The organism is Microcoleus sp. B3-D7 (assembly GCF_036705305.1).
In the GTDB taxonomy this organism is placed as follows: domain Bacteria; phylum Cyanobacteriota; class Cyanobacteriia; order Cyanobacteriales; family Microcoleaceae; genus Microcoleus.
In genome coordinates this window covers 163,664-221,334 of record NZ_JAUBUE010000001.1, presented here as the reverse complement: position 1 = coordinate 221,334, position 57,671 = coordinate 163,664, and the positions used below count along the sequence as shown (strand labels likewise).

The 57,671-nt window shown below is 46.1% G+C and carries 42 protein-coding genes and 1 tRNA gene (1 of these 43 cut by a window edge); 25 read left to right on the top strand and 18 right to left on the bottom strand.

Annotated features, from left to right (window positions below; genetic code table 11):
* From gatB to QUB25_RS00795, 5 genes are all read left to right on the top strand, one after another.
* A protein-coding gene (gatB, locus tag QUB25_RS00815) for an Asp-tRNA(Asn)/Glu-tRNA(Gln) amidotransferase subunit GatB (protein ID WP_333181576.1) crosses the window boundary here: on the top strand, positions 1-457 show its final stretch. Its footprint begins 1,046 nt before the window's first position; 457 of the gene's 1,503 nt are visible here — the last part of the coding sequence; the start codon falls outside the window, past its left edge; its stop codon occupies positions 455-457.
* 373 nt (positions 458-830) lie between these two features.
* Entirely contained in the window at positions 831-1,997 is a 1,167-nt protein-coding gene (locus tag QUB25_RS00810) for a pentapeptide repeat-containing protein (RefSeq protein WP_333181574.1), read from the top strand.
* 43 nt (positions 1,998-2,040) lie between these two features.
* The gene (locus QUB25_RS00805) at positions 2,041-2,616 is read left to right on the top strand and encodes a Uma2 family endonuclease (protein ID WP_333181572.1); all 576 of its coding nucleotides are present in this window, start codon (positions 2,041-2,043) and stop codon (positions 2,614-2,616) included.
* Positions 2,617-2,696: 80 nt separating this feature from the next.
* Positions 2,697-3,335 carry a Uma2 family endonuclease gene (locus tag QUB25_RS00800; protein ID WP_333181570.1) on the top strand — a complete coding sequence of 213 codons (639 nt, stop codon included), beginning with the start codon at positions 2,697-2,699 and terminating at the stop codon, positions 3,333-3,335.
* Between the two features lie 106 nt (positions 3,336-3,441).
* Positions 3,442-4,674: a pentapeptide repeat-containing protein gene (locus tag QUB25_RS00795; RefSeq protein ID WP_333181569.1), complete on the top strand. Its 1,233-nt coding sequence runs from the start codon at positions 3,442-3,444 to the stop codon at positions 4,672-4,674.
* A gap of 488 nt (positions 4,675-5,162) precedes the next feature.
* Here the strand turns inward: QUB25_RS00795 and QUB25_RS00790 are convergent, their stop codons facing one another.
* The 11 genes from QUB25_RS00790 to QUB25_RS00740 form a co-directional block, all read right to left on the bottom strand.
* Positions 5,163-5,285, bottom strand: coding sequence for a hypothetical protein (locus QUB25_RS00790; RefSeq protein WP_333181567.1), 123 nt, complete (start codon positions 5,283-5,285; stop codon positions 5,163-5,165).
* On the bottom strand, positions 5,282-5,551 hold the full coding sequence (locus QUB25_RS00785; protein WP_333181565.1) for a response regulator: 270 nt from the start codon (positions 5,549-5,551) through the stop codon (positions 5,282-5,284). The genes QUB25_RS00790 and QUB25_RS00785 overlap by 4 nt, the downstream gene beginning before the upstream one ends.
* Positions 5,552-5,724: 173 nt before the next feature.
* Entirely contained in the window at positions 5,725-6,105 is a 381-nt protein-coding gene (locus QUB25_RS00780; protein WP_333181805.1) for a response regulator, read from the bottom strand.
* Between the two features lie 121 nt (positions 6,106-6,226).
* Positions 6,227-6,661, bottom strand: coding sequence for a hypothetical protein (locus tag QUB25_RS00775; RefSeq protein ID WP_333181563.1), 435 nt, complete (start codon positions 6,659-6,661; stop codon positions 6,227-6,229).
* A 116-nt stretch (positions 6,662-6,777) separates the two neighbouring features.
* Positions 6,778-7,158, bottom strand: a complete 381-nt coding sequence (locus QUB25_RS00770; RefSeq protein ID WP_333080230.1) for a response regulator — start codon at positions 7,156-7,158, stop codon at positions 6,778-6,780.
* A gap of 57 nt (positions 7,159-7,215) precedes the next feature.
* Positions 7,216-10,650 carry a PAS domain S-box protein gene (locus QUB25_RS00765; protein WP_333181561.1) on the bottom strand — a complete coding sequence of 1,145 codons (3,435 nt, stop codon included), beginning with the start codon at positions 10,648-10,650 and terminating at the stop codon, positions 7,216-7,218.
* Positions 10,651-10,724: 74 nt separating this feature from the next.
* Entirely contained in the window at positions 10,725-12,629 is a 1,905-nt protein-coding gene (locus tag QUB25_RS00760) for a response regulator (protein ID WP_333181559.1), read from the bottom strand.
* A gap of 307 nt (positions 12,630-12,936) precedes the next feature.
* The gene (gene dpdE / locus QUB25_RS00755) at positions 12,937-16,272 is read right to left on the bottom strand and encodes a protein DpdE (RefSeq protein WP_333181557.1); all 3,336 of its coding nucleotides are present in this window, start codon (positions 16,270-16,272) and stop codon (positions 12,937-12,939) included.
* 345 nt (positions 16,273-16,617) lie between these two features.
* Positions 16,618-17,274, bottom strand: coding sequence for a glutathione S-transferase (locus QUB25_RS00750; RefSeq protein WP_333181555.1), 657 nt, complete (start codon positions 17,272-17,274; stop codon positions 16,618-16,620).
* A 128-nt stretch (positions 17,275-17,402) separates the two neighbouring features.
* Positions 17,403-18,350, bottom strand: coding sequence for an oxygen-dependent tRNA uridine(34) hydroxylase TrhO (gene trhO / locus QUB25_RS00745; protein ID WP_333181553.1), 948 nt, complete (start codon positions 18,348-18,350; stop codon positions 17,403-17,405).
* Positions 18,351-18,404: 54 nt separating this feature from the next.
* Positions 18,405-18,476, bottom strand: a tRNA-Gly gene (locus QUB25_RS00740).
* 58 nt (positions 18,477-18,534) lie between these two features.
* Here QUB25_RS00740 and QUB25_RS00735 point away from each other — a divergent pair.
* Positions 18,535-18,840, top strand: a complete 306-nt coding sequence (locus tag QUB25_RS00735) for a hypothetical protein (protein WP_333181551.1) — start codon at positions 18,535-18,537, stop codon at positions 18,838-18,840.
* 940 nt (positions 18,841-19,780) lie between these two features.
* Positions 19,781-23,518: a chemotaxis protein CheB gene (locus QUB25_RS00730; RefSeq protein WP_333181549.1), complete on the top strand. Its 3,738-nt coding sequence runs from the start codon at positions 19,781-19,783 to the stop codon at positions 23,516-23,518.
* A 420-nt stretch (positions 23,519-23,938) separates the two neighbouring features.
* On the opposite strand, the gene QUB25_RS00725 is transcribed toward QUB25_RS00730, so the two are convergent.
* Positions 23,939-25,726 (bottom strand): efflux RND transporter periplasmic adaptor subunit, encoded by a 1,788-nt coding sequence (locus QUB25_RS00725; protein WP_333181547.1) that lies wholly within the window; start codon positions 25,724-25,726, stop codon positions 23,939-23,941.
* A 143-nt stretch (positions 25,727-25,869) separates the two neighbouring features.
* Between QUB25_RS00725 and QUB25_RS00720 the strand changes: the two genes are divergently transcribed.
* The 3 genes from QUB25_RS00720 (at position 25,870) to QUB25_RS00710 (ending at position 28,497) form a co-directional block, all read left to right on the top strand.
* Positions 25,870-26,082, top strand: coding sequence for a hypothetical protein (locus tag QUB25_RS00720; protein ID WP_333181545.1), 213 nt, complete (start codon positions 25,870-25,872; stop codon positions 26,080-26,082).
* Positions 26,083-26,133: 51 nt separating this feature from the next.
* Positions 26,134-27,267: an AI-2E family transporter gene (locus QUB25_RS00715; protein WP_333181543.1), complete on the top strand. Its 1,134-nt coding sequence runs from the start codon at positions 26,134-26,136 to the stop codon at positions 27,265-27,267.
* 162 nt (positions 27,268-27,429) lie between these two features.
* The gene (locus tag QUB25_RS00710; protein ID WP_333036558.1) at positions 27,430-28,497 is read left to right on the top strand and encodes an ABC transporter permease; all 1,068 of its coding nucleotides are present in this window, start codon (positions 27,430-27,432) and stop codon (positions 28,495-28,497) included.
* 55 nt (positions 28,498-28,552) lie between these two features.
* On the opposite strand, the gene QUB25_RS00705 is transcribed toward QUB25_RS00710, so the two are convergent.
* Entirely contained in the window at positions 28,553-31,966 is a 3,414-nt protein-coding gene (locus QUB25_RS00705; protein WP_333181804.1) for a PAS domain S-box protein, read from the bottom strand.
* A gap of 627 nt (positions 31,967-32,593) precedes the next feature.
* Here QUB25_RS00705 and QUB25_RS00700 point away from each other — a divergent pair.
* The 7 genes from QUB25_RS00700 to QUB25_RS00670 all read left to right on the top strand — a co-directional run bounded on the left by QUB25_RS00700 (position 32,594) and on the right by QUB25_RS00670 (position 38,769).
* Positions 32,594-32,938 (top strand): hypothetical protein, encoded by a 345-nt coding sequence (locus tag QUB25_RS00700; protein ID WP_333181541.1) that lies wholly within the window; start codon positions 32,594-32,596, stop codon positions 32,936-32,938.
* A gap of 208 nt (positions 32,939-33,146) precedes the next feature.
* A complete protein-coding gene (locus QUB25_RS00695) occupies positions 33,147-34,172 on the top strand; it encodes an ABC transporter permease (RefSeq protein ID WP_333181540.1) in 1,026 nt (341 codons plus the stop codon).
* Complete coding sequence (locus QUB25_RS00690; protein ID WP_333181537.1) at positions 34,150-34,317, top strand: hypothetical protein; 168 nt, start codon at positions 34,150-34,152, stop codon at positions 34,315-34,317. The genes QUB25_RS00695 and QUB25_RS00690 overlap by 23 nt, the downstream gene beginning before the upstream one ends.
* A 63-nt stretch (positions 34,318-34,380) precedes the next feature.
* Positions 34,381-35,172, top strand: a complete 792-nt coding sequence (locus QUB25_RS00685; protein WP_333181536.1) for a hypothetical protein — start codon at positions 34,381-34,383, stop codon at positions 35,170-35,172.
* A 503-nt stretch (positions 35,173-35,675) separates the two neighbouring features.
* A complete protein-coding gene (locus QUB25_RS00680; protein ID WP_333181534.1) occupies positions 35,676-36,719 on the top strand; it encodes a hypothetical protein in 1,044 nt (347 codons plus the stop codon).
* Between the two features lie 250 nt (positions 36,720-36,969).
* Positions 36,970-37,743 carry an ABC transporter permease gene (locus QUB25_RS00675; protein WP_333181532.1) on the top strand — a complete coding sequence of 258 codons (774 nt, stop codon included), beginning with the start codon at positions 36,970-36,972 and terminating at the stop codon, positions 37,741-37,743.
* Between the two features lie 126 nt (positions 37,744-37,869).
* Positions 37,870-38,769 (top strand): ABC transporter ATP-binding protein, encoded by a 900-nt coding sequence (locus QUB25_RS00670; RefSeq protein WP_333181530.1) that lies wholly within the window; start codon positions 37,870-37,872, stop codon positions 38,767-38,769.
* A 37-nt stretch (positions 38,770-38,806) separates the two neighbouring features.
* On the opposite strand, the gene QUB25_RS00665 is transcribed toward QUB25_RS00670, so the two are convergent.
* Positions 38,807-39,871 (bottom strand): TIGR03032 family protein, encoded by a 1,065-nt coding sequence (locus QUB25_RS00665; protein WP_333181528.1) that lies wholly within the window; start codon positions 39,869-39,871, stop codon positions 38,807-38,809.
* 419 nt (positions 39,872-40,290) lie between these two features.
* On the opposite strand from QUB25_RS00665, the gene QUB25_RS00660 reads away from it, so the two are divergent.
* Positions 40,291-44,577, top strand: coding sequence for a DUF4347 domain-containing protein (locus QUB25_RS00660; RefSeq protein WP_333181527.1), 4,287 nt, complete (start codon positions 40,291-40,293; stop codon positions 44,575-44,577).
* A gap of 150 nt (positions 44,578-44,727) precedes the next feature.
* Here QUB25_RS00660 and QUB25_RS00655 read toward each other — a convergent pair whose 3' ends face one another.
* Positions 44,728-45,687, bottom strand: a complete 960-nt coding sequence (locus QUB25_RS00655; protein WP_333181525.1) for a GNAT family N-acetyltransferase — start codon at positions 45,685-45,687, stop codon at positions 44,728-44,730.
* A 704-nt stretch (positions 45,688-46,391) separates the two neighbouring features.
* Between QUB25_RS00655 and pap the strand changes: the two genes are divergently transcribed.
* Entirely contained in the window at positions 46,392-47,879 is a 1,488-nt protein-coding gene (gene pap, locus QUB25_RS00650) for a polyphosphate:AMP phosphotransferase (RefSeq protein WP_333181523.1), read from the top strand.
* A gap of 247 nt (positions 47,880-48,126) precedes the next feature.
* On the top strand, positions 48,127-49,230 hold the full coding sequence (locus QUB25_RS00645) for a YdcF family protein (RefSeq protein WP_333181521.1): 1,104 nt from the start codon (positions 48,127-48,129) through the stop codon (positions 49,228-49,230).
* Here QUB25_RS00645 and QUB25_RS00640 read toward each other — a convergent pair.
* Entirely contained in the window at positions 49,227-49,568 is a 342-nt protein-coding gene (locus QUB25_RS00640) for a hypothetical protein (protein ID WP_333042600.1), read from the bottom strand. The two genes, QUB25_RS00645 and QUB25_RS00640, sit on opposite strands and share 4 nt — an antisense overlap.
* Before the next feature lie 529 nt (positions 49,569-50,097).
* Between QUB25_RS00640 and glsA the strand changes: the two genes are divergently transcribed.
* The gene (glsA, locus tag QUB25_RS00635; protein ID WP_333181519.1) at positions 50,098-51,024 is read left to right on the top strand and encodes a glutaminase A; all 927 of its coding nucleotides are present in this window, start codon (positions 50,098-50,100) and stop codon (positions 51,022-51,024) included.
* 169 nt (positions 51,025-51,193) lie between these two features.
* Here glsA and QUB25_RS00630 read toward each other — a convergent pair whose 3' ends face one another.
* Positions 51,194-53,008: an adenylate/guanylate cyclase domain-containing protein gene (locus QUB25_RS00630; protein ID WP_333181517.1), complete on the bottom strand. Its 1,815-nt coding sequence runs from the start codon at positions 53,006-53,008 to the stop codon at positions 51,194-51,196.
* A gap of 238 nt (positions 53,009-53,246) precedes the next feature.
* A complete protein-coding gene (locus QUB25_RS00625; protein ID WP_333181515.1) occupies positions 53,247-54,353 on the bottom strand; it encodes a FecR domain-containing protein in 1,107 nt (368 codons plus the stop codon).
* Positions 54,354-55,023: 670 nt separating this feature from the next.
* On the opposite strand from QUB25_RS00625, the gene petP reads away from it, so the two are divergent.
* From petP to QUB25_RS00605, 4 genes are all read left to right on the top strand, one after another.
* Entirely contained in the window at positions 55,024-55,224 is a 201-nt protein-coding gene (petP, locus tag QUB25_RS00620) for a cytochrome b6f subunit PetP (RefSeq protein WP_172186826.1), read from the top strand.
* Between the two features lie 231 nt (positions 55,225-55,455).
* Entirely contained in the window at positions 55,456-56,550 is a 1,095-nt protein-coding gene (locus QUB25_RS00615; protein ID WP_333181513.1) for a Get3/ArsA fold putative tail anchor-mediating ATPase NosAFP, read from the top strand.
* Between the two features lie 323 nt (positions 56,551-56,873).
* Positions 56,874-57,119 carry a hypothetical protein gene (locus QUB25_RS00610; protein ID WP_333181512.1) on the top strand — a complete coding sequence of 82 codons (246 nt, stop codon included), beginning with the start codon at positions 56,874-56,876 and terminating at the stop codon, positions 57,117-57,119.
* 197 nt (positions 57,120-57,316) lie between these two features.
* Positions 57,317-57,671 (top strand): tetratricopeptide repeat protein (locus QUB25_RS00605; RefSeq protein ID WP_333181510.1); only part of this gene is annotated, 355 nt, incomplete at its 3' end.

The window sequence follows — 57,671 nt, the reverse complement described above, 5'->3', positions numbered from 1 at the left end:
GTATTTTGAACAATCGATCGCCGCCGGTGCTGTGGCTAAACAAGCTGCGAATTGGGTGATGGGCGATATTACTGCTTATCTGAAAAATGAAAAACTGGCGATCGCAGAAATTCCTTTCCAACCGCAGGATTTAGCCGAACTGCTGGGGCTAATTGATGCCGGTACGATCAGCGGCAAAATCGCTAAGGATATTTTGCCGGAGTTGCTGGCAAACGGTGGTTCGCCTCAGAAGTTCGTTGAGAGTAAGGGTTTGATTCAAATTTCTGATACTGGGGCGATCGATCGAGCGATCGATGCCGTGTTGGCAGCCAATCCCAAGGAGCTCGAACAGTACCGAGCAGGTAAAACTAAACTGCTGGGCTTTTTTGTCGGCAAGGTGATGAAGGAAACGGGCGGCCGGGCCGATCCCAAACTGACCAATGAGCTGCTGGCGGCGAAGCTTAACGGCCCAGCCTAAGCAGTTGTTAAGGGGGTCGTGTAGCGGATACAGCGGCGGGCGATCGGTTTTTCCCGAGCTCGCCGCGCGATCGCCCTTCTCGCGGGATCGTAACTTTATAATTAATCTACATTTCTTTACAACATCTTCACGTTTGGGGGTGACACCCCTCATCCCGACCGTGTTATATTGTGTTATGTAGATGCACCCTGATGGCAGAGAGAGTTACTTAGGTAGCTCTCTCTTTTTTTGTCTTTTTTTTTGCACGGACGTGAAAATACGGATGGGGGAGAGGGGGATTAACGATACCGATCCCCGATTACCGATTACCGATTAGCAATTACCGCTTTGAGTCGATTAATATCAATTTTAGTTATTAACTAATTTTGACATTATGAGCGAACAAGCTAGCGAGCTAATCAAGCAGGGGATTTCGCAATATCAGGCGCGTCAATTTGAGGCGGCGCTGAATTCTTGGCAGGAAGCGCTGGCGCTGTATCGCTCAATGGACGATAAGCGGCGATCGGGTGCGGCGCTGGGTAATATGGGCGTAGCTTACGAAGCGCTGGGAAATTATGCTCAGGCGATCGAGTGCTACCTGCAGCATTTGGTGTTAGCGCGAGAAATTGGCGATCGTCGGGGCGAGGCTAATGCTTTGGGAAATCTGGGCAATGCTTGCTGTGCTCTGGAGGATTTTCCTGGTGCTATTGCTTACCAGCAACAGCGTTTGGCGATCGCGCGGGACACTGGCGACGGGCGCTCTGAGTTGGAAACTTTGGGCAATTTGGCACTAGCTTACGATGCTAAGGGAGATTTGTTTAGTGCGATCGAATGCTATCACGAGCAGTTGTCGATCGCGCGCGCCAGCAAGGACGATCGCATTGAGCGCCATGCTCTCAAGAATTTGAAGCTTGCTTACAAGTATTTAGCAGATTACGAGAAGGCTAACCAGTACCGACAGCAGCAATTGGCGATCGTCCGGCAACTGTTTTTAACTGATAAAAATAAGAGTTTTGTACAACTTGTAGAAACAGTTGGCTTGAATCCGGTTGAGGATTTTGCTGGGGCTAATTTAAGCGGTTTTGACTTGCACTACGCTGATTTTAACGGTGCGGATTTGCGCGAAACCAACCTCCGAGGCGCAGATTTGACTTTGGCCGATCTCAGCGGTGCTTTGCTGAGCGCTGCTATTTTAATTGATGCTAATTTGTGCAATGCTAATTTGCGGGATGCTGAACTCAGCAGCGCCAATTTGAGTGGTGCTGATTTGCGGACAAAGCTGCCTCGGGCAAATTTGAGCGGTGCAAATTTAATCGGCGCCAATTTGAGCAGTGCTTATTTACCGAATGCGATTTTAGTAAATGCAAATTTGACAAATACTGATTTCAAGAATGCTGATTTAAGCGGTGTTAATTTGAGCGGTGCAAATTTAAACGGTGCTGATTTGAGCCGCGCTGATTTGACAAATACAGTAGTGAAAAATGCCAAGTTTTTTTGTTGTTTGGGAATTTCGGATGCCCTGAAGGTTGAATTGACCGCACGGGGCGGGATTTTTGAGTAGAATTAATTGGAAAGGTTGGTAATTGTAGAGGGTAAGAAAAGCTATGACTGCCGTAACTGCAAAACGATTCTCGATCGCCGAATATCACCGTTTGGGAGAACTGGGATTTTTCGCCCCCGATGAGCGAGTTGAATTGATTCGCGGAGAAATTATCATTATGGCTGCTAAAGGTAGGCTGCACTCTTTTTGTAACAGTCTTTTAGTTCAGGAGTTAATCATTTTACTGGCAAGACGCGCTCTTGTGCGCGCGCAAGAGCCAATTATTTTGTCTGATGATAGCGAACCAGAGCCTGATGTTGTGATTGCCCGCAATCGAGCCGATCGTTATTTCTCTTCTCACCCGCAGCCTGCTGATATCTTGTTGGTAATTGAGGTTTCCGATTCTACGTTGAAGTACGATCGCACAACCAAGCTGTCTCTCTATGCTGAGACTGGGATTTCTAATTATTGGATATTTAATTTGGTTGATAATCAACTGGAAATGCACAGCGAACCTTATCAGAAGCAAAACGGAAGTTATAGTTATCAATTGCAACGAGTGGTTTTGCCAAATCAGACGGTGGTAATTCCGGGTTTTACCGAGTTATCTCTGGATTTGTATTCGGTATTTCCCGCCTAGGCTTCCTTCGATGATATAATGTAAAAGTGCGATGGCTACGCCCCGGCTTGCGCCTACGAACTCTTCACGAAAATAGCCCTATGACAGCTAAAACTCTCGCTCCACCCGAACAAATTGTCGAGCTATCGGGTATCAGTTGGCAAACCTACGAAACTTTGCTTGCCGAAATCGGCGATCGGCAAATTCGACTGACATATAATCGCGACAATCTTGAAATTAGGCTACCTTCTCCCGAACACGAACGCTTCAAAATAATAATGGGTCGATTTGTTCAAACCTTAGCGGAAGAATTAGAGGTGAAAATTGAGCCTCTTGGTTCTACGACATTCAAACGTCCTGAACTTAGCGGTGCAGAACCAGATAAATGTTTTTACATTCAGAATATTAGTGCAGTTAAAGGCAAAAAAAGAATCGATCTGACTCAAGATCCGCCGCCGGATTTAGTGGTGGAAATTGATATTACCAGGCGTTCGGAAAATAGCTTGCAGGTTTATGCGGATCTGGGAGTGCCGGAAGTTTGGATTTATAATGGACGGCGGCTCAGAATCAACAGATTTGAAAATGGAGAATACGTTGAGGGCGAGATCAGTTTAGCATTTCCGAGATTACCGATATTAGAGATTGTTAGATTTTTGGAACAAGCAGAAACAATGGAGTATTTGGAATTAGTGAAAGCATTTCGGAATTGGGTAAAAAGCCAAATTCAGCAAAACCAATGAGTTGCGGATCGAATTAAACAAAATTTACAATTTTGTCCACAAAAAAAGCTGTATTGTGATAAAATAGAAATAATAAACTAATTTAAATATCAATTACAGGCTGGTAGTGCCAGCAATTCTACCCGATATGCGATCGCTAGAGTCTCACAACAAATACCCAGATTGCTTGTGGATGCAATTAGAAGCAATTCCAGTTCCATCGGTTGCAGACCAAACCCAGCAGCTCGACATTCACTTGAGTCTGAATTTTAACGAGCATTGGGAACCGCTGCTCGGCGGTCGCGTCAAATTTGGTCTGCAAGGCGGGACGCTCAAACTCTATCTAGAAAACTGCGAAATACCCGTAGCATCGCGTCAGTTAGTCGGTTCTTTCCAGCTTTTGCCAATAGAAGAAACCCTGCCCATTCAAAACAGTGCAGAAATTTTAGTGACGGAAAGTCAGCGGGGAGTTCAGGGCGGCGAGAAGGCGGAAAAGATCAAGGAAACAGAGAGTATAGGGTGTCACGTTTCCACAATAAGGAATGATACAACGCCAGCTTGGGTTTTTGCAGTTGAACAGCGCAAATCCGTATTAAAAGGTTTGCTAAAAAGTGCTAAGCTGGGCGAATTAGCTGGCAAAGAATTTCGGATGGCAGCGGCTTTTGAAGTTGCTAAAGAAGATATTAATCTCACAGATGCGGAGGGTTTGTGGCCGCACGATATCACTCCAAATCAACATTCGGTTTTAGAAAGAATCCTGACTATATACCTGCACGCAAATAAACTCCAACCTGCCCTCAGTTGGGCGCTATTGTCCTACAATTTACCTCCGGTTGAACCGCGCGAAGTGAAAATTGTCCCGGAAGCTGAAGCGGAATTGCAGGAAATGGTCGATCGCATTATCTCCGCTGAAACCGACAACTTTGTGGAGTTGGCAAAAATCGCCAATCTCAATCCAGCACTAGATTTCGCGGGTGGTAGCTTGCGCGGAACGACTTTAAGTGCAGTGGATTTTAGCAGCGCAAATCTCGATCGGGTAAATTTCCGGGGTGCAACCTTAAACGATGCCGATTTCAGCGACGCCAGCCTGCAAAATGCCAAATTCGGCGGGGCAGATTTGAGCGGCGCTTTCTTAGGAAATGCTGATTTAAGCGGCGCAGATTTGCACAAAGCAAGTCTAGCTTTAGCTAACCTCAGCGGTGCCAATTTGAGCGGCGCAAACCTGCTGGAAGTGAACTTAACAAATACTAATTTCAGCGGTGCGAATGTCGAGTCAGCCAGATTCGGGAACAATTCAGGAATGGATGAGGAGATGCAGGTGAATCTACAGCAGCGAGGCGCAATTTTTGAAGAGGTTTAGTCGGTAAGTGCGAGATCCCTTTAATTCATCCGCCTCCATTGTGGCACGGGCGTCACGCCTGTGCGATGAAATTTCACCTTAAAACTAGCGCCTCTGAAGAAAGTGGCTTCTTAATCCTTAACTCTCTAACTACATTTATAGAGAGTGATGTACCGTAACTGTTAAGAGGGTAAACAGGCATTTCTTGCCAACACTGACGGCAAAACCAGTATATTTGACTTTGGCGAACGTGACGCAGCAGTTGATTGGTGCAGCAAGGACAGCTTGTCATAAAAACCTCTTCTTTACCGAAAGTGTATTTGTTTCTTGTTCCCAAAGGCTGTAAGCTGGCTTGAAGCAGCAACTCTCTGAATGTAGAGGTAAGAAATAAAGATTTGGTAAAGAATACAAGGTTGTTAAGGAATTGATACAAATCGAAATATTTCGTAATAATAGCAATAACTGAGAGAAATTGTATTCAACAATCCCCAGGTTCCCAGAGAGGGTACTCAGTCTAAATCCCAACCCAACACCTTCGCAATCTCAACGGCAAGCATAGTTGGCTGGAGAGGATTGACGATCGCTGCTGCAAGTTGAGATTTGTGAACCAACTCTGTTGTAAATCGGATCATTTGGCTTTGAGAGTTACCAGCAGAACCGGAATCCCTTGGGTTTCTGGTTGGGTTTTTAGTTGTTTGAGAAATAGCAATCCATCAATTTCGCCGATAGCAACATCCAAAATAATCGCATCTGGCTGAGAGAAACTTGCTTGTCGCAAGCCTTCTCCAGTCGAAGTAGCAACTTCCACCTTCCAACCTACCAAATCAGTCAAGCAAGCCTGGATTACCTCCCCTATATTCTGATTTTTGTGAATTAATAAAAGTATTTTTGTAGTCATACCAATAACTTGCAAACGCTTCATGTTTTATTCAACAAAAGCCTGTCAAATCGTAGCCATGTCTGGGTTTTGGGCGGGGTGGTCACGCCCTAGGGTGAGTTTGGCAAGCCTATCAATAGGGATATTAAGATTGTAAAGTCTTAAGAATCCTGCGTCTGCCATACCGGGAAGTGTCAATCATCCCATCCCAAAATCTCTGCCACTTTTCCCGGCAGGGTAGTGACTTCAAATGGTTTGCGAATTACCCCAGCAACACCCATTTCGGCAAATTGAGCCATATTGCTTGACAAAGCTCTTGCTGTCACCAGAATCACTGGAATCGATCGAGTAATGGGATTGGATTGGAGACGATCGCACACAGCAAACCCATCCATTCCCGGCATTGATACATCCAGCAAAATAGCGTTAGGTCGTTCTGTTTGTAGGATTTGTAAACATTCTTGTCCTGATTCGGCCACCAGGGTGTTCCATCCCGCGAGGTCTTCCAGGCACAACTGTACCAGTTCGCGGAGGTGTTCTTGGTCATCAACTATGAGAATTTGCTTCCCTATCATCTTGTTTTCGGGCAGGAGAGTGCTATCATAATTAACTACTTGCAAAACGTTCATTTTTTTGATTACAAATTATTTTTTTGGTTGCCAATTGGGTCTGAAATACACATCTTTAAGCAACCGCTCAAAGATGTGTATTTGAGAGTTGAATCCGAACTTGGGATGGCGGAACTCTCAATTCTTTAGCAAGCTGAATTGTTAAAGCATCAGGGTGTATTTCAGTTCCATAGATTTCAGGGTGTACGCGGTGGGGCAACGGGATGAGACTTTGAAATCCACTAGGAAGGAAATAACCTTCTACTCCCACAGCTTCGGTAGGTTGACCTTGAATTAAAACAGTTTCTGGAGTGATTTGAAGATTCAAATTGACAAGATGAATGTCAGAAACGTGAACTTTAAGGATCAGTGTCGCATCCTTTTCTTGAATGTTAATACCTGCGATCGGTGTTTCCTCTGTATGAGCAATCCAAAGTGTGGATTGCTGACAACCAGTGGGCAAACCGGAAAATGAACCTGCGAGATCCTGATTTATATCATTCAAAGCCTGAAAAGCATTCATTGAGTCTCCTCCTAATGCAAAGAACTTTTAGCTGCATAACAGGAGACTAAATAACAACGGTAAGGAATTGGTAAAGATTCCGTTTTTGTTACAAAACTTCAAAAAAATGGTCAAAGTCAATCAACCCATCCCAAAATCTCTGCTACTTCTTCCGTCAGGGTGATGGGTTCGATTGGTTTGGCAATTACCCCAGCTACCGCCATCTGGGCAAATTTAGCCCGATCGCTGGGCAAAACTTTCGCTGTCAGCAGAATCACTGGAATCGATCGGGTAATCGGATCGGACTGCAGGATCTCGTACACGGCAAACCCATCCATCCCCGGCATAGATACATCCAGCAAAATAGCGTTGGGTTGTTCTATTTGCAGTATTTGTAAACATTCCTCTCCCGATCCTGCCCCCACTGTTTCCCATCCGCCTAAATCTTCTAAGCAAGCCTGCACAAGTTCCCGAAGGTGTTCTTCATCGTCAACAACTAGAATTTGTCTGTCTGTCATGGCGTTTTGGATTGGAGATTGTGGATTTGGGATTGATGCTACAAATTAATCTAAGCGTTATTCAACGGTGGCTAAGGGTAGGGTGAAGCAAAATGTGCTGCCTTCACCTAAGATACTTTCCGCCCAGATTTTGCCGCCATGCTGCTCAACAATACTGCGACAAATTGCTAAACCTAAACCGGTGCCTCCTTTTTCGCGGGAGTCGGAGGCATCAACTTGTTGAAATCGCCCAAAAATGAGTTCTAGTTTATCTGCTGGAATGCCTCGCCCGCGATCGCTAACTTGGAAGAGCACAAAGTCTGTCTGGTTTTCGGCACTCAGATGAATTGTGGAATCGGCAGGTGAGAATTTAATCGCATTACTGAGCAAATTTGTTAAGGTTTGGACGATCGCATCTCTTGTTGCCCAGACTTCTGAATCGGTGGGATTAACGATTAATGAGATCTGCTGTTGAGTAGCGATCGCCTGAATGCTATCTATTGCTTGCTGCATCAAATCGGCAGCTTTGCAAACGGTTTTCTCGACAATTGCCCGCCCTGAGTCGAGGCGCTCCAAATCTAAAATATCATTAACCAGGTGCACTAATCGAGTGGTATCTAGAAGGGCAATTTCAATCATGCGTCTAGATTTTTCGGGCTTTTTATCATAAACCCCACTTTTTATTAGTCCCAATGACATTTGAATTCCTGCCAAAGGAGTGCGAAGTTCATGGCTAACAATACCAATGAACTCATTTTTAATGTGTTCTAGCTTTTGTCGTTCGGTAATATCTTCCCCTATGCTGATAGTTCCAATGATGTTTCCCTCTGAATCTTGCAGCATGGTATTGTTCCAGGCAATGAACCGTTCTTCACCGACTTTTGTCAAGATGGGATTTTGATAATAGGGACGATAGTTATGGGCTAAAACTTCCGAAAAAACAACTTGAGTCGATTGTTGATTAGAACGGGGTAAGAAGTTTTCAAACCAATTTTCTCCTAAAACTTCGGGATGAGTATATCCTGTGAGTTTTAAGAAGAAAGGATTAACGTAATTAACATTTCCCTCTATATCAAGTCCGACAACAATCAACTGCACGTTATCCAAGAGCGATCGCCAGCGTCGTTCGGCTTCTCGGATCGTGGCGTCGGCTTGCTTACGTTCTTGCAGTTCGACCTGAAGCTGTCGGTAGAGTTGGGATTGCTGAATGGCGATCGACAATTGGCTGGCAATCTGTGCAAGTAATTCTATTTCCCACGATTGCCATTGACGAGGTGCAGTATTTTGGTAGATAGCTAACAAACCCCAAAGAGATTCTCTCAAAAATATCGGGAAAACTGCATAACTTTTTGCTTGGAATTGTTCCAATAGGTTGACATGACAGGGTTGAAGTTCAGCGGCGTAAATATTATTAACCACAAAACTTTCATTATGTCGGAATCGACCGCCGTGAGTTTCTTGCAGATAGGTATCTCCACAAATTTTTTGAATATCGCTCCCTATCAGTTTTACCCAACCCTCACCAACTGACTCGAAAATAAAATCACCACTCCAATCATGATTAAATCGGTAAATGGCAGTGCGATCGGTTTGTAATGTCTGCCTAATTTCAGTAACAGCAGTATTTAGAACGGCATTCAGATCCAAAGATTGGCGAATCCCTTGAGTAATCCTCCAGAGCAAATTTTCCTTTCGGGATTTCTGTAGTAAGGCTGCTTCCGCCTCTTGTCTAACTTCTTCGAGGTGCTTCGCTATTGTGATATCTTGATGAACGGCCACCAGAACATCGCCATAGTCGGAATCATTGAATACAGAGCAAGTTGCACTGCACCAAAATGGAGTCCCATCTTTCTTGACATTGTGGACTTCATAGCTGAATTCACTGTTTTGGAAAACGGCAGACCGAATGGCTTGATTTACATCTTCAGGACTGACCGATTCGGTGGCATAGTTGAGAATCGAAACGTGCTGACCGTTGAGTTCGCCAAAGTCATAGCCAAACATCTGCTCAAACTTAGGATTGGCATAGACAATAACTCCATTATCTGCTCTTACTAAACAAATGCCTTCCGCCATGTTGCGGGTAATGACAGCCTGAAGATCCAACATTTGTTCTGTTTGTTTTAGTTGAGTCAGATCGCGTAGACTGACGATAACGCCTGAAATATTTTCACCTGCATCGCGGAAAGGCGTATAGGTAACGCTCAAAAATTGTGGTACTAAATTGGGATAGTCAAACCACTTTTCATACTGAATTGTTTCTCCAGCCAAACATCTATCTAAGCGAGGTTGGATGAAGTTATCAAACAACTCTGCACCCAGGATATTCTTAACAGAATTTCCGATAACTTCGCTTTCCGATTTGTTGCACCAAGTCAAATAAGCTTGATTGGCTATTTGATAAACATAGTTAATATTTATTAGCGCAATCCCATCTCTTGTATTGAATACGAGGCGCTCATATTGGCGGAAGGCTGCTTCAGTACGTTTGCGATCGGTGATATCAAATAGGCTAGAACGACTCATCATGAAGTTACCTGCTTCATCATAAATTGCTGTAGCATTTAAGTTTATCCAAATGAGCTTTCCGTTTTTCTTCAAAAGCTGAAACTCTAGATTGTTGATCGAGCCTTGTTTTTTAAATAAGGGAAAATTTTGATAAAAAATAATCTTACTTTCAAGAGGAATTAAATCAACAAATTTCTTTTTATGTACAATTTCATCGCGGGTATAGCCTAACCACTTGAGTTCCGTATCATTAATCATAATTATTGTTCCTGCTGCATCTAGGGAATGATAGCCACAGGGAGCCTTATTATAGAGGTCTTCAACTTGATTGATATATTCTTGCAAGCTATGGTTGACTTCAGTGAGTTCTGCAGTCCGTTCTATGACTCGTTGTTCGAGTTCAGTATTGAGTTGTTGTAGGGCAATTTCTGCTTGTTGCCGCTCCCTCAGTTCCGTTTGTACTCGATCAAATAAATCAGCTTGCTGAATGGCAATTCCAGCTTGAGTTGCTAGCTGTCGCATGAGTTCAATTTCTGAGGGTTGCCATTCGCGAGGTTCTGCACACTGATGGGCAATCAATAATCCCCAAAGTTCTTCTCCCTCAAGGATAGGAACAACCAGGCTAGCTCTAACTTTAAAATTTGCCAGGAATTCCCGGTGACAAGTATCAATTTCGGCAGTATAAATATCAGATTTAGAGGTGAATAAGCCTTGTTTGAAGGGTTCGATATAGCTTTCACCCAAGCAAGGATCGTGTATCTGAGTGGATAAGATTGCTGTCCATTCTGAACCAACTGACTCTACCACCACATTTCCGCTCCAGTCTGGAGCAAATTGCAAGATAATTACGCGATCGCATTGAAGAATGTTTCTGAGGTCAGTGACCGTAGTGTTGAGAATATCTTCTAGTTTGAGGGATGCGGAGAGAGAAAGTGCTGTTTTAGCCAGGACTTGCTGTGGCTGTTGTTGCCATTTCCCATAATTTTCATCAGTATGTTCTATCATTAATGTACTTACTTAATTACATTTTTTAGATTGAGGCAGAAACCGGGTTTTTAGCTTTCATGCGTAAGTTCTATTTAAGTATTCCCAGGCTTAAGTAAAGGACGAGAGCGCTTGATTCGGCTGAGTACCCGCGTGATTAATTCAGGTCCTAGTATCGGCTTGGTAATAAAATCATCGGCTCCGGCTGCAAAGGCTTGTTGGAGAGATTCTGGATCGGTATGGGCTGTCACCACCAAAATCGGTAAATTTTCCCATTGGATATCCTGTCGGACAACCTGACACAATTCTAAGCCGTTGACGATCGGCATTTCTAGATCCAGCACTACTAAATGGGGCTCAGTGCTAATTAACACCTCCCAAAATTTCTGTGGTTCTTTGAGAGTTGTCACCTCAAGTCCCCAAGGGGTCAGTAACCCTGATAATTTAATCAGCATCACAGGGTCATCATCTACGATTAAGACTTTGGCTTCTGAAGTTTTGGGACTGGGTAAAACACGGGCGATCGCTCGAAAAATTTGCTCGGTGGTTGCAGGTTTGTGGAGAAATTGCTTAGCACCTAAGCGCGATACAGCCAAGCGATCGGCAAGACTATTTCGTCCGGTAAAAACGATTATAGGAAGAGTAGGCGATCGCTCGGTCAATTCTCGCAGTAGCGTCAATCCATCTTCCTCTGTCTCTGCAAAGCTTAAATCTAGTAACATCACATCGGGCATTGACAAAGCAAGACGCGATCGGGCAGCAGTAATATTCGGCGCAATTTTCATCCGAAATCCCCAAGCTTCCGATTCTACTTTCAATCGCTCCGTTAATGCAGCATCATCATCAACTACCAAAACCCGATAGTTAAAATTTGAAATAGTAGAAACTGGTGCAGCCGTTGATGTAATCGGTGTTTTGTCTAATTCCTGATGTAATCCTGTCACCAATTCCGAAAAGCGGGTAATTTCCTCAGCAGTCAAAGAGCGATCGTTTATTAGTAAATGCTCTGCTGAGCGTGCCAATTTAGAGCCTTCCGGATAACCAAAAGATCCCAGAGATCCGGCTAATTTATGAGCTTCATGTTTGGCAGCTCGCTGTAATTCTGTTTCTAAATTTCCGGCTAATAAATCAGTTTTTGCCTGTTCCAATACAGTAATTTGTTGATTGAATACTCCCCGAAACCGCTCTAACACTTTGCCGCTCTCAGACTTATCTATCCCGCGAGATTGAGGTTTTTGGGTGCGCTCAATCCCAGGATTATTTGAACTAGATGACGCAGATTGGGGGTACGGTTTCAGTCGGTAGCCCATGCCATAAACTGTTTCGATGATTTCTTCAGTTAAGCCGCCGGCCTTCAGTTTCTTTCTGACATCCTTAATATGAGTGATAATAGCGCGATCGGTTGGTGCGTCGTCAAATCCCCACAGACGATCCAAAATAGCACTGCGGCTAAAGATGCGATCGGGATTTCGCAGTAATAATTCCAGCAGATTATATTCTGTCGCTGTCAGTGAAATTATTTCTTCGGCAAATGTCACTCTACCAGAATCTAAATCTAAACAAAGAGCTCCCCAAGTCAATGTATTAGCCGCTGAATTCTGAGTAGAACCTGCTGGGGAAAGTGCTTTACTGCGTCGCAATAAAGTTCGGATTCTTGCCAGTAATACTTCCGTAGCAAAAGGCTTGCTGATGTAATCATCGGCTCCCGCATCGAAAAGAGCCACCACCTCCGCATCTGAATCCTTTGCCGTCATTAACAGGATCGGTTTGCAGTAGCCTTGCGATCGCAGTTGCCGACATAGACTAATTCCATCTAGTTTGGCAACCTGCACGTCTAACAAAATCAGGTCATACTCAATTGCTGCTGCCAAGTCTAGGCCCGCTTGTCCATCATTTGCCCGATCGAACCCGTAATGATTTGCTTCCAACACCTTTGCCAGTGTTGCACTCAGCCCTCCATCGTCCTCTACGAGCAGAATTTTTATCGGAGACTTCTTCATTTTGGCTGTGCGGTTCAATTTCCATGCGCTCGACGCACTTTGATGTCAGGCCGAACCGTGGCTTTTAACTAAATTAATGCTACTCATTACTACTGCTTTTATCTTACCATTTTTGCAGTCCCATAATCTAAAAATTGCTGTCACTTCCGCAGTTTAGATAAGACTGATCCCCCATCCATCCATCCATCTGCGTCCATCGTGGCACGGGCGTCTCGCCTGTGCTTCCGAATCGGGTCAAAAAGAGCGTGAAGCGAAGCTATCTGGAAGGGGATCGACCCCAAAAAGAGCGATCGCCCTCCCAAACAAATTATCCTTCATCCTCCGACTTTACAGGAGGACGCCCAGAAATCACAATAAATCCCACAGATTCGAGAGTCAGGTTTGGGCGGCGAATACCAGCTAAAACCGCTTGACTCAACAAACTTTCGGTATTGATTTCATCAGCTAAAACCGATTCTAAAAGTTGTTCGGATTTAGAAAGTCGATTCAATCGCAACTGCAATTGATTCACCCGGTTTTCGAGTTGGATAGCAGCAGTGACAGCAGATCGATCGCACATTTCCACAAAAGCCGATCGCCCGCGCAGCAATTCCTCCGATACCACCCGTCCCTTTTGACAAAAATCATCCCATTCTAGCGGATCGACAAAACTGTCAATCAGCGACGTGCGATTTTTCGACAAATTGTAATCCCGATTCGGCCCGCCTTTCCCCTTATAAGCCCGCTGCAGAATCGCCAGAATTTCCGCATCTTCCACCAGTGACATTTCTTCGCTGCGAGCATCTACAAACACAGTTTCAAAAGTTGGCAGGAACAGAGCATCAGCGCGGCGCTGCAAAGCTTTCAAGTTGTAATTTTCGATGTTTTGTGCTTGCAAAACTTGCTCGGCAGGCTGCACATCAGTCTGGATTGAATAATTAAACTGAAAGCCGAACCACTCCTTCCCAGGCGCAGCATCCCAACTTTCATCATGCCGCCACATGGCAAAAGCTTGACCGCGATCGTCCCAGCGAATATAAGAGCCAAGTGCATCGATCAATCCCTCACCAATTCGGTAAAGAGCGACATCCGCATTCTGATAAGCAATGCGGCGATTGTAACTGCCATATTGCTGGCAATAAGGAATCAATCTGGTTCTCAAATCGTTGGACGGAATCAACGTTTTTTGAGTAGGTTGATAGCGCAGCAACCCCGATATACTCGGATGTTCGATTTGTTTGAAGTGAAGAGCTTGACACAACCAACCTTCTGTTGCCCGCTGCATTTCTTTATGCTTAGCATCGCAGTTGTCGAGAGCTTCAAAATACTGAGATGCGCTGTCATCAAGAGTATCAATTTCATCGAGAACGTACTGTTCGTCTATTTTGATCTTCTCTTGTTCGATTTCAGTTTTAATCGCTGCAATTTCGCTGGATAAGCCCTTGCCTCCCTCAGCAAACAACTTTTCTTCAAGTTTGAGAAGTTTTTCCTCAGCATAAAACTGAAGGCTGGCAATAGATTTGTTGAAGATATCAAACCCATCTTTTAAAACTTGAAACCAAGCTTCGTGGGGACTCTCCGGCAAATCCGGGCCTGCAAACAAACAAAATTGGACTCCCATTTTGCTGCCAATGCGATCGACTCTGCCCAGTCTTTGTTCTAACTGATGGGGAAACCACGGTAAATCGAAGTGAACTAACCAATCTGTCACTTGTAGATTTACCCCTACTTCCGCCGATCGATCGCACACTAAGATAAAACAATGCGGTTCAGTCTTAAACCGCTTGAGACTAGCTTCAACATCATCAGCCGATTTGCTCGTCTCATGGCTGGCGATCGCATTTTTACCAAAGATTTTCGCTAAATTTTCCGCAATCTCTTTACAAGTTGCCGTAAAACTGGTAAAAATCACAATTTTCGGGAAACGCTCGCCCGGAATCGGCCGTTTAATTTGCTGTTGAATTCTCGACAGCAAATCGCGAGGTTTGCTGTGATACTCGCGCGGAACCTTCAAAGCAACTGCGAGAAATCGGAGAATCGCGATTCGTAACAAACTCAGTCGATCGAGTCCTTCCTGGGGCTTTTCCAGGGTGTTGAGCAAGGTTTCCAGTATTTCCCTTTCTTCTGGAAACAGCGCAGTTTTGGTCAAAACTGCCGTGTCATTTTGTCGAAATTCGCGATCGAGTTCTGGAGTCGATTTTTTCTGCAAACGAGCTTTGACAACCCGTTCTAAAACATTCAGCCAAGTACCGGAAGCGCGGAAAAACAGCAGAAAAATTCTCTGGTATTCGCTCGACTTGGGAGCTACTGTGCGCCATTTATCGAGTACAGTTTGAATTTCAGACCACTGTTCATCATTCAGATCGTACTCAGTTTTGGGGACCGCATCTCGATCGAAAATCACATCTTCAACTGCATCGCGGCGATTGCGAAGGATGCGGCGGTGCAGGCGGTAAGTATCGCTAACGTGAGTGCGAATAGTTCGGACAAGCCGAGCCTGTTCTGCGGTTTCTTTCGTTTTCAAACAACTTTCTAACTCTGTTGCTAATCCGATTAAATAATCATCTTTGGCAAAAATAGTGCGAAGTTGAGCGAGTTTTGTTTGCAAAACAGCCGGCTTGGCGTTTTCTCGGAAATCTAGCAAAGCGCGACCGATTTCTTGACGGTTTTGCACCTGTTCTTTGAAGCTTTCCAGGTCATCAAGACGGTAAGTTGTGGGATCTAGCAAGTGCAGCATCGTTAGAAAATCTTGCTCGCGGCCGAGAACTGGCGTTGCAGATAATAACAATACATTTTTGCTTTTTTGAGCTAGTTTCTGACAGAGTTCAAACGACTGCTGCTGAGCGCGATCGCTCGAATGTGCCATTGCAGCCACATCATGCGCTTCATCAACAATCAGAAAATCGAGGTTGGCGTTGCGGCTAATTTGATTGATGTCGCTAACAGCCACAAGCTGCACTCTGTCAGCAAAATGAGACAAATAGAATTTATTTTCCAACTCCTGCCGCCACTGTTCGAGCAAGTATTTCGGAACCAGTACCACAGCGCGTCCGTTGGGTTCATCTAGCAGAAATTGGCGGAGAATTGTGCCGGCTTCTACTGTTTTTCCCAGTCCTGGTTCGTCTGCTAATAAATAGCGCACGATTGGGTCTTCTAGGACGCGCCGGACGACTTCTACTTGGTGCGGATAGAGGTCTATGTTAGCAGAAATTAAACCCGTCATGCCGCGGCTGACGGCCCGCTGTTCGATCGTAGATTGAACGAATGCCAATCGGCGATCGTGAAAATACGGCGTTTCTTGGCCTTTGACTGCTAAAATGTCGATCGGATCGGCGATCGGGATATTGCAGCGAACGTACAGTTCGGTTTCAACAGCTTGCAAACTTTGGCTGTCGGGGAGGTCAATTTCGTACTCTAATTTATCTTCATCCCAGTCATAAACTCGCCCAATTATCCATCTTTCCTGAGTTGTACTCCAGAGGTAGCAGCGGGTTTGGCGCTGAAGTCTGGCTTCTTGCAGCAAGCCCAAGGGTACAGTTTTGCGGATGCGGTTTTTAACTGAGCAAAAATATTCAACTACCGCCTCGGTACGCGATACCTCGACAACTTTTCCGACTCCCAAATCGTTTCTGGGCGATCGAACTAACGAACCAACATCAATCATAATTTCAGCCTGACAATACTTACTAGATTACAATAAATCCTTTCCAGTTAAAAATTTTAGCAAAATGCGATTTTTGCCTGCATCACTTTTCTAGTCAAATGACAGTCAATCGATTTTAGATTTTAGATTTTAGATTTTAAATTAAAGAATTGAAGGATTCAGCCCACGGATAAATTCGGGGCCTTATTTATCGGATACAGGTTTTTTATTTATTCACCGATGAATCCGGGGGCTTGTACCCTGGATGCTTTCGGTCAATCTGGTATTCTCAAAACAATAAGTTTAGCATGGCAAATAACATTTTGAGAATTAATAAATATGCGGGCAGCGAATAAGAATAAGTAATTACGAGGAAGGAAAAATAACCCCTGGATTACCGGATTCCCATTTCGGATATTTCTGCATAACACTGCTATAAATTTCCGAGTCTGTAAACCCTGCTAACCAAGCTTGTAGTTGTGGCCAAGGCTGTTCGTTAAACCAAGCTTGATCCGTATGAGCGAATTGACGGACAAAAGGTGCGATCGCCATATCAGCCAATGCTACATTGTTACCAAATAAATATTTAGTGGCGCTTAACTGTGCATTGAGTTTGTCCAGGAATAAAGAACCTTCATAACGATGTACTTGGGCATCAACACCGGGATAACGATCGGGGTACTTATAACGGTCAAGATGATATTTAAATTTATCATCAAATAGAGCAATTAGTTCCAGCATTTCTGTAACAGAACCTAGCTGTGGCATCAACCATTTTTCAGGATCGTGTTGTCTCAATGCCCACAACATGATATCGATACTTTGATCGAGTATCCGCCCATCAACATCAATCAATATTGGTACTGTACCTTTGGCAGATACTTCCAACATCTCTTGTGGTTTGTCTCGCAAAACAACTTCCCGTAACTCACACACCCGATTGCTAACCATCAAGGCCAAGCGCGCGCGCATAGCATAGGGACAGCGGCGGAAGGAATACAAAATCGGGTATGTTGCTGACATATTATATGTTTAGTCGATCGCGCGATCGGGTTTTTCGGGTCAGAAACCCCGTTCCTTCGTAGATTTCTCGTCGCTAAACAAGATTTTTCGTAGAAACGGGGTTTCTTTAAGCTTAGTGAATAATAATATTAGTCGATCGCCGGATCTACTTTTTCCTTCGCATCGTAACGCGCGCCTATATGTACTTGGTTGCGACGCTTAGCAAGCTCAATCTGACGTTGACGTTCAGATAAGGCTTGTTTTTTGGTTTCAGTTTTGGAGTCATGACAATGAGGACAACTCACACCCAGTACAAATAATTCAGAAGCCTTATCTTCCTGACTAATCGGGTGACGACAACCGCGACAAAGTTCATAGTTTCCCGGCTTTAAGTCCTGACCAACAGAAACCCGTTCATCAAAGACAAAACATTCGCCTTCCCAACGACTTTCTGCTTCCGGCACTGTTTCCAAATATTTTAAAATTCCGCCTTCGAGATGATAGACTTCATCAAAACCTTGAGTTCGCAAAAAAGCAGTAGATTTTTCGCAGCGAATACCACCCGTGCAAAACATTGCCACCTTGGGTTTAGTGCGTAAAGCAGTTTCCCGCAGCGCCCATTCAGGTAACTCAGAAAAGCTTTTTGTTTTTGGATTAATAGCACCTTCAAAAGTACCCATAGATACCTCGAAGTCATTACGCACATCAACCACGACAACATCGGGATCGTCAAGCAGCTTATTCCACTCCTCCGGCTTAACATATTTGCCAGCCATGAGGCGGGGATTAATGTCCGGTACTCCCATCGTGACGATTTCGCGCTTCAAGCGTATTTTCAGGCGGTAAAAAGGTGCTTTTTCCGAGAAAGATTCCTTGTGCACGAGATCCGCAAAACGCGGGTCACTACGCAAGAATGCCAGCACTGCGTGTACGCCCTCGGACGAACCGGCAATCGTGCCATTGATGCCTTCTTGGGCCAGCAAGATAGTGCCTTTGACCTTGTTGTTGTTGCAACAATCGAGTAGCGGTGCTTTCAGCTCAGCAAAATCCGGTAGTTCAACGAACTTATATAAAGCAGCGGTTAAGAAAGAAGCCATAGATTGAATTTATAGCACTAATTAATTTTCATACTTCTATGAAAATTCAGTCAAAGCGGACGGTGGGACTCGAACCCACGACGTTCAGCATGGGAAGCTGACATTCTACCACTGAATTACGCCCGCGCTTAGTGTTTTTTACCTGTTTTCACCTTCTTTGACTTTGGAGGCGCAGCGGTAAAAAATGACTAGAAAAACATTGTACAACTATTTTCTGATTTTGAGTATAGCATGGGGACAATCAATTTTGGCCGATCGCCGATCGCACAACGGAGCCATGATACTGCGGCAGACGAGCCAATTGTCATCGCGGGCAAAAGCTGCCACTAAATCAGCAATCGCCTCTGTTGCGAACGTTGACAAAGAGTTAGCGGCTTCTGCGCGCACATTCCGATCGCGCGATCGCACTGCATCATTTTTAACAGCGCAGCCATTGAGTCCGCTGTTTGACTGTGCCGCCATCCCATCGCCACAAACGATCGCACCATAAACTCGCGATCGTTCACTTTCCTCAGCAACATCGGTAGCGCCACCGCAGAATAGCCCTTTCTCACAGCCGTTACCCCCCGCAGCCTGTCTTGAGAATCAGAACTTTGCCGTGCTGCTGGGAGTTCCCTAATTTCCCGAAGCCAATTAAAATATATTTTTGTTACTTTTCTTTACGACTTTAGCTAGGATTGCCGGACTTTGGGAAGATTAAAAAAATTCACTTATTAGATTCTCTCGGTCAATTAACAGCTTCAAACTTCAAAACCAGAAGAAGTTCATGAGGTATTTGGTGAATTTGAGCAATATTGGCAACGACCGATCGACGATACCCTGGAAATCACTAAAAAGGTAAAAATGCCTCAAGAAGTCGTGATGAGACACTTATAAAATCATCCAGAGATAGTTTACCTCGACGGGGCACTAGCGAATTTGGGATGCCACAACCTGCCTAAAAACGAAATTAATTGCCGTTCTGTAGGGTGTTCTGTTTTCTTAAGTTTATCTACTTAATTGTACAGTTTTCCCGCCGCTTCTCCCTAGCCCCACTGCTTGAGAAGGGCGGACAAGAGTTGGGTTGGAAGTTTTTTGATGAGTTGGCGGATTTAGGGGAACTGGACTCTCGGGAAAACCTTCATAGAATTGCTACGATCGCAGAATGTGGAAAATTTACTTTTTATCAAATTTTCAGACTACAATTAGTAAAATTAATGACAGACTTCAACTATCACAATGGTTCCAGCTTATCGAGGCAGTATAGTTCTCAATAATAATAATAATAATAATAATAATAATTTGAAAATCGCACGCGCAGACTGCGCCTCAATATATCCTCTGGTAGATGGCTAATCCTTTATTTTTATTATATAGATTCTAGATATAATAAAAATAAAAATTTCTCATAATAATATATTTTCTAATAGCAAAAAAACAGGTTATAAAAAATGACTGAAAAAAAGAATTCCAAGAAATCTCAACCTCAAGCTGGTATGAAAGCTGAAGGAAAGCAACAGAACAATCAAAACGAGTTATTTCCAGTCGTCGGAATAGGAGCCTCTGCGGGTGGATTGGAAGCTTTTACCCAATTACTGAGCCATTTGCCGATCGATACCGGCATGGCGTTTGTAATAATTCAGCATATGTTGCCGACTCAGGAAAGTGTGTTGAATGAGATTCTGGCTCGATCGACCCAGATGCCCGTGCATGAGGTAACAGAGGGGATGGCCATAGAACCAAATCAGGTCTACGTCATCCCGCCGAATTTCAGCATGACCATCGATGGAGGGGTGCTGAAGCTAAGGCCTCGCGGCAGAGTACGCGGGATGTTTATGTCCGTCGATATTTTTCTGCTTTCCCTCGCCGCAGAACGCGGGAACCAAGCCATCGGAGTCGTTTTGTCCGGGGGCGACGGCGATGGTGCCCAAGGATTAAAAGCCATTAAGGCTGCCGGTGGTATTACTTTTGCCCAATGCGAAGAATCGGCACAAGTCAGCAGTATGCCGAACACTGCGGTGGCTACGGGTCAGGTAGACTTTATCTTGACACCGGAAAAAATTGCCCAGAAAATAGCAGAACTCGGCCATCATCCCTACATTGCCGAGGGGTCTGCTCCAGAATCAACCACCAGCGAAAATGCGATCGAAACTAAAGATGCGATCGCCACAATATACTCTTTGCTGCGCGCCGTTACAGGAGTTGATTTTACTCACTACAAACAAACCACCTTGAAGCGGCGGATGCAGCGGCGGATGTTGCTGTACAAGCTGGAACGGATCGAGGATTATGCCCAATATCTCCAAAACAACCCGACAGAAGTAACGGCGCTTTATCACGATATCTTCATTCATGTCACCAGCTTTTTCCGTGACCCCGAAAGCTTTGAGGCCTTAAACAGCAAAGTTTTTCCCGAAATCGTCAAAGATAAATCACCGAAAACACCGATCCGAATTTGGGTGACCGGCTGTTCAACCGGTGAAGAAGCTTACTCGCTCGCCATCTGCTTGTTAGAGTTTTTAGCAGATCGAGGTACCGACCTGCCGATTCAGATTTATGCGACAGACATCAGCGAAAATGCGATCGCCCAGGCCCGCCGCGGATTTTATACGCCAGTCCAAGTCGCGGATATTTCACCCCAACGGCTGCATCGGTTCTTTGTGCAAGTCGAGGGCGGATACCAAATCGCTCAGCCGGTGCGAGAACTCTGCGTCTTTGCTAAACACAACCTGATCGGCGATCCGCCGTTTTCCCGGATGGATTTGATCACCTGTCGGAACGTGCTGATCTATCTCGGCCCGCCTTTGCAGAAAAAGCTGCTGCCAATTTTCCACTATGGGCTTCGGCCCGCGGGCTTTTTGCTGTTAGGCACTTCGGAAACGGTTGGTGACTTTTCAGAATTGTTTGCGCTATTAGACAAAAAGAACAAAATTTATACTAAAAAACTGCTGTCGCATTGGCTGGGCATGGATTTAACTGCTAGCAACTATCCTGCGACAGCCGTCAACTTTCCACCGCTGCTGACGGAAAGCTTAAATGAAATGGAAATTGAGAAACAGGCCGATCGCATTGTTTTGAATCACTATGCGCCTGTCGGCGTCGTGATTAACACCGCCAGGGAGATTCTGCAATTTCGAGGACAGACGAATGCCTACCTAGAACCGTCTCCCGGTAGGGCTAGCTTGAATTTGCTGAGAATGGCAAAAGAAGGATTGCGCGTCGAACTCCGCACTGCAATTGAACAGGCCTCCAAGCAGCAGTTGCCGATCGCGCGCGAAGGCTTGCAAATTAGAGAAAGGGAGCGCATCCGCCAGGTCAAAATTAATGTGATTCCATTCCCAACAGGCGCTGCCACAAAAAACTATTTCTTAGTTTTGTTTCAAGACGAGCCGCCGATCCCTGCAATGCCTGCTGCTGTAAACAATGGTAAAGTTAACTCCGATGCTTTAGAGGGTGAAAGTTTGGAGATTGCGAGGCTGCAAGAAGAACTCAAAAACACCAAAGACCACCTGCAATCGATCGTCCAAGAACATCAAGCCGCTAACCAAGATTTGAGAGCCGCCAACGAGGAGATTTTGTCGAACAACGAAGAGTTGCAAAGTACAAATGAGGAACTCGAAACCGCAAAAGAAGAGATTCAAGCAACCAATGAAGAACTGAACACGATTAATGACGAATTGCAGCGGCGCAATATTGAATCAACTCAGGTGAGTAACGATTTACAGAATCTGCTCAGCACCATCAATATTCCGATTCTGATGGTGGGAGGCGACCTGCGAATCCGCCGGTTTACTCCCGCAATCGAAAGCATCTTCAACTTGATTTCTAGCGATGTCGGGCGCTGTCTGAGCGACATCACTCACAAGTTGATAGTGCCGGAGTTAGAGCCAATGATTGTAGACGTGATCCGCACCCTCAATTTAAAAGTTCAGGAGGTTCAAGATCGAGAGGGTCGTTGGTACGATCTGCATATTCGACCGTATCGGACGATCGACCACAAGATTGATGGGGCTGTGGTGATGTTGGTGGATATCAACGATCTCAAAGTCAGCGCCCAGCAGTTGATGGAAGCGAAAAACTACGCCGAAACGATCGTGGAAACCGTGCGGGAACCGTTGCTAGTGTTAGATCTCGACCTGCGGGCGATCACCGCCAACCGTTCTTTCTACGAGACGTTTCAGGTGCTGCCGAACCAAACTGAGCAGCGCTCATTGTTCGATCTAGGTAATGGACAGTGGAATATTCCCAAGTTACGATCGCTCCTAACAGAAATTCTGGCAGGAAATCCCCAGTTTCAAGATTTTGAGGTCGAGCATGACTTTGAGCAGATCGGGCATAAAATAATGCTGCTCAATGCCCGCAAAATGCCTCCAATTGGCGATACACAGATGATTCTATTGGCGATCGAGGATATCACGGAGCAAAAACAGTTCGAGACAGAACGCAGCCTCCGGATTCGAGAACAATCGGCTCGTGCGGCTGCTGAGGATGCCAACCGCATCAAAGATGAGTTTTTGTCCGTCCTTTCTCACGAACTGCGGACGCCGCTCAATGCGATGATTGGCTGGGCACAGTTGCTGCGCCTAAAAAAATTTGACGAGGCTAAAACCGAGGAGGCGCTAAAAACGATCGAGCGCGCCGCCAAAGCACAAAACCAGCTCATCGATGACATATTAGACGTTTCGCGGATTACCGCAGGCCAGTTTCACCTCAACGCTTGTGAAATTGAGCTGAATCCACTGATTAAAAATGCGATGGAGGTGGTTCGTTTGGCAGCAGAAGCGAAAAATCTTCAAATGGAATCCAGGCTAACTCCTATAAAACTAAACGTATTGGGCGATCCAAGCCGTTTACAACAGGTAGTGTGGAATATACTTTCAAACGCGATTAAATTCACCCCAGCCGGAGGAAGAATTGAAGTCGCATTAGACTACATTGATGGCATGGCTCAAATCCAAGTTAGCGATACTGGTAAGGGCATTCACCCTGATTTTCTGCCCTATGTGTTCGAGCGCTTCCGTCAGGCGGATAGTAGTTTCTCTCGCAGAGAGGCTGGATTGGGGCTAGGACTCTCGATCGTCCGTCATTTAGTAGAACTCCACGGCGGTACTGTTGGTGCACAAAGTTCAGGTGAGGGACAAGGGGCAACGTTTACCGTGAGGTTGCCGATACGAACAGATATCCCATGATTGTTGACTGTTGATTGTTGACTGTTGAGGGTTGATTGTGAGTCAAAAAACTGAAAATAGGGCGCTATATTTGTTGGCAGCTTGATTCGACTTTATCAGGACGATGAAGCGCGGATTTGATATCATTCCCGCCCAGCCGGAATTAATATTATTTCTAATCTTATCTCCTGATCTGATATCGTTTCCGCTTGCATCACAATAATAAAATCGAGTCAACAGTTAACACTCAACCATTGAGTTTTTCCACCCCTCCTTCAACAGTCAACAGTCAACAATAATTGATATTATTTCTAATCTTATCTCCTGATCTGATATCGTTTCCGCTTGCATCACAATAATAAAATCGAGTCAACAGTCAACAGTCAACAATCAACAATCAACAGTCAACAATGATAAGGAGTGCAACCGGAAGCGATATAACTATTTAGCAACCTTAACCTCAGCGCCATCCTTAAGAAAACCAGTCCCAGTAACAACCACCCGATCGCCCGCCTTCAAACCCTTTTTAACCACCACCTTAGCAGCAGTCAAATCGTCCACCGCACCCCCGGAAATTTCCCCGAGTTCCACCGGTTGAGCTTGCACCTTGTCCTGCCCGACAAGTTTATAAACAATAGAACTGCCGTCAGGTTGCGGCAAAATAGCTTTAGCGGGGACTTTCAAACCTTGAGCTGTTGCCGTCGAAATGGATGCGCGCAAAAACATTCCCGATCGCAAAAACTCGCTTGCCGGCAAATCAATCTTCACCGTAGCTTGCCGATTTTGCGGGTCAACTACCGGCGAAATCTCTCGCACAGTTCCTGACAACTTAATCCGCTTGTCAGAATCCGAAGAAATTTGCACTGCTGTTCCCGGCCGCACTTGCGAAACCTGAGTTTCCGGTACTTTCAATTGCAGTTCCAGCTTGTTGCCGCGAATAATCGAAAATAGTTTTTGACTTCCCGAAGAAACATCGCCAACTCGACCAATTCTTTCAGCCACAGTCCCACTATCCGGCGCTCGAACAATTGTTTGTTCGAGTTGAGTTTGTAACTGTTTGACTTGTGCATCATTGCTGCGGACACTTGCTGCGTTATTTCCGACATTTGCTCTCGCACTGCTGATACTCGCTCCGGCCGTATTCACTTTAGCACGAGCGCTGGCGAGGGCTGCTCTAGCCGTACTGATATTAGCTTCAGCAGTAGCTACTTTAGCAATAGAAGATTGCACTTCTTCCGCTGCTTTATTCTGTTCTTCCAAAGCTGTATTCAAGTCAGCTTTAGCTTTGTTCAAGTCTTGAACAGCCGTCTGCCGTTCCGTCTTTCGCCTTTCCAAATCTTGCTGACTAATTACTCCCTGAGTCGCCAAATCTTGGGTGCGGTTTACTTCTCTTTGAGCTTGATCTAATTTTGCCTGGGCGGAGGCAATGCCTGCTTTAGCTTGAGTGACACCGGCTTTAGCTTGTTCCACACCAGCCCTTGCCTGCCCGACGCCTGTTCTGGCTTGCGCTGCGTCAGCGATGGCTTTTTCAACGCCAGCTTGGGCTTGAGCAACGCCGGCTTGGGCTTCTTGTTGGGCTGACTCGGCTTGCTCTACCTGAGCTTGGGCTTGTTCTACCGTAGAATTGGCCGATTGTACTCCCGCAAGCGCTTCGGCAATTTGCGATCGTAATACCGAATCGTCCAAAACCGCCATCGTCTGACCTTTTTCTACGGCATCCCCTTCATTCACCAACACCTGCTTGATTTGCAAACCGTTGGCCTGTGGCAGCACTGGCAGCAAGTCATAGGCTGCCACGGTGCCCGTCGCTTCCACAGTTTCACCCACCTGGGCAGATTCCACAGGCGCCACTGTCACAGCCTGAGCCGTCGCCTGCGGAGTTGCCGATGGAATTGGAGCTGCGGGACGCGAACTCTGATTTCCCCCAGTCAAGTTGACTGCTAGCAACGTTGCAGCAACACCAATCCCTGCGCCCGCCAACAAGGCAGGCCACCTGATTTCTTTGCGAGGTCCAACTTCAGTTGCTTCTGGTTCCCAAACTTGTTCCTCCTCGATTTCTGGAACTTCCAGCGCCACTTCTCGTTCATCATCCTCACCGGAGAATTGCCAGCGAGAGTTGTCTGAGACTTCACTTTCAGCTACATCCACTGCTGAGTTCCTGTCGCGCACGCTCTCCACGGGGGGAAGGGGTTGCTTTTCTTCCGCTTCTGAAAAAACTTGATTGGTCACGGTAGTTCCTCTCGCCGCTATTAGCCTTTGGTTTTTTTATTGTAAAGAAAGATTGCGGTTTTTATATTTGATTCATTTTAGCGGATAGCCTCAGCAATCCCGCGTCCCCCTTTTGGGTGAGTGTGGCGTCGTTTCACCTTACAATGGCGAATAGATCGAAGTTTGTGCGATCGACATTTAATTTGATCTGCGTGCGGGGCATACTGAATATTAGCGCGGCGATCGTGGGGTCGATCGGGCTGTCATTGTCTCTCCCCAAGTGGTTTGGCCCTCACCAACCTATCTATGCGGAGAAAAATCTGTCTAATCTTGAACTGATTCTTCCTAACTTATACTCTAATGTGTTTATTGTATAATACGGCACATCTGCTAAAAAATTTGTGCCACTTTATTTAAAAAAAATCAAAATGAATAGTCTCTTTTCTCCCCTCCAACAGTTTCTAATTACTTGGCTGCTACTGCTAGTGACGGGATGGTTTACCCTGACTGCTGTCAGTTATGTTGGGGAACTGGTCAGCATTTTAGTAACCGCGGGACTCGTTGCATTTTTATTAAATTATGCAGTAAAAAGACTGCAAGTATTTTTGCCCCGGGGAGTCGCTGCCGGGCTGGTTTATTTAACTGCGGGTGTAATAGTAGTAGTAATTGGTGTAACTATTGTGCCGCCGGTGTTCAGCCAAGCGAGCCAGTTGGGGGTGAGGTTGCCGGAATTGCTGGAGTCGGGGCGGCTGCAGCTAGGTGAATTTCAAGCCTGGAGTGCCGAGCGCAATTTACCGTTTGACGTGCAAATATTGGAGCAGCAACTGTCAGCTAGAGTCCAGGGACAAGTCCAGGCGATCGCCGGTACGGGTTTAGGCTTAGTTGTAGGTACTGTTAACTGGTTTGTGGACTTAATTTTTATTGTGGTGATTTCCTTTTATATGCTGCTAGACGGGCAAAGAGTGTGGCAGGGTTTGACCAGCATTTTTTCCCCAGAAATCCGCTATGTTTTAACAGAGACTTTGGAGCGAAACCTCCAGCGATTTGTATCGGGACAGTTATTGCTGGGACTATTTATGGCCATCTCGCTAACTCTGGCTTTTTGGTGGCTGCAAGTTCCGTTTTTTCTGTTGTTTGCCGTGTTTATAGGATTGACGGAAATAATTCCGTTTATTGGAGCCACTTTGGGAATTGGCACTGTTAGTATAATTGTAGCGTTTATTGATTGGTGGCTGGCGCTGCAAGTGTTGGTAGTGGCGATCGGTCTCCAGCAAATCAAGGATAATTTAGTAGCTCCCCGAATCATGGGCAATCTCACCGGATTGAGCCCGGTAGTTATTTTCACAGCTTTGCTGTTAGGAGGTAGAGTGGGAGGATTGTTGGGAGTTATCCTGGCAATTCCGCTCACTGGGGTTGTAAAAAGTATAGTAGAAATTGTACTAAATCCCAAATTGCCACCCCAAACAGGCTCGTTTTTCTACAATCCTTTTAGCGGCGAGGAATTGGGGAAAATAGCAGAAGATGAAAGCAGAATAATCTTGGTCGGAGATGAACAAAAGTAGTCTAATTTTTGTAGTAAGTAATTCAGTTATGAAAACTTTTATAAGTCAGGAATTAACTTTTTGCTTCTGAGTCCATTAAGAAAAAACTAAAGTCTCTACAAAGAAAATTAAAAACTTTAGTCTTGATTACTAACCAACTTAAAATCTCAACCCTAAAAACTTATGAAATGGTGGCAAAATCTTAGAAAAAATCCTCTAGCTCGGTTAGGAGCCGTGCTACTGTTAATTTTTTATACAGTCGCACTTTTAGCCGAATTTGTGGCACCTTACGACCCATATGACTCTCAATTAAACGGTTCATTGCTGCCGCCGACTCAGATTTATTTAAGCACCCAAGACGGGCGATTTATCGGGCCCCACGTTTATCCTACTACTCAGGGCCCCGTGGATGCGAATACCGGCGCTCGCGAGGTAATTGTAGACTTGCAAAAACCCTCTGCTGTCGGTTTGTTTGTCAAAGGTTCCCCCTATAAATTTTTAGGATTTTTGCCTTTTGACAGACACCTTTTTGGCACTACAGGAGAAGGCCAAATTAACCTTTTAGGAACGGATGAACAAGCGCGCGATCAATTCAGTCGCTTAGTACACGGCAGCAGAATTAGCCTCAGCATCGGTTTAGTGGGCATAGCCATTTCTTTTCCCTTGGGATTGTTTATCGGAGGCATATCGGGTTATTTCGGCAGTTGGATTGATAGTATTTTAATGCGCTTCGCCGAAGTATTGATGACGATTCCCGGTCTTTATTTATTAGTAGCGCTAGCAGCAGTGTTGCCCCCGGGATTAACAAGCGCTCAGCGATTTATATTGATTGTGCTCATTACTTCATTTATCAATTGGGCGGGTTTGGCGCGGGTAATTCGCGGTCAGGTACTGTCAATTAAACAGCTAGAATTCGTGCAAGCGGCGCGGGCAATGGGCGCCAACCCAATTTATATTATTGTCCGCCACGTGTTGCCGCAAACTGCAACTTACGTAATTATTTCTGCTACTTTGTCGGTTCCGGGTTTTATTGTGGCGGAGTCGGTTTTGAGTTTAATTGGCTTGGGAATTCAACAGCCCGATCCTTCTTGGGGAAATTTACTATCCCTGTCTACTAATGCTTCGATTTTAGTGTTGCAGCCTTGGTTGGTTTGGCCTCCGGCGATACTGATTATTTTGACTGTTTTGGCGTTTAATTTATTGGGGGATGGGTTGCGGGATGCTCTCGACCCCAGAAGCATTCAAAGATAATTGGGAGTTAGTAATTTCTAGTTTCCAGGCCGAGCCTGTGTAAGAGTTACGATCCCTAATTTGGCGGATTAACAGGTAAGCGGATGCTGAAAGTAGAACCCACACCCTCCTGACTTTTTACGGAAATATTGCCACCCATCATTAGGCAAAAACGCTGGCTAATTGCTAATCCCAAACCGGTGCCGCCGTACTTGCGGGTGGTGGAAGCGTCTGCTTGGGTAAAGGGTTGGAAAATGTGCTGCAACTGGTCGGGAGTCATCCCAATTCCTGTATCTGTACAATTAACAACTAAAAATTCTTTAGTAGCAATTGAAGATTGAGAACTTGCCGCAGGTTCAGAAGTGTTTTCTGGTTTTGCTTCGCTGCTGTCGTCCGCAATTTTTTCTCGGCTGGCTGTGAGGGTAATTGTACCGTTTTGAGTGAATTTGGCGGCATTGCTCAGCAAATTTAATAAAATCTGCTGCACTTTGGTAATGTCACCGTGCATAGTGCCGATATGCGTAATTTGATGCAGGTTTAGAGTGTTGCCGTTTTTCTCAATTAGCGGCGCGGCGGTGGAGGCGACTTCTTCAATCAAGGCGGCGATGTCGAAGGTTTCTAAGTAAAGATCCATGCGGCCGGCTTCGATTTTAGAAATGTCGAGAATGTCGTTAATTAGCGATAGCAAGTGTCTGCCGGAAGTGCGAATTTTGTCTAAATCTGGGGTGAGTTCATCGTAACCCAATTCTGCGGTTTCTTCTTGGAGCATTTCGCTGTAGCCGATGATGGCATTCAGAGGTGTTCGCAGTTCGTGGCTCATGTTTGCTAAAAATGCACTTTTTGCGGTGGAAGCAGCTTCGGCTGCTTCTAGGGCCAGTTGCAAGGCGGATTCAAAGACTTTGCGATCGGTGATATCCTCAACGCTGCCTTCATAGTAGAGTACCTTGCCGTCGGCGTCGCACACTGCACGCGCGCTTTCGGAAATCCAAATTACCTTGCCGTCAACGCGGTAAACTTGTGACTCAAACCCCGAAACTTCTCCGAATTCTTCCATCACCCCCATAAACTTGTCGCCCTGCTGAGGATTGACGTAAGCTTGCTGCCTGATGTTTGTGAGATTGGATGTCAATTCTTCGGGAGTGGCGTAGCCGTAGATGCGCGCTAAAGCTGGATTTACGCTCAAGAAGTGGCCTTCGGGGGTTCTTTGAAAAATGCCTTCGACGGCATTTTCAAAGATGCTGCGATATTTTTGTTCTGCTTGACGCAAAGCACTTTGTGTACGATCGCGCTCGCTGGCTTCAATCGCCAATGATACCAAATCTGCCAGGGAAGCAGCAAAATTTTGTTCTTCTAATGTCCAGTTGCGAGTAGTTCCCACTTGTTCGATACAGATGACTCCAACTGTTTGTCCTCCCAGCCGCACCGGCGCGTCTAAGGTAGAAGTAGTACCCACTTGTGAAAAGTAAGATTCGGCAAATTCTCTAGTTCTAATATCTGAGAGAGCGTCCTCGGCTGCGATCGTCCGGTGTTCTTCCAAAGCTTGAAAATAAGCTGGATAGTCTGCTGCTGCGAGTTCATTACCTTGGGAATGCTGGTGGTTGCTGCGGTAAAATTGGTCGAGACATTGCAGTTTCGATCGGCTTTCATCGTACAACCATGCTCCGGCTCGTTCTGCATCTAGGGTATGAGCCGCCGCTTCGGTGATTTGCCTCAAAGCTACTTGCAAATCACCTCGATACAGCGCTTTATTTCTTGCGAGTTCTACCAAAACCGTATTTTGTTTGAGCAATTGTTTTTGCCTTTGGCGTCGCGCCGATTCGGCTCGCTTCTGTTCGGTAATGTCGCGGATTACGCAAATTACGGATTCTTCTGAAAGCGGTGAAATGCTGGCGGCAAAACAAACTTCGCGGTCGTCAATGGTTAAATCGTACTCGATGCTGACTGTTTGCTGAGTATCTAAAGCTGCTCGGATGTGGTTGAGAAAATTGTCGGCTGTAGCTTGCGGAAACACCTCTGTGAATGTTTTGCCAACTAATTCTTCGGCTGGTTTGTAGAGCAGAGAAAGATTTGTGGGCGCGATTTTTAAATAGCGGCCGCTGGCGTCCACAACTATAATTAATTCGTTCATAGCTGCGAACAAAGCCCGCAATTCTGCTTCGGCAGCTTCGAGTTCGGCAGTCCGCTCTGCTACTCGCTGTTCTAAACTAGAGTTGGTTCGTTCTAGGGCAATAAAAGACGATCGCAATTGTCGGGCCATTTGGTTGAAAGACTGAGCTAGAAAGCCGAGTTCTTTGACGCCTTGAACTTCGACTTCGCCGTTTAATTCTGCAGAGGTGAAGTCGGATGACTCCGACATTTTGGTTAAAGCTTTGGAAGCTTCCAGCAATCGAGTAATCGGTTTGACAACCCAGCGAGTGGTAAATATTCCGAGTGCGATCGCCAGTACGAAGGCAAAAAAGCACAATAAGATAGTTGTGCGAGTGTTGGCGTTAATTTGCTCCATAAAGTCTGCTTCCGGGATTGCGACTACAACCAGCCAATCGAGGCCACGACCGTCTTGCAGGGGAGCAACGGTAATGAATTGACGTTTGCCGTCTATCTCGAAGGTAAACTGTCCTTTGCTGTCAATGCGTTCAAAACTACCAAATCGTTGTTGCAAATATGTGGAGGCCGATCGAATTAGCAAATTTTTGCTCTGTGTCGCCAACAGCCGTTTTTGTCCGTCTTTGTCGGTGACAAAGGGCAGTTCGTCTGTGGAACTGGCGACTATTTCCCCGCTGCGTTCGATCGCAAAAACTTGTCCTGACGGGCTAATTTTGATGCTTTTAAGAAAATCGCTGATTTGAGAAAGAGTCAGGTCAATTGCCAATACCCCCCGCAGGTTTCCTGTTTCATTGTAAATAGGCATCACCGGCGTAATCCCCAGCACTGGCGGTGCTGCGAAGGGGTAGATGGGAGACCAAGTGGCTTTGCCTGACTGTTTGGCAGCTTGATACCAGGGTCTAGTACGGGGGTCATAGGGGACGGTTTTGATTAGCTCAGTGCGATTTCCTTGGCTGTCGAGGCGATAAATTTGGCGGTTGGGAGCGGTTGATTCATCTCTGATGTATACTAAGTGTTCTGCTTCTCGCTTGAGCAAGACGAATCTGCCCTGTTCGTCGCCGTAGTAGATGGTTGTATTTCTATCGCTCAGCTTGGTCTGGTTCCACAAATAGCGCTCTAAGTTGGGGAGGTCTTCCGGGTCTAAGTTTCCAGAGGCGATCGCAGCAGTATTCATTTGCAGGAACAGGTGAGACACATCCCCAAAACTGCGGAAATTTTCTTTGGTTCTGGCTGCGACTTCCAAGCTTAACCTCGTAGCAAGGTCATTGACGGCTTTCTGACCGTTGCGAAACGAAAGCCATCCAGTCACGCCGACTGCTACGGAGATTTGCACCACCAGCGGTATCAACAAAACTAGGCTTAGTGACATCTTGGGCGAGCTTTTCATCAGACAACTGTTCAGACTTTTCAATAACATCAATATTCTGACACCTACCGAGTTTGCCGATCGTTTGTCGTTTAAAAGATGCCCTAGATATAAGTTACAAAATTGTACAGCAATCGTGAAGTGCGGTAGCCGATCGCTCAAAACGGGGCTGAGGTTTCCACCGCTACCGTAAAAAATTGTAATATTAATCATGCCACTACTTGCCTGAATGTGGCGATCGCTCTGGGGACTCGCGGCAAAACAGTCACACCAGGTTAGAACAAATGCAATTGTAGACCCGCGATCCCAACCCGGGTTGTCATCAGTCATTCCCTATTATTCAATTCTTTAATCTAAAATTTAAAATCTCAAATCTCAAACTGTATCAGTTCATCCGGGTGCAGGTCCCACATTACCATGCTTAATAAAAATTTGATTTTAATTTTTTCTACAGTGCCAGGACAGATGTAAATTCTGTGACAATCGGGTGTTCAAAAATTTGCTATTAATAAGATAATCCGCCAAAATCCCGATCGAACAAAGAGGATAATTGAAGCATCTGCATTTCATCAACGCCAGCAAAGTAAAGCGTTTTTGGCTTTTTTGGACGAGCGGCATTTTGGCAAAATAATACTTCTGGAGGATGACATGAACTATACATTTGAAATCCTGGGCGTATCTCCAACTTTAACATTTTTTAACCAGCAGCAGGAATTGCTGAAACAACAGCAGCAGTCGGGTGTAGAATACTTGGGAAACTGGAAGTGTACTCTCGATGCGTTTGTGGCATCCGTGGAGACAGTTTCTCCTTACCGGGGCTGGGATGTCGATCGAGTTGTAGGCACCGTGATTAGTTTCTGGATGAACAACTCTGATAGCATCCTGTATTGGAAGCACAGGCTGGAGGATGCCGGCAGCGAAAACTTGTTAGTAGCCAGAGTAGGCGATATCAAGTCTTTGCAAGCCGCCTTTGAATCGCTGCTGGGCGAATAGGAAAATCGCCAATTGCGAAAAAGTCGATCGACTTTTTCGCAAAAATCAACTAAACTGTCTATTCGCAATTCCCAATTCCCCTGATTGGCGGCACGGAAGTCGCAGATATAAAATATCTGTTTCTTCCAGCTTCTACCTTCCATCTGCCTGATGTCTTCAACATCTGGCTAATGACTAATGACTTCGCAATTGGCAGTTCCTAAATATTATGTCTCGTTCCAAAGCCCTGCAATCTTATATTATTGTCCGCTTGCTCCTCGCACCGCTAATGTTGTGGACAATCACCACAGCAGTATTTTTATTGTTGCGGGCCACTCCGGGCGACCCCATAGATGCCATTCTCGGCTCGCGAGCTCCCGCAGGCGCCAAAGAAGCAATGCGAACTCAACTCGGCCTCGACGCACCCCTGTGGCAGCAATATCTCAAATACATGAAAGACTTGTTGAGCTTCGACTTGGGAACCTCCATCACCACTCGCGGACAAACCGTGTGGCAAATTATCGGCGACTATTTCCCCGCTACAGTGGAATTAGCAGTTTGTAGCATGGCCATAGCTTTAATTGTCGGCATCAGTATCGGTTCCCTGGCAGCATCTCGCCCCAACACTATTTTCGATGCTGCAGGCCGTTTGTTTGGCATTATCACTTACTCGCTGCCCGCTTTTTGGGCCGGCATGGTTTTGCAGTTGATTTTCGCAGTGCAGTTGGGATGGTTTCCTTTGGGAACTCGCTTTCCCGTCACATTCCCCGCCCCCGAAGGCTACACGGGACTCTACACGATTGACAGTCTCCTGAGCGCTAACCCTGGTCAGTTTCTCACAAGTTTGCATTATTTGGCACTTCCAAGTTTGACGTTGGGGATTCTTTTGAGCGGCATTTTCGAGCGCATTGTCAGAGTGAATCTCAAGCAAACTTTGCAAGCAGATTATGTCGAAGCAGCTAGAGCTAGAGGCATTCCAGAATTCCAGATTTTATGGGCTCACGCTCTGAAAAATGCGCTAATTCCGGTGATTACTGTCTTAGGATTGACTTTTGCTGCACTGTTGGGCGGTGCTATTTTAACAGAGGTTACTTTTTCTTGGCCGGGGTTGGCAAATCGCCTTTACGAAGCTATTAGCTTGCGGGATTATCCAACTGTTCAAGGTATTGTGGTATTTTTTGCGGCAATTGTCGTAATTGCCAGCATTGTAATTGATATTTTGAACGCTTACGTTGACCCGCGAATTCGGTACTAAAAATATTAAGGAAGAAGGGCAACGGATGCGCGAATGTTGCACTTTCGGCTTTTTCTACCTGTATTTTCTGCGTTCACGAGATGTTGCAGCCAGCGGTGGCCCTGTAGAAGCAGTTGTCAAAAAGATCGATCGGCTTTTAGAGTGACGACACTTAGCAATTTATGGGCAATACTGGAGAAAATAAAATTATACATTTGAGGAAACGCTGATGAGATTATTGCGAACAATCGCCGCTCTATCGGCGGCATTGACCCCACTGATGGCTGAAGCTGCCTTTAGCCGTCCCATGCCGGGAACAGCCGATTTTCCCAGAGCTTCAAACCCCGATGTAAATGTGCCGGTTTGCTTCATCGAAACCCGAGGCGGCACAACTTTTGATTTAGTCAGCTTGTGCGGCAGCAATGCTGCTCCCCAAAACCCTGCTCCGGTTGCGGGCAACCCCGCCAATGCTCCTGCAAATAACCCCAATGGGGCTGCTCCGCCTCCTCCGCCGAACCCCAACGCCATCACCAGAGATGCTGCCGGCACCCCGATAACTACTCCAACAGGCACGGCAAATCCCAACAATCAGAATAATCAGAATCCGGGAACTGCGCCCAATACCAATCAGAATAATCAGAATCCGGGAACTGCGCCCAATACCAATCCCAACAATGTCAATCCGGGAACTTCGCCCGCAGGTACTCCCAATAATGCCAATCCGGGAAGTTCACCGAGCACCAATCCCAATAATCTCAATCCGGGAAGTGCGCCCTATATCACTCCCAATAATGCCACTCCGGGAACTTCGCCGAATACCAATCAGAATAATCTCAATCCGGGAAGTTCGCCGAGTACCAGTCCCAATAATAGCGCGTCTCCCACGGGTGGCACTGCTGGTGGCGGCAACGGCGATTTAGTTCCCAATCCCAATCTCAATCTTCCGAGAGTGCCGCCGAGTTCCTTTGGCCCCGGAGGTGTGGCACCGACTAGAGATGCGATTGATGGCCCCCGCCAGTAATAGGCGAAGTGTCAGAACTTTTACAGCAACCGGGTTTCTCGGAAACGTTCTCTTTTTAAGGGATATTTCACCCACGAGAAAGCCGGAATATTTATTTGCCTGCGTAATATTAATGTCAGGTGCGATCGGCATATTTTGTAGCAGAGTAGCCAAATAAAAGTTAAGCTAAGAACTTGTAGACGCTATCGGTCAAGCACTCTTTCAAAACTGGACAACCAGGTAGAAGCAGTGAGAAATAGCCAGCTTTAATCCGTAACAGGATTAGCGATCGGCACAGGTTAAAATTATTACCAGGCGGGTGCTCGCCAGCTCCAAGTTCTCACGCTAAACCATTCAACAGGCATATTTTTGTTAAGCCAGTGTGGTTTGGAAAGTATCGGCTGATAACATTAGCCAGACAAAATTAACCCGATTATTCGGAGGCTCTTCATGAGCAAAATATTTGTTTTAATAAATTGGAACAAAATTGCTCTAGACCCGATCGCACTTGAGGAGGACATCTAGTGTCAAACTTAGTTCAACGCTTAGAAATAACCGCTCATCCGCAACTGGAAAAATCCCTCGGCTATCGAGGAGATAGTCGTTGGGTAGCTTGGCGCTGGGAACCCGACATCGACCAACTTATTTCCAGCGACGGCAAAACAGTCGGCACTGGCAATAATATGGCTTGGCTGGTGTTTTTGCAGCACGATTTAGTCGATCCTGCGGTACAAGAGTACAACCTCGGCGAGGGCGATCGCTACTGGCTGCTTTTAGACACCGAAACTAGAAATCTCTACGTCGGCGAAGGGAAAACTGTTCAAAGTCTGCTCGAACAGCCGGAAAGTTTAGGTTTATTGGCCTGTCTCGATGGCGGGAATGCCGATCGACAAACTGGTGAAACTTGGCAGCAAACCCTATCTCAACTAACAACCAAACCAGTTGTTCGCCACCTCACAAATGCCCTTCCTTTCGGTATCGCGGCTGCTTTGATAGGTGCTTTAGGCATCGGAACCGGATTGTGGGTAGTGCCGGCCGTGCAGCAGAAAATAGCAGAAAAAGCTGCTTTTATTTCCCCAATTAGTTCTGGCGCCAACTGCGGGCTTGGCGGTTCCGACGATTTTTCAGCTTATATCGGTTCCTCAAGCGGAAACAAAGAACTTCATTTAATAGGCGTTTACGAAGCTAACGCGGATCACAAGAACCGAAATTTATCAAAAAGTGCGATCGAAGTTAAAGTAGAACGCCGAAACAAGCCAATAATCCTCGCACTTTCAGCCTACGAACCGGTGCAATGGAACATTACCGCAGAACCGGGAGCCGTAATCGAAAAAATCATTGTTAACGGATACCACAACCAAACTGTTTCAGGAGTTTCGGGAATTCCGGTAGAAGAGCAAAGCTACGAAGAAACGGGAGACAATCTCGGCGACTTTATCTACAACTGGGATGCTACCGCTGAAAGTACCAATACTTCTTCCCTCGTGACTAAATTGGAACAGAGAAACCGCACCAGTTTAACTTCCTTTCAAGGATGCTACAGAGGTAAGAACTTTAGTATTAATTGAGAGCAGCGACAGAGGGCGATAAGTTATACGATTTTCGATTTTAGATAGGGAATAACTGATTAGATATGGATTTGGAATTTGTTACAGTTCCATGCTTTTTTTTACTGGTGTTAAAACCTATCCCCCTAAAATCACAAAACCCGCGCCGGCGGGTTTTTTATTGAGAGTTCAATTTATTGGCATCTCTATGGTATGATATCCGGTGGCGCGATCGCCAATTCCCAATTCTAACAATACTAATATATTTGCTATGAAATACTGGTACGAAACGCTCGCAGTAGCACAGCGGATTTTACTTGAATTGGGGAGGCGGCGGCGCAGCTTAGTATTGTGGAGTATTTTTCCAGTTTCTATCTTGCTAATTAACGGTTTAATTTTAAAAGAACGCGCTAACCTCAGCACAGCAAAAGCCTTTGAAGTTGCTGCACCTGCAAGCTTAGTAGGAGCAGCTTTATTTTTTAGCTGTCTCGGTGGTAGCGTAGCAACAGTAGTAGCAGAGCGAGAACAGCATACCCTCAAACGCTTGTTTATTTCCCCGCTGAGCGGCACTTCCTACTTTTTAGGAATTTTCCTGGCTCATAGTTGCATCGGCATCGGTCAGGTAATTTTAGTATACACGATCGCCTCTTTTTTAGGAGCCCAATTCCAAGGCTCTCTTCTGCTAGGATGTGCGATTATTCTGCTCAGTATTGTATCTTATGTAGGTGTAGGCTTTATTCTCGGCACCCAGTTTGCGAGGCGCACTGAGGATGTCAACTCCCTAGTAGCAGCTTTCGGCGTTCCTTTGTTGATTTTAGGAGGTGCATTTTTGCCGACTTCACTGTTTCCCAAAAGTCTGCTGGAACTTGCCCAGTACAATCCAATTTATCACATGAACGAAGCGCTGATGGGCGTGTGGGCTGACGGCAAAGATTTGGCTGATATTGCCGAACACTTCGGGTTTTTGTGCATCTTTGCTGTTTTAATGATAGTAGCCGGATGGCTGTCTTATCGGCGGATGTTGAGAGTAGAAAGAAGACTTTAAAACTATCTCATTAGGTCGTAATTATTCATCTCTCTCTTCTGGAGACTCAGCGCCCTCTGCGCTCTCTGCAGTTTAATCAGTCAGAAACAACCGTAAATATATAAAATAATACGGAGAATTAAAGCAGTGCTGCAAATAGAAAAGCTAAATAAGTCTTACGGCGAACGTTCAGTGCTTCGAGATTTAACACTGCACATTCACTCGGGAGAAATTTACGGTTTGCTGGGGCCAAACGGGGCGGGCAAAACTACAACTATCAATATTTTATGCAATTTGTTAAATGCCGACAGCGGCAAAGTTTTTATTAATGGCGAACCGGTTTCCGAAGCTACTAAATTATTAATAGGGGTAGCGCCTCAAGAAAATTTGCTTTACAAAAGCCTTAGCTGTGAGGAAAACCTCAACTTTTTTGCTCAAATTTACGGCTTAGAGCGCAAGCAGCGACGCTATCAAGTAAGACACTGTTTGAAAGCAGTAAATTTGACAGATAGAGCTACAAGCCCAGTAGAAACTTTGAGCGGAGGAATGCAGCGCCGTTTGAATATTGCGGTGGCTTTGATACACCAGCCTAAATTAGTAATTTTAGATGAACCGACAACGGGTTTAGATATTGAGACCCGCTATGAAATTTGGCAGTTGATTCAGCGATTGCAATCGGAAGGAATTACAATTTTGCTGACAACTCACTTGTTGGATGAAGCTGAGCGTCTTTGTCAGAAAATTGGGATTCTGAAAAATGGCAGTATTGTAGCTGAAGGTAGTTTAGAAGAGTTGCAAAAACTGATTCCGGCTCAAGAAATTATCGTGGTAAAAACCGACGAAGAAGCTGAAGTCATCGCCCGCGCTAAAAAATACAGTTTCATCCCCCGCCGCTACGGTAGCGATTTAGCTTTTTGGCTGCCGGAACGTTTAGAATTAAAAGAGATTATTTTGCTGTTCGACGGGATTTCTATTGACTCAATCGCTCGGTATCCGGTGCGGTTAGAACATATTTATGTCGAAGTCACCAAACAAACTGCATCTTAATCTGCGTTCATTAGCGTACATCCGCCACCCTCTGCCGTTAAAGTTCCAAAGTAATTAACTGAGCAATTTCATCCGTTTGAAAACCCAACGCCATCGGCTTTTGCACTGCTGGAATCACCTGCACATCATACAGTTCTGTGACAATTCCTTCAAACCGCAACCAGTGAACGATCGCCCCGGTAGTCAAATCGATCGCCATCATACCACACCGAGGCTCAGCATCCTTTGCTACCAATAACTCATCCAATTCTAAACCGCTAAAAGTATTGTCACCACCACGAGGTTTCGAGAGTCCAACAATTGCCCAATTTTGCCAAAATGCTAGTCCTCGGACATATCCCGGACAAAACGTAATTGCCTCAAATTTCCCTGTTTCTAAATCCACATAACCCAATTCTCCCCGCCCCGAATTCAGCAGCCACAATTTGTCTTGATACCAGCGGGGTGAATGCGGCATTGACAATCCTGTGACGATAATATCATTTGATTCAATATCAATAACTACACCGCCATTTTTTCGGCGATCGCGCCAACCATCCACCACATCCGACTGACTCGATGCTGTGACATATTTCGCCTCCCCAGCCACCATCGCCAAACCGTTGAGGTGACAGCGGTCTTCGTTGATGTATTGTGAGATAAATTGCGGTTTCCAGAGAGGTTTGCAACTGTGGCGATCGCTCACTGTAGCAATACAATTAAACAAAGTGCTAATAAAAATGATTTGATTATTTTTATCAACTGCGATATCGTGAATGTCGATATCTCCTGTAGTATAGCCGATTCTTGGTATATATAATTTATCGTATCCTTGGTATAATTTACCGGCTTCTAAGACATTATCTAATTGCCAGAGTTGATATTTTGAACTTAAATAAAGGCGTTCCGGCGTGCAGAAAAGCCCCATTGCGCGATCGAATATTCGCCAAAAAGCCAAGATTCTGTTAGTTTCTGGGACAGCACCGATTAACATCAACCTGCTGGTTTGATAGGTGGTGCAAGCGAGGCTGATTTGTTGTTGAGTTAACCAAGATGGAAAATCGCGATCGCCAAAAATCTCGTGTTCGGAGACGGTATTGAAATTTGTGCGATCGTTATTCATAAAATCGGGAAAATCTGTATATTATATATCCAAAACGTAGGGGTGGCTTTTACAGACAATAATTGCCTAAAACCCACAATTTCGTAAACCAGCCCCCACGAACACGTCAAATTGCTATCTACCTCTTTAACAGATACCAGGGGCGGATTTTACCAACCATAATTGCCTAAAATCAATAATCTCATAAACTCGCCCCGACTTCGACTTTTTATAATTCTTTAAAATCACCCGAAAAATATAAAGGCTTTGTAAAGAATAAGCTCAACCACTGACAGTACACTCGAACCCTGCTAAATTTCTAGTAGTTAAAAATCTAGCGTGTCATCTGCCACCTGGTAGAATTACCGCCTCCTAACTCAAATCCGGCTACAGAGCCTTTGCAGCTCAACAACAAGGCATTCTACTGAAACGAAAAGCAGATGAAAACTCTAGTTAAAATTAACCCCCACAAAAATTTTTTTCTTCCCTTGGTTGGCTGCTTTAGCAACAAGCCAAGGGAAATAGTCATCCTTGACCCCACAGTACCCGACAGCAACCACATAGCCTCTGGCATCAAACCGGGCACAGCAACCTACATCCTCGAAAGCCAGCCTGATGCCCTAGAGCAAATCACCACACTCCTAGCTCAGCATACAGGCATCGAAGCCCTACACATCATCACACACGGTAGCGCCGGCAGCCTGTACTTAGGTAAAAAAGAACTAAACAGCAGCAACATCCAAAACTACACCCAACAGTTGCAACAGTGGCGAAACAGGCTTACTGCGAACGCCAGCATCATATTGTATGGATGTAACGTAGCAGCCGGAGACAGAGGCCACCAATTCCTCACTCAACTCCACCAACTCACAGGCGCAAACATCGCCGCCAACCCCACTACCACAGGTAACAGCAAATTAGGCGGTAACTGGGACATCGCTCAACTCATCCCCCCATCCCCCCAAAAGCCCAAACTGGCCCTCACAGAAACCACCCTCAAAACCTACAGCGGCGTGCTAGTTACCCCCTTGCCCCAGTATGGCGCCCGCTCCGTCAGCATCGGCGACATCAACGGCGACGGGAAACCAGACTTAGCTGTGGCGATCCTCAACAGCAACTACAGCAGCACCGCCTCGATCCTGCTCAACACTACTACGACCGGAGCCACCACCACCTCTTTCGCCCACAAAGTAGACTTCCCTACTGCCAGTTACTTCTTGTCCGTCAGCATCGGCGACATCAACGGCGACGGGAAACCAGACTTAGCTGTGGCTAACGGCAACAGCGACAACGCCTCGATCCTGCTCAACACTACTACGACCGGAGCCACCACCCCCACTTTCGCCACCAAAGTAGACTTCCCTACTGGCAATTACCCCGGCCCCCTGAGCATCGGCGACATCAACTTGGACGGGAAACCAGACTTAGCTGTGGTGAACAGCAACAACGCCTCGATCCTGCTTAACACTACTACCACCGGAGCCACCACCCCCACTTTCGCCACCAAAGTAGACTTCCCTACTGGCAATTACCCCAACTCCCTGAGCATCGGCGACTTCAACTTGGACGGGAAACCAGACTTAGCTGTGACGGACGTGTTAAGCAACACCGCCTCGATCCTGCTTAACACTACTACCACCGGAACCCTCGCCCCCACTTTCGCCACCAAAGTAGACTTCCCTACTGGCGATGGCCCCAACTCCCTGAGCATCGGCGACTTCAACTTGGACGGGAAACCAGACTTAGCTGTGACGAACGTGTTAAGCAACACCGCCTCGATCCTGCTTAACACTACTACCACCGGAGCCACCACCCCCACTTTCGCCAGCAAAGTAGACTTTCCTACTGGCAGTTTCCCCAGCTCCGTCAGCATCGGCGACTTCAACTTGGACGGGAAACCAGACTTAGCTGTGGCTAACCGCAACAGCGACAACGCCTCGCTCCTGCTCAACACCACCGCCACCGGAGCCACCACCCCCACTTTCGCCCCCAAAGTAGACTTTCCTACTGGCAGTTTCCCCAACTCCGTCAGCATCGGGGACATCAACTTGGACGGGAAACCAGACTTAGCAACGACGAATTTTTTCAGGGACAACGCCTCCATCCTGCTCAACACCACACCAAAAGTTACTGCTGTCACCGCCACCACTGCTGACGGTAGCTACGGTGTAGGTTCTACTATCAATATCACCGTCACCTTCGATGCTGCTGTCACCGTCACCGGCACACCGCAACTGCAACTAGAAACAGGCACAACTGACTCTTTTGCCAACTACGCCTCTGGTAGTGGCGGTACAGCCCTCACCTTCAACTATGTAGTCCAAGCGGGAGACACATCCGGTGACTTAGAATACCTCGCCACAAATGCGCTCACCCTCAACGGCGGCACAATTAAAGAAACTGTTGCTACAGCCTTTGATGCCATCTTAACCCTCCCCACTACCGCCTCCGCCAACTCCCTCGGCGGTAGCAAAGCCATCGTTATTGACACTGTTGCACCAACCATCACCAGCGTCACCTCTACCACCACTGACGGCAGTTATGGCACTTCTGGCAACATCAACGTCACCGTCAACTTCAGCGAAGCAGTTACTTTAGCAGGCGGTAACATGACAGTCGTCTTAGACACAGGTGGGGCTGTCACTCTTACACCTTTTACGGGTACATCTGCTGTCGGCACTTATACTCCCGCAACCGGACAAAATAGCATTGATTTCAACTCAACAGGCATAACTTTAGGGGGAGATGCAACCTTAAAAGATGCTGCTGGCAATAATGCCACCTTAACTATTCCTGCGGGACAATCTTTAGCGGATACCAAAGCCATAATTGTAGACACAATTGTACCTATAGTTGCCTTAACATCAACTTCCGCAACAACCACAAACGCACCATTTTTAGTCACAGCAAATTTCAGCGAAAACGTCACAGGATTTAGTGAAAGCGGCGTTAATGTTACTAATGGCACTGTTAGCGGTTTTGCAGGTAGCGGCAGCAATTATACTTTTACCGTTACACCTACTGCTAGTGGTAATGTCACCGTTGATGTCCCTGCAGCCAAAGCTACGGATACCGCTGGTAATAACAATACCGCAGCGACTCAACTAACTCGCACTGCTGATATCACCGCACCCACAGTTGCCTTAACATCAACATCCGCAACCACTACAAACGCACCATTTTTAGTCACAGCAACTTTCAGCGAAACCGTTACAGGATTTAGTGAAAGTGGCGTTAATGTTAGTAACGGTACTGTTAGCGGTTTTGCAGGTAGCGGCAGCAATTATACTTTTACCGTTACACCTACTGCTGATGGTAATGTCACTGTCGATATTCCAGCAGCCAAAGCTACGGATACCGCTGGTAATAACAATACCGCAGCGACTCAACTAACTCGCACTGCTGATCTTACCGCACCTACTGCTAGCTTGGGTGCAATTTCTAACATTACTACAGCGGGTGGTACAAGTCAGATATTGACAGTTATTTTTACTGATGATAGCAGTGGAGTAGATGTTAGCACTTTAGATAATTCTGAGGTTTTTATTAATTGGTCTGGTGGCGCTATTTCTGCTACTTTTGTCAGTATTGATACTAATAGTAATGGTACGCCTCGGCCAGCAACTTATTCGTTTATTCCTCCCGGGGGAAGTTGGGACACTTTTGATAATGATACTTACACGGTAAGTTTACAAGCATCGCAGGTAAAAGATGCTGTTGGTAATTTTGCTGCTGTTAGCAGCTTGGGTAATTTTAGTGTTAATGTGCCAACACCGACACCGACACCATCAGAAACACCAACACCAACAACTAACAACATCCCCAACGATGACTGCATCTGCGATGACATTGCCTATCCTAACTTAAGCCAACCCAATACATTTGAAAACACCATACTCGGTGAATCGCCACTTCAAATAGGCACTGCCAAAAACGATCGATTTTTCGGCAGCAACAACGGCAATATATTCGATGGCAAATCCGGGGATGATAACTTATATGGTGGCGACAGCAGCGACATATTAAACGGCAATAAAGGCAATGATTTTATCAGCGGTGCCAAAGATGACGACATCCTATTTGGAGATGAAGGAAACGATATCATTGTTGGCGAGTTCGGCAATGATTTGAGCAACGGTGGCAAAGGCAATGACTCCCTAAATGGCAGCGAAGGTAATGACATCATTTATGGGAATAAAAATGATGACTTCATCGATGGTGGCAAGGATGATGATACTTTATTGGGAAGTAAAGGTAACGACATAATGCTTGGTAGTCAAGGTGATGACTACCTGTTTGGAAACCAGGGTTCGGATACTATCTGCGGCGGTGAAGGTAATGATTTAATCAGTGGTGACGAAGGAGCAGATATCGTGGGAGGGTGTGAAGGAAATGATACTATTTACGGAGGCGAAGATAACGATACTCTCCTGGGCGGAAAAGGTGATGATATCATTTACGGAGACTTGGGTAATGATAGTTTGATTGGTGGTAGCGGCAATGATATCTTTGTGTTAAAAGCTGGTCAAGGATTTGACATAATCGCTGATTTTACCGGGGGTCAAGATTTGATTGGATTAAGCGGAGGTTTAAGCTTTGGTCAGTTAGAAATAACTCAAAATACTCAGGGAACTCTCATCAAAAATGTCTTGACAGGAGAGGAGTTAGGTGTGATGATTGGAGTGAGTGCCAATTCGATTACATCGGCGAATTTTCGGCTGATTTAGGGAAGGAAGAAAAGTACGATCGCCCATTCGATCCAAAAGAGCGATCGCCCATTCGATCCAAAAGAGTGATCGCACTTGACCCAAAATCGCACTTGAGAACCCCGGCTTCTTTCAGCAGTCGGGATTCTCGCCTTCAGTACCAACCTTTTTCTAAACTGTCTTAGCCCACTCGATCCAAGTTTCCATCGGGCGGAAACCCACTGATTTGTAAAGCTTTGTCGCCCCCGTCAAACTGTCAGCATCGACGCTGAGTTTAGCTGTGTTTGCACCCGCTGCTTTCAACTTATGCAAACCAGCTAATAGCATCGCTTTTCCTAAACCCATTTTCCGAAAATCGCGCCGCGTACCCAACAATTCAATCCAGCCGTCTTTTGTGCCGCTGCGGGCGTTTTTTGGGGGTTTGATTTGACAGTCGCAGAAAGCAGCAAATTTACGATCGCCCGAAACAGCAATCAAGTCTAATTCCGGCTGATAATTCGGATCTTGCATCCAATAACGCACGGTTTCCGCAGTTAAATCGTGGTGATTCCAGTGATCTATAAATGACTGGTTGAACATCTCTACCCAGGGTTGGATGTCTTGTTCTCCCGATACGTGAGTCAATGCAAAATCTGCAGGAAATTCCGGCGCGGGAATCGGTTCGGCGAGGGATCGGGTCATTGTCCAAAAATAGCGATCGACCTCAAAGCCTTGTTTTTCTAACAGCCGCATCTCATCGGTTTGGTCCTCACGGCTGTATGTACGCAATTTTGCAGGCAAATTCAGTTCTTTCGCGACTTCGCCCAGCCGCTTTTCGCCCCATTTAATGATATCTTTTTCCCAACCTGCGCCGCGCAGGTTTGGATGCACGTAAAACCAGAGACAAGCGTCGATTTCCTCTGGCGAATCGGGCATATCTAGCAGTGCTAAACCGATTAGTTTGTAATTACCATCTTCCCACAATTGCACGTCGCGGGCTTTGTCGAGTTTGGGGGCATCAAGTATTAGCTTGAGTTCAGTTGCTGAGACTTCTTCGCCGAGTCTATCTACGGCTTCGCAAGCATCGATCAAATTTGCGATCGCGCACCAGTCAGTTTCGCCCTTGTAGGAGCGTGTTGTTAAGATATTCATAGAAAACTTGCAATCCGTAATTTCGGACTGTTCCTCTTAAGTGGTCTTGGCAAACAAGTACAGTTAATTTCTTACAAAACTCCGAGTTTTTGATGATTAACCGCAGATGAACGCGGATAAACGCGGATGTAATGCAGATTTATTGTGGTGTCGATAAAACTCAGAAACCTGTTTATATCACCCAGGCTTTCAGGTTTTATCTAATTAAGCAATCATAAAAATTGTTTTGCCCTTTGGGGCTAATTTTGTAGGTGAGTTTATGGCTGGATGTCGATGAGTCGCGCTCTCTTTCGTTACCAAGCTTGATGCTTAAGTAACTATTGTTTGAATCAAGTTTCAACAGCTAAGTAAAGAAGTTTTCACCCCCACTGGGTAGTTGATTTTTACTTTTGCTCTTTTTTACAATAAATCCTTTCTCAGGGATTTCTTGCTCCTCCTGTTAACTCGCCCAAACGGGTGAGGGGAGAATTTGAACTTATTTAAAAGTTCCCTATCTCAACTATAACCTGAGCTGTTTTTTTTTGCAAGTTTGAGGTGAGGCGAGTTTTGTTAGTATGGACTGGAACAGGTTTTTGAGGGCAGAAGCATCGCAGTTTTAACCGACCGTAACAGTAGTTTTAATCACTTTTTTACCGGATTTTAGGTGGATTTATCCCAACCTTAAACTAACATTAAACTAGATTGCGGATTGGTAGAAGGTAAATATGCTTGACAACCTGGATTTAAACATTTCCCTAGATAAAGAAACCTACGATGCCAAGATAGAAGTTTTAATGCAACAGTTGCGATCGCTCCAACTGGCCTGCAGGGAAAAAAAATTGCCCGCAATTATCGTCCTCGAAGGTTGGGCCGCCGCTGGCAAAGGTGCTTTAGTCAAACAAATGGTGGGGTATATGGACCCGCGGGGGTTTGCCGTCCACCCAATTTGGCCGCCGTCCGATGCAGAAATGGGCTATCCTTTCCTGTGGCGGTTTTGGCAGAAACTCCCTGCCCGCGGCAAAATTGGTTTTTTCTACCACAGTTGGTACACTCATGTTTTAGAAGACCGATTGTTCGATCGAATCTCCGAGGCAGAAGTACCGACAGCCATCAGGCAAATCAACGCCTTCGAGCGGCAGATGGTAGATGACGGCGCAGCAATTGCCAAATTTTGGATTCACCTCAGCAAAAAAGAGCTCAAGCATCGGCTCAAAAAACTAGAAGACGACACCTTACAAGCTTGGCGAGTGCGGCCCGAAGATTGGAAACAAGCCAAAAAATACCAAGAATACACAACTTTTGCCGAAGAAATGGTAGCCCAAACCGGCACGGGCCCGGCACCTTGGACGCTAGTAGAAGGCGATTGTCAGCGGTGGGCCAGAGTCAAAGTTTTAACGCAAATGGCAGCGACAATTACAGAAGCCTTAGACAGACTGCCGATGCAATCTGCACCCGTGAAATTGCCGCCTCAAGAAAGCTTGCAACCCACCGAACCTGACGTGCTCGCCCAAGTAGATTTAACTCAATCGCTGTCGCCCGACGAATACAAACAGCAACTTCGCGAACAACAAACCCGTTTTGGCAAACTGCAACAAAGCATTTACGAAGAGGAAATCCCTGTATTAGTGCTGTTTGAAGGTTGGGACGCCGCCGGTAAAGGAGGAGCAATCAAACGCTTGACGGACGTATTAGACCCCCGCAGTTACACCGTTAATGCCTTTGGGGCCCCGACAGACGAAGAAAAAGCGCATCACTACCTCTGGCGGTTCTGGCGACGGCTGCCAACGGCTGGTAAAATCAGCATTTGCGATCGCAGTTGGTATGGTAGAGTGCTGGTCGAGCGAGTCGAAGGATTTGCCACCGAACCCGAATGGCGCCGAGCTTATCAGGAAATCAACGAATTTGAGGAGCAACTCACCAGTTTCGGTTGTGTCTTAGTTAAATTCTGGCTGCACATCAGTCCTGACGAGCAACTAAAGCGGTTTACAGAGCGGCAAAACAATCCCTTTAAACAATACAAACTCACCGAGGAAGATTGGCGAAATCGGGAAAAGTGGAATTATTATGAAGTGGCGGTGAATCAAATGATTCACCGCACCAGCACGCCGCTTGCTCCTTGGACGCTAATTGCGGCCGATAACAAGTATTATGCTCGTGTTAAAGTAATTCAAACGGTAACGCAGGCAATTCGGAATCAACTGAAGCGCCGATAAATTGGGATTGGTGAATGGGTAACAGGTAATGGGGACAAAAAGCAGGCAGCAGAAAGCAGAGTTGAATTGCCAATTTCACCTGCGGCGTGTTGGATTCATTACCAATTATCAATCAACCATTACCAGTTATCAATTACCAATTAACTGTCAGCAATCTGTGACTGGAAGTAGCGGGCTTCACCCTGCAGCCAATAGTTGATAGCTGACCGGAAGCGAGCATTAGGATAAATGCGATCGGGCTGCGTTATTGGCGAAAGTTAAAAACCCACCGATTACCGTATTTCCTCCCGCAGCTAAATTCGCGATCGTTTCCAAAACTTCTGTACTAATTTATGAAGACACAGAATATTGCAAGATGCCAGAACTGTTAGCTCGCATTCTATTTCTATTCCTCCTGTTCTCACTGATCAAATCGTGGTGGGATCAATCAGGGGGCAAAGACAATCCTTTATTAGATCGGCTGCGCGTTTTGCTGCTGATCAGCCTTTTGATCCTAGCTTTTTTTGCACCAGACACCCCGGTCGGAGCAGCGATTTTCGGGCTCATAGCCTTCTTCTTTAAGCCGCTGGGTTTTTCAATCACGCTGTTGGTGATTGCATCGGCGCTGATCACGAACGGGGGCATCCGCAACCCGGCCCCGAGAATGATCTTGGCAGCCCTGCTAGTTTTGATCCTTTCGAGTATGCCAGTTGTCGCTTACTGGTTCGCCGAGCAAGCAGAACGGGACGCCGCCGCAGCCGTCCGCACAGTTTGCTGCGACGAAACCGCAGCGGCGATTGTTCTGCTGGGCAAGGGAACCACTCAGCCTCACATCCCCAACCGAGTAGCGATTCAACTGACAGATACAGGCAATCGCCTGCCCTATGCTGCCGTTTTGTACAGAAAACAACTCGCACCGATGGTCATCGTTACCGCTGGCCCGAGAGACGAGTTGGAGGGTTATGTTGGTGAAGCTAAGGATATTGAGACTTTGCTGGCAAACAACATGGGCGTGCCGCGCAGCAGTATCGTTCTCGACAATAACGGCAGCAACATACGCACCAGCGCTGAAGAGGTGAGAAAGATACTCGACAGCCGTGGCGCCCCGCGCAAAGTCATCCTGGTAACATCTGCGATTCAGATGCGCCGTGCCAGCCTCGCTTTTGCGAATATGGGAATCCAGGTGATTCCTAGGGCTACCGACTTCTACACTTTTCAACCCACCTCAGGAGGGAGATCCAGTAGACTCCGCTTAGACGCGGGAGATTTTTTGCCTAGTGCAGAAGCTTTGGTAACTACGACGCGAGTATTCGATGAATATTTCGGGTCTTTCTATTACTATTTGCGCGGCTGGCAGGCTCCCAGGGCCTAAAGTGGCAAGTTGCTGGTGTTTTTCTTAGCCAACAGCGACTGCTCCCCAGATTGGTTTAAAATCTGATGAGAATGAGACCTTTGTGGGGAGCTGTATTTTTTTCTCATTCCGGCGGGGTCACCGACAATCAAGTTTGCCATGACTGCAAACAATACCCAAAAGATAACGGGCTCCCACTGGGATTTTGTGGGCTTTGCTTCAGGGGTTTTGACAGATTCAACGTTGACTTTGATATCTAGTTTGCCTTCAATTTCTTTGCCCTTGAGAACCCCGTCGTTGCACACACCCTTAAAAATCATGGGAGCGGGCTTTGGTGCTTCTGCTTTCGCTTCTGTCATTTTTTTATCCTGATTTTGGTAGATTCGGTTGGATAGTACATTCTTAAAGGTTCGGGGGTTTTCCGGACAGGATTTGGCGAACTCTGAAAGAATTAAGTTAAATATGCACGCCGCCCCTTGCTGGAGCTTAGACATCAGAATCTGAAGGCATTTCCAGCTAGTGCTTGTTTGTTTTGGCTAGCAGCGTTGCCTTGAAGCTGCTAATTACCTATCTGGGTGAAGGGGAGGTTTTTATGCAAAATACAGGTTTTTTTATGAAAAATTGTCAATAAATTTATTTGCTCCCGGCGGGCCCAAAGGTCAACAGCCTTAAATAAGCTGTCGGGCATCTTGCGTTGTATTTTTCAGGCAGGCGGGACACCACACAAAAATTTCATCAAATTATGAGCTTGCCTTATCTCGCCTAAGAAACCCGGTTTCTGCCAGCAGAGAGCCCAAGTGACGCAATTCGGTTAATAAACCGGGTTTATGGCTCAACATCGCCCTAGGAATGCCTATCTAAAATCTCAAATAATCTAAATAATCGACAGTGAAAATATCCACCAGTCAACTATCTTCCTTGCAACCGGAACAACTAGCAGCTTGGGCAAAAGAGGCAATTAATCGCAGTAAATCTGGTCGAATCCCTGCGTACATACCTCTTTTAGCGCAAGCCGATCGACAAAGGCTTGCCGTGCAAATTCGGGCAATTGATGGTCAAATTATGAGCTGGGGTAGCATTGCTCAAACATTCCCGCTGATGAGTGTAGTCAAGCCCTTTGTGCTGCTTTATTTGCTGTGCGAATTGGGCGAAAAAACGGTTTTTGACTGCGTTGGCTGTGAGCCTTCGGAACTACCTTTCAATTCCCTAACTCAACTCGAAATAGACCAAGGGAAGCCGAGAAATCCGATGATTAATAGCGGGGCGATCGCCCTAGCGTCTTTGATTCCCGGTCAAAATGCTGTGGCACGCTGTCAAAACTTGCTCGATTGGCTGAATCAACAGGCAAGCAGTCAGTTATTTGTTGACGAGTTAATGCTCGATTCAGTGAAGACAAATCCCAATCAAAACAATTGGAATCTCGCCTTGAAAATGGTAGAATCGGGTTATGTTCAAAACTCAGAAATTGCTTTAGAAACCTACAATCGCGTGTGCTGTTTGTCGGGAACTGTGGACGATTTAGCTAAGCTGGGGATGGTTTTGGTAAAGAGTGGCGATCGAGCAATGGGGGAAAACTCCCGTACTGTCACAGCGCTGATGGCAACTTGCGGTTTGTATGAAGCATCGGCCCGCTTTGCGCTGCGGGTGGGACTGCCTGCTAAGTCGGGAGTTAGCGGGGCAATGGTTTCGGTAATTCCGGGTCAAGGTGCGATCGGCTTTTACAGTCCGCCTTTGGATAAAGACGGAAATTCTATCGGTAGCTTATTTCTGTTAGAAAAAATAGCTAAAACTCTGCGACTGAGCGTATTTGATTAGATTAGGAATTACGCACGGGGGGTCAGGATTTCGACTTCACTCAACCACGGGGGTTTTTTGCGAGAATATTTCGTGAATGCTGGCATAAACTGCCAAAAACCCGGTTTCCTTGGTTTTGATACGTAAGTCATGAACCAATGCCCCATGCCCCATGCCCCATGCCCAATAACTAATGCTTTTCGCCCAAAATAGCATAAACCACAGTCTCTTCTTTTTTACCGCGCAATTGAATCGAGCCTACTTTTTGGCCTTCGTAGCGATCGCGCACATAAGCAAAAGTCCTCGCCGTCACCAATAAATTAAAAGGACTGTCAGAAACAATTTCCTTATTCATCGCCTCCAATCTAGCAGCAACATTGACAGCATCGCCGATCACAGAATAATTCAAGCGCCGGGAACCGCCCACGCTGCCCGCAACTAACTGTCCGGTATGCAAACCGATGCCAAACTTAATTAAAGGTTTGCGTTCACTTCTAAGCTGCTGATTAAGTTGGTGCAGCCGTTCGTGCATCGCAATACAAGCCGCAACTGCATTCAAAGCATCTTGTTGAATTTCTCGATATTCAGTATGGCAAAAAGGCACCCCAAAAACTGCCATAATTGCATCACCGATGTATTTATCTACAACGCCGCCGTGATCCATAATACAGTTAGTCATCGCTTCCAAATAATTGTTCAACCAGGTGAGTAAATCTCGCGGTCGCATTTTTTCGGAAATCGAAGTAAAACTACGAATATCCATAAACAGCACCGTTGCTGTAAGTTCTTGAGGTTCGAGTTCTCCCTGTTCAAATATCTCAGCTTTGCGTTCCCAAATAAGCTGAGCTGTCTCCGGAGCGACGTGCTTTTCAAATAACCTCATCAACTGCTGCTTTTCGTACTGTTCCCGCAGTTGCAAAGCAGTGCTAGATAAAATGAGGGTGCCGATAGGTGCGGCAATCGGAACCCACCAAAAAAAGAAGCCAAATAACAAAGCGGCAGCCCCAATCCAAATTATAGGCAAACCGAGAGCGATCGCCATTCTCTCTTTAACACCTCGGTTGCCCAAAACCAAGGCGGTAAGGGGGCCAATCCCCAACAATAACAAAATTTCTAGGAGTACCGGCAGCCGCTGCAGCAAGCGTTGATTGAGCAAATTGTCAACCAATGCTGCATATAAATAAACTCCCGCCGTAGTCTTGTTGAGAGGTGAAGATATCGGGTCTAAACCAGTAGCAACTATGCCCACTAAAACTAACTTATTACTCAGAGCATCTGCGGGAATTCTACCTTCTACGACATCAACAAAAGCATAGGTAGGTAGATTTTCAGTTTTCCCAGGCCAGTTAACCCAGACTTTTTTTTCCTGCTTATTTTTGGACTGTGGGAGCAATACTGGATCTTGGGGATTAGCAGCATTGTACCTGTGAGTCATTGCTAAACCGAAATTAGGAATCCCGTTGAGAAAGATTTTTGACTCCCGGCTAATACCGTCGCTATCGGCTTCTTGGCTGATGTGGCCGACACCTGCGGCGGCTGCTTTTAAAGATGCTACTGGTTCTTCTTTAAGGGTTCTAGGGAGTACAACTTTGCCGTTGGCGGCGATTGCAACGGCTAAAATATCATCTTTCGGACTTGGATCGAGGAAAAGAATGTCAAAACCAACGGCTGTGGGGGGAGATTTTTTCAGTGCTTCTAGCAGTTGGGCATAGCGGTTACGAGGCCAAGGAAATTGACCGTATTCCTGCAAGGAATGCCGTTCGATCGCAATTACCACAATTCTCTCATCCCATCCGGGATTGGGCAAAATTCCCGATTCTCGAATTTGAAATAGCGTTTTGTATCCCAAATATTCAAGAGGTTTCCACATTCCAAATTGTAGCATGGCTACAGACATTATACCTACTACTACCCCTGTGACCCAGGGAGGATTTGTGGTTATATGTTGCCGGAGCCCGAGCAGTTTATTCTGTTTGATATGATCAATCCATTCTTTGAACTTCATGCAATTAATTTGACGCAATCATTGACATTCGAGTCCGAACTTCGATAGGAGTGAGAGTCATGAAGTTTTACAATACCGTAAGGGCGAAGGGTGGGGGCAAAATTTATTGATTTTGACTACCGAGATTCACCGCAAAATCCTTCGCACCTACACAAAATAATCAACCCTGATAGGACTATAGGATCTAACTCACGTCCTCAGAGACTGCCCGCGTACATTACTCGCGACGATAGGTTGTTTAGCGAACTGCGAAGCTGTAATGCCTTTCTGTGACTGACGGGCCTCGCACTACGATTTTGAGGCGGCGACTTGGAGGTAAAATTCCTTGGATTTTGAAGTTGCCATTTCGATCGATCTTAATCTCTTCGTTGTGGACATAAACTGTGTCGATCGGGTTAATTTGACCACTGAGGCTATAGATATTGGCGCTGAGTCTCAACAACCTGCGGACTTTGAGTTGAGCTAGGCGAGGGCTCGCTGAGGGCGTCACGGGCGAGGTTTGAGGGAAAATTGTCGTGGAGTTGCCGCTGTTGACAATTACTTCTGAGTCGGCGCTGTCTGATACTACGACTGCACCTTCAATTGTTTCGACTGCGGTTTTGCCGCCACCGACGCTGACGCCAAAGGAGGTGCCGCGAACTCCAGCAACGCCTTCTGGGGTTTCAACCCTGACTGGGGCGGTTTTGGCAGACTTTTTTTGTTGGGCAATTTGACTGGATTTGCCAAGTCCGCTGAAGGTATTGAGGGCGACTATTTGGTTCGGCGGGATAATTGTTGAGGTGGTGGCTGCGGGAGTTGTCGCAGCAGTTTTGCCGATCGACAACCTGACTCGCCCCCTGCTGACAAAAATGGCTGTGTCTTTTTCGCCACCTGCACTGCTTGACAAATTGGATATTCTGACTGCGGTTTTTTCGCCAACTTCCACGGTGCCAACGTTATTGTCGATGCCTAAACGGGCTGTGGAATTGGGGCCGGTGATGATATCGTCTCCGGGGGCGAGTAGCCGATCGCCCACGACCGCTGGCCGCCCTTTAAAGCTGACTGTACCCCGAATTTCTTCTATTTCGAGCGATCGCGCGGCCGCTGTTCCCTGGGCGTTTATCGTCTCTGCTGGGGATGGATTCGCCGCCACTGTTGCCGGATTTTTTGGAGAGTTTGAGCCGGTTGGCAGTGCTGGCGGTTGATCGACTGAGATAATTTTAGTAGCGTTCGACGGCTGTGTGGGGGATGGAGAGAGCGGACTGGCGATCGTCGCACGACCAAGCGGCAGACAGACTAACACAGCTAAGGACAAACTTAGGAGCGGAATTTGGGTCGAGCGCCCACAGGTAAAAATTTTATTCATAATTTCAATTTTGTCATATTGAAGTTTCTAGACTTCCTTTCCTGTATCAGACACCCTAAATCCGGCAATCGTTCCACTTTTTATGCCCTAACACAGCAGCACAAATAAACTTTCTCAGCCTGAAATCTTACCATTAAATCTTTTTTTTATTGTCAGATTGTAGTAAACCGTTACAACATGACCGTTTCCTACAATCTGACATTCGGAAAATTTTGCAAGCTAGACTCCAAGTGCTTTACAGCATTAATCTTAGCCGATGTCAACGTTAGAAATACAAGATTTATATATAGCAAACCTAAATTTAATTACTGCTTCTGAATGTCTTTTGGCTTCTGCCGGAAGGATGACTAATTGGAAATAAATCCTGTAGTTGTGGCAATTAATAAAAAGATTGTTTTTGCGAAGGGATAAAAAATAATTATCTCCGTGGTGCGGGAGACTCTGGAAGTTGAGCTGGCCGCTGTGGAAGCTGATGAGGCAAACCCAAGCGAATCCGGGTAGACGATCGACAAACTCCGACTAGAATACCGTTTTTTAGGGAAAGTTGGTGGAAATTTCGATGGAAAATCATAGCGAGCGATCGCCTGCTGGTGTTGCTGTTCCGAAGTAGACGCCAAACTGTAAAATAAACGGTTGTATATAGGTTATATAGAGCAGGAGAACAATTTCAGTGGCAATAGAAGTAGGTCAGAGAGTGAAGGTGCGCCGTCTCAGAGATCGGATACCTGCAAATATAGTGGGCAAGATAAAGGAGAATCCAGTAGGCACTGTTGACGGATTCAGAATGGTTGACGGTAGCGGAGTAGGCGTGGTTGTCAAGTTTGACGGTTTTGCGACTTGGTTCTTTGAAGATGAGCTAGAACCCGTTTAACAGATGTAGAAGGAAGAAGGAAGTTCGGCAACGGATTCGCTCGACGGATGTAACGGATGTAACGGATGTCAGTCCGATGGAAGAAGGAAGAGGAAAAATTTTCCCAATTCTTCCCCTCTCCCACTCTCCCACTCGCCGACTCTCCTCTTCCTCCACTCTCCGCCCTCCCCCACTCTGGCTGAAGGTTGCGCTTAAATGTTAAAGAGTAAGCTTTGGCAGTGAGAACAGAAAATGGCTTTGATTTTGACATTTTTGGGCAAAGGCGGCACTGGCCGCAGTACGATCGCGATCGCAACAGCTAAAAAATACGCGGCTCAAGGCAAGCGAGTTCTGCTGCTCGGCCAAGATCCGGGCCCTGCATTGGGCATCCTGCTAGGGGCTCCCCTAACTCTCAACCCCCAGGAAATCGCCCCCAACCTCAAAGCAGTTCAGGTGCAAAGCGCGCCCCTGCTAGAACGCAGGTGGGACGAAGTTAAACAACTAGAAGCTCAATATGTCCGCACTCCGTTTTTCAAGCAGATTTACGGTCAAGAATTAGGGGTTTTACCGGGAATGGACAGCGCGCTGGCGTTGAACGAACTTCGGGAATACGAGGACAGCAAACAATACGATGTAATTGTTTATGACGGCAATGGCGGCATGGATACGCTGCGGATGCTGGGAATGCCGGAAATTCTGAGTTGGTACATCCGCAGGTTCCGCCAAGCTTTGGTAGATTCGGATTTGGGGAAAGCGCTTTCACCTTTTATTCAACCGGTTGTCAGTACCGTGTTGACTGTGGATTTGTCTGGGGATAATGCTTTTCAATCTACTAAGCAAGTCGATAATCTTTTGGATAAGGGTAAGGAAGCGCTGGCAGATCCGAACCGCACGGCGGCTTTTTTGGTGACGACTGGAGATGCAAGTGCGATCGCAACTGCCCGCTATCTTTGGGGAAGTTCTCAACAAGTTGGCTTGACTGTGGGCGGTGTCATTGTCAATCAAGCACCGGTTACAGAAGCTATTACTGCCGATTTTGATCCTTTGACGGCTGTTTCGGTTCCGTCGCACAGTGATAATAATTGGCAGCCGCTAATTGATGCTTTGCCAGATTTTTCGGAGGCCGCAAAAGCTCCTAAACCGATTAACATAAACATTGCACAGCGTCAAGTTAGTTTGTTTTTGCCTGGGTTTGACAAGAAAGAAATTAAATTGATTCAATCGGGGCCGGAAGTGACGATCGAAGCAGGCGATCAGCGGCGCAATATTTTGCTGCCTCCGGCGCTAACTGGGAAATCTGTTACTGGTGCTAAGTTCCTGAATGGTTACTTGATTATTTCTTTTTAGGGTAAGGAAGAAGGCACGACACGGATACACGAATGAATTATCGAGTTCTCTAATATCATGTCTCGTTGATTCGCGATCGTATAATTTGTGCGATCGTAAGGGCGGATTTTACCAACCATAATCGCCTGAAAAAAACAATCTCAAAAACCCGCCCAACCCAACAAACAATCGAAATGTACATTCAGATTTACCGTGGGTGGGGGCGGGTTTTTATAGATTGTGGGTCATCGTTATATATTATTCGTAAAACCCGCCCCTAACGCAACGTACATTCAACCCCAAAATCTGCTACAATCTCCAGCAATATCTCACCCACCCAGCCAATGTTCCGACAAATTTGGCAAAGAATCCTCAACCTGTGGCGGCAAATTCAGCGACATTTCCGCAAACCAGCACCCCCACCGCCAAAGCCAACTCCGATTCGCACTTTTGGGGAATACGAACAGAAATTTTTGCAACTGTTAGAGGGTGTTGAACAAGGCTGGAGTCGGGGCGATATTAAAGGCTTTTTAATCGCCTGCAAAATCCAAGATGCTGAGTGGGAAAACTGGCTGCAAGAGTTTGGATAAAGGTTGCTGGTATCCCCGGAAACGAGTTTAGAATTGGGTGGGCGAATGGTGCGGCTGGGTGAGATAAATTGCGGGACAATTAGTGAAGTTGCTTGGAATATTGGTAGGCAATTGTGGGCTGGGAAGATTTTGAATCCGAATTTCGTGGATGATTCATTGGTTGCCAATATTGTTACTCATTGTTAGGAGGCTAAAATTTGAGTTATTCAGCAGATAATCAAAAAAGAGAAAAATATTGGTACAATCGAGGATTGGAACTAGCAAAATTAGAGCAGTATGAAGAGGCGATAGCAGCCTACGATAAAGCCTTAGAAATTGACCCAAAATTCCACTGCGCCTGGAACCGGAAGGGCATTACCCTAAATTATTGGGGGCGATACAGTGAGGCGCTCGCAGCCTTCAAGAACTGCTTAGAAATTAAACCAAAATTCCACTGGGCTTGGAACGGGAAGGGCATTGCCCTAAATTATTTGGAGCGATACAGTGAGGCGCTCGCAGCCTTCAAGAACTGCTTAGAAATTAAACCAAAATTCCACTGGGCTTGGAACGGGA

Coding starts and splice junctions, on each gene's coding strand:
- QUB25_RS00810 (WP_333181574.1), top strand. CDS start 831: ATGAGCGAACAAGCTAGCGAGCTAATCAAGCAGGGGATTTCGCAATAT.
- QUB25_RS00805 (WP_333181572.1), top strand. CDS start 2,041: ATGACTGCCGTAACTGCAAAACGATTCTCGATCGCCGAATATCACCGT.
- QUB25_RS00800 (WP_333181570.1), top strand. CDS start 2,697: ATGACAGCTAAAACTCTCGCTCCACCCGAACAAATTGTCGAGCTATCG.
- QUB25_RS00790 (WP_333181567.1), bottom strand. CDS start 5,285: ATGATCCGATTTACAACAGAGTTGGTTCACAAATCTCAACTTGCAGCA.
- QUB25_RS00785 (WP_333181565.1), bottom strand. CDS start 5,551: ATGACTACAAAAATACTTTTATTAATTCACAAAAATCAGAATATAGGG.
- QUB25_RS00780 (WP_333181805.1), bottom strand. CDS start 6,105: ATGATAGGGAAGCAAATTCTCATAGTTGATGACCAAGAACACCTCCGC.
- QUB25_RS00775 (WP_333181563.1), bottom strand. CDS start 6,661: ATGAATGCTTTTCAGGCTTTGAATGATATAAATCAGGATCTCGCAGGT.
- QUB25_RS00770 (WP_333080230.1), bottom strand. CDS start 7,158: ATGACAGACAGACAAATTCTAGTTGTTGACGATGAAGAACACCTTCGG.
- QUB25_RS00765 (WP_333181561.1), bottom strand. CDS start 10,650: ATGATAGAACATACTGATGAAAATTATGGGAAATGGCAACAACAGCCA.
- QUB25_RS00760 (WP_333181559.1), bottom strand. CDS start 12,629: ATGAAGAAGTCTCCGATAAAAATTCTGCTCGTAGAGGACGATGGAGGG.
- dpdE (WP_333181557.1), bottom strand. CDS start 16,272: ATGATTGATGTTGGTTCGTTAGTTCGATCGCCCAGAAACGATTTGGGA.
- QUB25_RS00750 (WP_333181555.1), bottom strand. CDS start 17,274: ATGTCAGCAACATACCCGATTTTGTATTCCTTCCGCCGCTGTCCCTAT.
- trhO (WP_333181553.1), bottom strand. CDS start 18,350: ATGGCTTCTTTCTTAACCGCTGCTTTATATAAGTTCGTTGAACTACCG.
- QUB25_RS00735 (WP_333181551.1), top strand. CDS start 18,535: ATGACTAGAAAAACATTGTACAACTATTTTCTGATTTTGAGTATAGCA.
- QUB25_RS00730 (WP_333181549.1), top strand. CDS start 19,781: ATGACTGAAAAAAAGAATTCCAAGAAATCTCAACCTCAAGCTGGTATG.
- QUB25_RS00720 (WP_333181545.1), top strand. CDS start 25,870: ATGGCGAATAGATCGAAGTTTGTGCGATCGACATTTAATTTGATCTGC.
- QUB25_RS00715 (WP_333181543.1), top strand. CDS start 26,134: ATGAATAGTCTCTTTTCTCCCCTCCAACAGTTTCTAATTACTTGGCTG.
- QUB25_RS00710 (WP_333036558.1), top strand. CDS start 27,430: ATGAAATGGTGGCAAAATCTTAGAAAAAATCCTCTAGCTCGGTTAGGA.
- QUB25_RS00705 (WP_333181804.1), bottom strand. CDS start 31,966: ATGAAAAGCTCGCCCAAGATGTCACTAAGCCTAGTTTTGTTGATACCG.
- QUB25_RS00700 (WP_333181541.1), top strand. CDS start 32,594: ATGAACTATACATTTGAAATCCTGGGCGTATCTCCAACTTTAACATTT.
- QUB25_RS00695 (WP_333181540.1), top strand. CDS start 33,147: ATGTCTCGTTCCAAAGCCCTGCAATCTTATATTATTGTCCGCTTGCTC.
- QUB25_RS00685 (WP_333181536.1), top strand. CDS start 34,381: ATGAGATTATTGCGAACAATCGCCGCTCTATCGGCGGCATTGACCCCA.
- QUB25_RS00675 (WP_333181532.1), top strand. CDS start 36,970: ATGAAATACTGGTACGAAACGCTCGCAGTAGCACAGCGGATTTTACTT.
- QUB25_RS00665 (WP_333181528.1), bottom strand. CDS start 39,871: ATGAATAACGATCGCACAAATTTCAATACCGTCTCCGAACACGAGATT.
- QUB25_RS00660 (WP_333181527.1), top strand. CDS start 40,291: ATGAAAACTCTAGTTAAAATTAACCCCCACAAAAATTTTTTTCTTCCC.
- QUB25_RS00655 (WP_333181525.1), bottom strand. CDS start 45,687: ATGAATATCTTAACAACACGCTCCTACAAGGGCGAAACTGACTGGTGC.
- pap (WP_333181523.1), top strand. CDS start 46,392: ATGCTTGACAACCTGGATTTAAACATTTCCCTAGATAAAGAAACCTAC.
- QUB25_RS00640 (WP_333042600.1), bottom strand. CDS start 49,568: ATGACAGAAGCGAAAGCAGAAGCACCAAAGCCCGCTCCCATGATTTTT.
- QUB25_RS00630 (WP_333181517.1), bottom strand. CDS start 53,008: ATGAAGTTCAAAGAATGGATTGATCATATCAAACAGAATAAACTGCTC.
- QUB25_RS00625 (WP_333181515.1), bottom strand. CDS start 54,353: ATGAATAAAATTTTTACCTGTGGGCGCTCGACCCAAATTCCGCTCCTA.
- QUB25_RS00615 (WP_333181513.1), top strand. CDS start 55,456: ATGGCTTTGATTTTGACATTTTTGGGCAAAGGCGGCACTGGCCGCAGT.
- QUB25_RS00610 (WP_333181512.1), top strand. CDS start 56,874: ATGTTCCGACAAATTTGGCAAAGAATCCTCAACCTGTGGCGGCAAATT.